Consider the following 57,671-nt stretch of genomic DNA (forward strand, 5'->3'; position numbering starts at 1 on the left):
GGCAACGACCTGGTGGTTAACCCCACCAAAGCCAAGCAGCTCACCAACGTGCGCGCTTCCGGTACCGACGACGCGCTGACCCTGTCACCGCCCATCCGTCACACCCTGGAGCAGGCACTGGAATTCATCGAAGACGATGAGCTGGTGGAAGTGACTCCGGAAAGCATCCGGGTTCGCAAAAAGATCCTGCAGGAAAACATGCGCAAGCGTGCGAAGAAGTAATTCTTCGGGAAAATAAAAAAGCGCCCCTCGGGGCGCTTTTTTTTGGCCTGTAAAACAGGGCAGTTTTTTAGAACTCGTAGCTCGCCTTCAGGTAGTAGAAGCCACCACCAATACCGTAGGGCGAAGTTTCGTAGTACTGGCCACCCAGTACATTGTTCGCCTCACCGACGATAGAGCCATCGATCTTTCCGCCCTTTTCATCCAACAGGTTGGACGCGCCGGCGGTCAGGAAGATGGATTCGGTTGCCCGGTAGGAAGCCTCCATATCCAGGGTGAACGCGGAACCCAGCTGCTCGCCAAACCAGTCGGCGTGTACACCGACATACTCACCATAGAAGTTTGCACGCACGAAGGCGCTGAGCTTGTCCCAGTTTTGCGCCATGGTGAAGGAAGCCCGATGCTCAGGCAGCCCGCGCTCCAGACGCACCGCTTTACAGATCTCGCCCTGGTTATTCAAAAAGGCGCCGCCACAGGTAGCGTCACCGCCATTGACCTCGGTCTTGGTCCAGTTGTAGGCCAGGCTGAAGTCCGTAGCACCTCCCATCAGCTCCGCACCGTAGGTTGCCACCACATCGACTCCAGTAGTTTCGGTATCGAAGTCATTGGCGAAATAGTTGATCTGGCCGATCAGTTCCGGATTGGGCACGCCGGCCAACGCCATTGCCGAACGCTGGGCATCGGTGGGCGCGGCGTTATCGGTCAGCGCAATGCGGTCTTCCACTTCAATGTAAAACGCATCGATGGTCACATCGACAGCACCTGCGGACATCACCAGACCCGTAGCGAAGTTGACGGACTCCTCCGGCATCAATTCGGCTTCACCCAGTTTGGTAGCCGGCAGGGTCTGCGCCTGGGTCAACTGGCCGCCCACGATGGAGGTCTGGGTATTCACCACAGAGGCCTGGCCCATGGTCGGTGCGCGGAAGCCGGTGCTGTGAGAACCACGCCAGGCGACGTTATCGGTCAACTGCCAGTTAAACGCCAGCTTGTAATTGGCGGTATCGCCGAAGGTATCGAAGTTCTCGTAGCGTACGGCCCCGCCCAGCAACAGGTCATCGGTAACCTGGTTTTCGACGTCCATGTACAGTGCGTAGTTACTGCGCTCGGCCGTGCCCGCGGAATCAATCGAGAAACCGGCAAAACCGTGCGAACCAATATTGAAGCCCTGCTCCGCCAGCGGTCCCACCTGCCAAGACATACCCTCACCGGCAATAATCTGGAAGGATTCTTCGCGCCACTCGGTACCCATGGCCAGGCTCAGGGTATCGAACTGCTTTTGCAGGTCGAGGTTCAGGGTCTTTTCCAGCTGGATGTAGGCGCCGGTATCGAAATCGCGCTTGCTGTCCGGACCAAACGACGGGTTGATGGTGTTGTTCAGACCAAAATTCGCCTCGTTGCGACCGACGGACGCGCTGACGTCATAGCCCCAACCCTGCATAAAACCCTCACCAAAGTCACCGCGGCGACCCGCGGTAATCGAGGTGTCGGTAATGTCGCCGACAAAGCGCGGGGTATATCCGCCGGGGATCATTTTGTTGAAGACAAAGCAGTTGTCATCGGCCGTCAGCCCCGAAGCCACCATGTCGGAACCATCAGCCACAGGGATGGTGCGGTAGGCATCGCAGCTCGCCGCATTGCCATCCAGAGCACCCACAAGTCGCACCCCGTCACCGTCGGTATATACGCCTTCACGACCGTTCGGGTTGCGGTAATAAAATCCACCGTCGACCATGCGGTTGGAATAGTTGGCAAACGCATAGATTTCGCTGCCGTCTTTCAGGTCAATACCGAAATTACCAAACAGGGTCAGGTCATCTTCGACCTTCGGCGAACCCCAGATTTGCGCCGGCTCCGGCACTGCGGTATTACCGGCGTCGATCATTGCCTGCGCATCCGGGCGCTGCACAGAACGCGAGGTATCGTCGGCGTTCTTCAACTGGAAGCTTAAATTCAGGAAACCGGAGTCGGTCATGGGCATGCCGTAGTTGCCCGACATGGTCGTGGTCTGGCCGTCCCCTTCAAAAAACTCGCCGCTTTTGATTTCCAGGGAGCCGCCCTCGGCGTCGTCTTTCAGCACAAAGTTCATCACCCCCGCAATGGCGTCGGAACCGTACTGGGCCGCCGCGCCGTCGCGCAGCACTTCAACCTGCTTGAGCGCGATGCTCGGGATCACGGAAATATCAGGACCCTGGGCACCATCGTTCAGGCCACCGCCCTGGAAAGCGATAACAGATGCGCGATGACGGCGCTTGCCGTTCACCAGAATCAGGGTGGAATCCGATGACAATCCGCGCATATTGACCGGGCGGATCATTGAGGCAGCATCGCTAATCGGTTGGTCGTGTACGTTGAAGGAAGGGACTGAGCCTTTCAGCAGGTCGAGCATGTCGCTGCTGCCTGATTTGGCCAGGTCATTCGCGTTGAGCACATCCACCGGTACCGGTGATTCGGTCACGGAACGGGGTTTGGTTCTGGAACCCACGGTAACTACTTCTTCAATCACTTCCTGGGCATCGCCACTGGTCTGCGCAAATGCAGGCATTCCCAGGCTGCCAGCCAGCGCCACCAGGGAAAGCGAAGTCACTATTTGTTGGACCTTCATGGTTTCTCTCCAATTAGTATTTATTATTTTTTGGCGCGAAATTTCATTTAACGCATGAAGGATGAATGAAATTTTCGCAATGATCACAAAGAGCTAAAAAATTCTGTTTCGAGCGGAATTATTGGAATGCATTCACGCGGTGAAGTCTACCGAAAGGCTCTATATAGACTTCGCGATAAAATCAGTAGATCCTGAAAAAACACCAGGGACAAGAAAGCAACAAAAGACAGCTTGGAAGGCCAATCACAACGGGAATGATGCTGCAGAAAAGTAGGTAGAAGCGCGCGAAGAAGTAATTCTTCACAAAAATAAAAAAACGGGCCTATAGGCCCGTTTTTTATTGCTGGTAAACATCGAGAATTCAGATCAAAAGCTCGCGACGGAGATTTAATCCGATCAACCCTTACCCGGCCATCAATTAAACGTGGGCTCTACTGCCTCAAACTCGCCAGAGCCATCCGCCTTGTTGATCCAGAAGCGCTCTTCCGACGCCGCATCCAGACCGTCACTCCATGCGTTATTAAAGAAAATATCCACGGCACCATCGCCATTCAGGTCTCCCACACTTGCGCCATGGGAAAAGCTATTCACAGCACTCAGCGCCGTGCTCGCTCTATTTTCCAACAGACCTTCTGAATTGTAGAACAGCAATAAATTCGGTGCGCCAGGGAAAGGTTGCTGATCGTAACCGTGATCCGCAATAACAACCTCTTCACTACCGTTGCCGTCAACATCGACTGCATGCCACTCCCGCGCATGAACTACGCCCACACCGGCAGCAGAGCGGTCGTGCTCCAGAATGAAAGTACCACTGCCGTCGTTTAAATAGGTATGCACGGGTACCGTCGTCACGTCGTAGGAAATTGCCTTCGACCCGATAAGGTCAGGAAAAGTATCCCCATTAATGTCCGCAAGGATTGCGTTGTGAATCTCAGGATAGCCAAGGCTCTCCTGAACATCGTAAGGAATTCCCTCGGTATACTTGATCGTAAAACTCAGATTGCCCGGCGTGCTGGTATTGATAAAACTCGGTATATACATGTAGTCCAGCGCCGGATACAGGAGATCGGGCATCCCATCCTGATCCAGATCACCGACCAGAATATCTCCACCGTGGGGCGTAGGTCGGCTTAACGGTTCGCGAACGACATTACCACGGTCATCCCAGGTGAGAACGTCTGCGGTAAAGGTATCGTTTACATCGGTGAAGGTGATCGCAGCCGGAGTCAGGTTACCCTCCGCATCGTTCAAATAAATCCTTCCGCAGATATCTTCACAGGGACCAGAAGTAGACAGGATGAAATCATCGTAGCCGTTGTTATCGAAGTCAGCCACTCTCGCCCGCTCCGGCCAGCCGGAAAACTGGTTTGGAGAAACACCGGCGCTTGCATCCGAAAAACTGCCGTTACCGTCACCGAAGAAAAGCTGGATCTTACTTTCTTCATAACCCGCTGAGACGGCTATTGCCAGAATATCGACATTGCCATCACCGTTGAAGTCACCACTTTCCATCGCTACTGTGGTGCCTTCCTCTGCAAGGTCACTCTGGCCGGTAAAACGCAGTGGCAGCGCATCCGGGCGCGGCTCAAAGTTCAGATTGCCCTGGTTGATCAGCAGCAGGTCCCGCGTATCCGACTCTGAATCATCGGTATCAACAATTAAATCGTTCAGCCCATCATTATTTACATCAACGATCAGTGAAGCTCGCGGCTGTAGCGGGAACTCCCATTGGCCGGCGCTGCCACCGCCATCATTCCCACCACTACTATTATTGCCGTTATTGACATTATTGCCGCCGTCGCTGTCACTCCCACCACCGCAGGCCAACAGTGCCCCCGACAAGCCACAGACCAGTGCCCGACGTAAAAATTTTGTTCGCATACCTACCCCTGAAAATACCATCTACGAGTGTAAATATGTCTTATACCGTTCAGGCTATCGGATCTCTATAGCCCTTTTTAGGCATTTTTGGGGAACACCTCGTAATCACCCGAAGACAAAAACGTTAATTCCTTGCGCATAAAAAAACGGGCTTTAAAAGCCCGTTTTTTGCCATTAGCGTTACATCAATACGCGATCAATAGGGAAGCCCAGCGTATGCGGCATAAAGGCCAAACAACAGCACCGCCCAGATCGCAAAACCGATGGCCAACCAGATAAAGTTAGCCGGGGTAAAACTGGCATTACTGCTTGCCTGCGGGTCATCGCAGGCGATATTCGCGGCGATCTGAATCCGGTACAAACACCAGATGAGCACCGGGAAAACACCGAACGCGACAAAGCTTACCCAGATAGACACGCCATCCATACCGGACAACCGGTCCGAGATACTGCTGATCAGGCTACACACCACGTAGAGTGTTGCCACCAGCGTCGGTGACCAGCTGTGTTTTTTGTGTGTAGACAACAGGCTTGCATCAATTTTGCTGCACAGGGAGTGCGCAAAGAACAGGAAAAAAATAGCGCGCATTACCGGCCACATGGCTGCCCGGTGGCTGTCGCTGTAGTTTTTCCAATGGCGATAGGCCCAGTACAGCTCGTAGAGACCAAAGGTACCGATCATCAATACCAGGAATTTTCGCCCCGACACCACATAAAATTCCCGGTCTTCTGCGGCAACCGCCTGCCCCTGGTCGGCGCCCTGTCGCAGGTCGGCTTCCGGCGCCTGATAAATATCACTGGTCATACTTGGCTTCCTTTTTATTTTTCTGGTGGCAATTCAATTGGCACTCACTCCTGCCATTACTTTCACTTACGCCGGCGGTGCCGTCGCCACGAAAGTGGCATCGTCTCCGGCAATCTGCAGCAGCTGTTGCAGATTGGGGTGCGCGTCGATGGAGAAGCGGTTGCGGAACTGCCCCCAGGCGACACCAACGGCCACGCGGTAATCCGCATCACCCAATTGTCCGGATTTGGGTAGCGGGGCGGAGTCGAGTTCTTTGAGCACCAGCTCGATACGCTGTTGCTGGCGGCGGGTGTACACATTGGTATTGATATCCAGGCCGCTGCGCTCCAGCAGGAACAGATTGATCGCCGCATCCAGCAGGGTATTCGCCAGGCAGTAGCGGTCGAGATCCGCCGCATCGGGAATAAATACGTCACCGGACTTCTCGCGCACATATTTCACAATCGGGGTTGAGTCGGTCAGCTTGAGTGCACCGTCCTCGAGGAAGGGCACGCGCAGGGTGGGCGTGCCGGGGTCCTTGCTGGTGTGGATATCCAGCTCCACCATTTCCCAGTCGAGCCCGGATTGCATCAGGGCGATACGGCAATGGCGCACGTAAGGGGAAGTAAAACTGCCAAATAGCTTCATGTTGCGGTTGATCCTTTTCGTTGATGCACAATCCCGGGGACGGGAGATAGATCATGGCGAAAAGGTACTGCTTCGGCAAATAAAACGCGTTTGCAATGCTCAGCGTTACTGAATCACTGTCATTACTGAGTCACTGCCATTATTTAGATGGTGCCAAACAGACGCTCCGCGGCCTGACCGACGAAATAGGCAACAGATGCGGCACAGCTGCCAAGCAAGAGTGTGGTCATGCCCGCACGCAGGGGGGAACTGTCGTAAACCCAGCCTTTCAGCAGGCCGATGGTAAAAAACACCAGTGCCGCCAGTAGACTGCTGGCAATAAACTGCCGGGAAAAGTCGAGCACGGGGACAAGAAAGGGCAGCAGGGGGATCACGCCCACCACAATAAACGCGATAAACGTCCACCAGGCAGAGGCCAGGGGGTTGGGGGCGCTACCGCTGAGGCCGTATTCCTCGATCAGCATGGTGTCGATCCACAGGCCGCGATTGGCGGTAACCGTTTCAACGATATGCTCCAGGTTTTCACCGCTGAAGCCCTTGTTGGCAAAAATCTGCCGGATCTCCTCGCGCTCGCCTTCGGGTACCAGGTGGATATGCTCTTCTTCCGTGCGGCGGGCGTTCTCGGCAAACCGCTGCTGCGCATTCACCGCCTCGTAGTTGCTGACCGCCATGCTGATGCCGTCCGCCAGCAGGTTCGCCATGCCCATGGCCAACACCACCAGCGGCGAAAAGCCCGCGCCAAAGGCGCCGGAAGCGATCGCAAAAGTAGTAACGCAGCCGTCGATGGCCCCCAGCACCATATCGGACAGCCGCTGGGGCCTGGGTGTTTTCGCGAGGCGGCGCGCGATATTTTCCGGTCGGTGTTCGCGCTGTAACTGTCGGCGCCTGGAGGCTTTCACGAAAACCTCACGGTTGCTGTTGCCGGCCGAAAAAGCGCGCGTCCACCTTGCGCCACTCCGCCAGTGCCGCCGGTGAGTGCAGGCACACGGTCAGCAGTGCAAAGTCGTCGAGCGCGCCGCGCAGTACTTCCAGCCCCTGGTGGGCGGCGATCTCGTGGGGAAAGCGGTTGGTGCCGGCCCCCAGGGCGGGGAACAGCAAGCGCTGCAATTGCCGTGTTTTTGCCAGCGCCAGTACGCTCTGGTAGCACTGGCGCAATTCGACCACCGCCCTGGCGCCCCACTGGTCGCCACTGCTCCATTGCGGGGTCACCGTGTGCAGCAGATAGTCCACCGGCAGGTTGGGTGCGCTGGTGATACGGGCCTCGCCCACGGCGCACTCGGGCAGCTGTGAGCACTCACTGACCAGCGCCTCCCCGGCGCGATCGTAGACCTGTGCCGACAGCCCGCGCCCCCGGATCAGGTGTTTGTGAGCCGGGCACACCAGTGCATCGGCCTCAATTGTGAGAACGTTGTCACAAATCAGTTGCAGTTGCCCCATGCAGGTCTCCGCGCCAAAGCTGTTCGCCATTACTATAGTTCGCTCGCCTCCAGCGCACTGGGAAACCGTGGATTGAGGCGCCCGTGGTCGCGGAAGAAGCTTCGCCGCCCGGGAGAAATACGGCCGAGGGACGCGGTCGCAACGACAATCTCTAACGACATAGAGAAGATGGACATCACAGCAGAACACAATCACACCGCCGGCTATCGCGGCACCGAAATCGCCGATCCGGTCGCCCAGGCGCGCAACCTGGAGCTGCGCCGCCGTATCCAGGCCTCGGGCTATATGCTGATCTTTGCCCTCGCCATTACCGGCGCCATGGGTGTGATCGCGCTGATGGCCGCGGACCTGTTCCTGGCCGGCACCCTGTTCAGTGTTGCCGGAGTGATCCTGCTGGCCTATGTGGGCGTCAATATTGCCGGCTCCAGCCGCAAGACACCGGTACTCGTCGGCGCGCTGCTGCTGGTGCTGTATTTCTATCTGCTGCTGTCCGGCGGCGTAAACAATACCGGCCTGATGTGGGCGGTGATGCTGGTGCCCGGATTCATCAACCTCTATGGCTATAAGTGGGGCACGGTCACCCTCGCTGGCGTCGGCGCCATCACCGCGCTGATCCTGTTTTATCCCGAATTCCCCGGCCTGCTGGCACAGTACGATACCGCCCACCGGGCGCGCTTTATCGCCGTGTTCGGCGCGCTGACGGCACTCACCGCGATCCTCGACAGCAGCCGCCACCAGACCCAGCAGATGCTGCACAAACTGACCGCCGAGCTGGAAAGCCACGCCTGCACCGATGCCCTCACCGGTCTCGCTAACCGCCGCGAGGCCTACAAGGCCATCAGCGAGCTGGAGCGGCGCAACCGCGATCTGGCCGGGCGCTATTCGGTGTTGATTGGTGACCTGGACAGTTTCAAGGCGATCAACGATACCTTCGGCCACAGCTTTGGCGACCGGGTGCTGCAGGATGTCGCCGAGGTACTGCGCAACAATACCCGTGCCGACGATGTGGTGGCGCGCTGGGGCGGGGAGGAATTTTTGATCCTGCTGCCGAACACCGATGTGGAAGGTGCCGGCGTGCTGGCGGAAAAGCTGCGTCGCAAGGTGGAAGCGCTCACCGCGCAGTATCAGGAAGACGTGAATATCTCCATCAGCTTCGGCGTCGCCGAGGGCGGCTCCGGCCAGGACGGCCAGAACCAGATGCTGACCCAGGCGGACTCCCGCATGTACCGGGCCAAGGATGCCGGGCGCAACCAGGTGGTCTGCGACTGAGACAGGCGCAGATTAGCGCCCGCCGGTCGCTAAACCTGGCCCAACCCCCTGGCTCAGGCCAGGTGCTGCAATAACTTCTCTTTGACCTCGGGCGGAATCGGCGCCTTGGCCTGCTGCTCGTAGTCAAAATGCACCATCACGCAGTCCCCCTGGGCCACCAGCTGGCCCTTCTGCCATACCTCCTGGTGAATGGTCATCGAGGTGTTACCCACCGCACTCAGGCTGGTGCGGATCTCCACCGGTGAATACAGGTAGATCTGGGCGACGAAATCCACATCCATTTTCTTCAGGATCAGATTCCATTTGTTCAGGCTCAGGTCCGGGTTGAACAGTTGGAAAATCGGCGTGCGTCCCTGCTCGAACCACACGGGTACCACGGTATTGTTAATGTGCCCCAGGGCATCGGTTTCGCTAAAGCGGGGCTCGACCTGGTAGGTGAACATACAACTCCTCAATTCATTGTTCTGGCTTGTGTGTGTCTGGAGCATTTAACCAGCGTTGCGGGTTTTCGGCCACTTGGGCCGACACTCGCGCCGAATATCCGGGCACTTTTGCCAATTCAAAAGACATCTGCGGTCAAGCCGGCGTAAAATGCCGCACCCTGATCCGCTACGCTTCCTGTAGCGCTGCTGACCGTATCGCCTGTCACTGCAAAGCCAGCCGATACACATCGCACTCGTACAATGTCGTACACAGCCTCCAATCAGTTTCCAGTTTTTGTTTTATGAGCCAGAAAGACAAACGTCCCCTGTACATTCCCCACGCCGGCCCCTCCCTGCTGGAGATCCCCCTGCTCAACAAGGGCAGCGCCTTCTCCTTGCAGGAGCGCATCGAATTCAACCTGATCGGCCTGCTGCCGAACAATGTGGAATCCATCAGTGAACAGGTGCGCCGTGCCTATCACCAGTACCAGCAGTGCCGCACGGACCTGGAGCGCCATATCTACCTGCGGGCGATTCAGGACGACAATGAAACCCTGTTCTTCCGCCTGATCGAGCAGCACATCGAAGAGATGCTGCCGATCATCTACACCCCCACCGTGGGCGCGGCCTGTGAAGAGTTCTCCAATATCTACCGCAACCACCGCGGGCTGTTTGTGTCCTACCCGGACCGCAAGCACATGGACGATATTCTGCGCAGCGCGACCAAAGAGAATGTAAAAGTGATCGTGGTCACCGACGGAGAACGCATCCTCGGGCTCGGCGACCAGGGTATTGGCGGCATGGGTATCCCCATCGGCAAGCTGTCCCTGTACACCGCCTGTGGCGGCATCAGCCCGGCCTACACACTGCCGGTGACCCTGGATGTGGGCACCAACAATCGCACCCTGCTGAACGATCCCATGTATATGGGCTGGCGCAACGAGCGCGTCTCCCAGGAGGAGTACGACGAATTTATCGAAGAGTTTATCGCCGCCGTGAAACGCCGCTGGCCCAAGGTGCTGATCCAGTTCGAGGATTTCGCCCAGACCAACGCCATGCCGATTCTCACTCGCTACCGCGACAAGGTGTGCTGCTTCAACGACGATATCCAGGGCACCGCGTCGGTGGCACTGGGCACCATGCTCGCCGCGTGCAAGGCGAAAGAAGAGAAGCTCAGCAAACAGAAGGTACTCGTGGTCGGCGCCGGCTCCGCCGGCTGTGGCATTGCCGAGCAGGTGGTGGCGGCGATGGTCAATGACGGCCTGAGCGACGCCAAGGCCCGCGAGCGCATCTTCATGTTCGACCGCTACGGCCTGGTCACCAGCGATATGAAAGGCCTGCACGATTTTCAGGAAAAGCTGGCGCAGAGCACCGACAAATACCCGCAATCCCCGGAGTGGGATCTGCAGACCCTGATCGAGCAGGTAAAACCGACCATCCTGATCGGCGTGTCCGGCCAGGGCGGCCTGTTTACCCAGCCGGTGATCGAGGCCCTGCACAAGGGCTGCAAGCGCCCGCTGGTGATGCCGCTGTCCAACCCCACTTCCCGCGCGGAAGCCACACCCCAGGAAGTACTGGAGTGGACTCAAGGCGAAGCCATGGTCGCCACCGGCAGCCCGTTTGAACCGGTGGAGCTGAACGACAAAAAATACCCCATCGCCCAGTGCAACAATGTGTATATCTTCCCGGGCATCGGCCTCGGTGTGATTGCCGCCAACGCCAACCGGGTGACCGAGAATATGCTGATGTCGGCCTCCAATGCGCTGGCGGAACACGCACCAGTGGTGCAGAAAGGCAGCGGCGCACTGTTGCCGTCGCTGTCCGATATCCGCGAAGTGGGTAAGGCGATCGCCATGGCGGTGGGCCTGCAGGCACAGGAAGACGGCGTGGCACCGGGCATCACCCGGGACAAACTGGAAAAAAATATCGAGAAAAATTTCTGGTCGCCCAATTACCGGCGCTACCGGCGGGTGGCGTTCTGATTCGCCGGCCAAACTCTTAGCCAGACATAAAAAAACCCATGCAAGCGCATGGGTTTTTTTATTTGGATCCGGGTCGCCAGTGTATATACCTAGGGCGCCATCAGCGGCGCCGGCCGCTCCGGAACTTTCTGGTAAAACACGTCGAGGCTCAGTGCAGAGCTAAGGATGTGCTCGTCGGGTATTTCACCTTCCGGATCATGGAAGGGGTCGGCGAAAAAGCGGTGGTTATTGCGCAGTGCCACCGATTCATTGGCGGCCTCTTGATGCAGCACCCACTCCCTTTCGTGGTACAAGACGCAGCTATCCGAAGGCGCAGGATCCCAACTATCAGCCTCGCAGAAACCGGAATTCTGTGAGAAATAGCGGCGAATCACCAGGTTGCCTGCGCTGTTGATTTGCCAGTATCCCGGCATCTGCGTCAGCTCGCTGGTGGCGAGCTCGCCATCGCCATTCGCATCCCAGGCGGAAACGGTCAGCGCCGTGCCATCCGCATTCACCTCAAACCAGAAGGGCTCCAGCGGCGAAAAGAAATCCTGTGGATAGCGGTAGATACCTACAGCGCGCTCTGCAGTCCATGCCGGCGCTTCTTTGCGGTATGCGGTTGCCACGGTCGACAGTCGCTCGGCGCCGTCGGTAAGCTCAAGGTACATTTTCGGCGCCTTGGGATTGCCGGACTCCAGAAAAACCAGCTCTGCGGGATAGCCCAGCAGGTCTGCGATAGTCACGTGCCCGGATGCATCAATGGCCCAGGATGTGCTCAGGTGACTGCTGGAGGCGATACCGCGACCACTGATAATGTCTTTGTTAACCGTAACGCTACCACCGGTTTCCACACTGCCAGCAAATACCAGCTGTACCGCCTGCAGCTCGATACTGGGCTCCTGGGCACCGTCTACAGGATCGGTCACCTCGCCCGGAATACCAGGCAGCGGAACACTGATGGCGATCCCCATTTCCAGCAGCTGTTGTGCACTCACGGTACCCGCCGCGCGAATCGCCATGGTGGCATCGGTGAAGCTGACAGGCTCGGTCGGGGGGTACTCGCCGTCGGGGTAGCGGGTGTACTGGTCCAGGGTAATCAGCAGCCAGTCTACCTGGGCGTCGCTCGACAACCACTGCACCAGCCGCGGGCGCACCATGACCTGCTCCAGCACCTGCTGCCCGAGCGCTTCATCGTAGCGGTAGTCTTCCCGCACCTGGAACTCGATACCGCTAATTACCAGTCCCTCGGGCTGCAGGCTCCAGGAGATGGCCCCGCTTCCCAACAGGCCGGACAGCTCCCCCTGTGCACCGGGCGCGAGCGTGAGGCGACGTCCAAAGTGCTCACTGGGCCGGCGGTCAAAAGGAATCGGCGTTACGTTGCCCGAGGTAAGGTAATAGGTGTCCTCAAGGGAAACACTGCTCGGTGGTCGGACCGCGGCCAATGACGAATCCGCCGCAATGGCATTGACTGCCGCCTGGTAAAGCGCCGCATCGCTGCTCTGGATCTGTGTTGCAAACCTGGCGGCCCTATCCATATCCGAAGCCAGTGCATAGGTATCACTCACTCCTTCCGGCACAGATACCACAGCGGAACTGTCCGCATCCAGCACCAGGCTGATCAACACCGCCAGCTGGAAGACTTCATTGCCGTTCAGCTGTTTCTGGCGCGCCCGCAGTTGCTCGGCAGAGGTCACACTGCCAGGCACACCGCCCTCGATTTGCGCGGCAAGGGCAGTGGTCACACTGGAGATATTCAACGGCAGGAATTCATCCCGGGTAACCACACCATCGTCACCGGCCGCACCCAAGAGAGCATCGGCAGCCAGTAGCGAAACCAGCTTGAACCCGGGGTCGCCGCTGCTTGCCTCTGCACGAATGACGCCCGCCAGCTCACTGTCGTCGACACTCACGGAAAGCGTGTAATTGCCTTCCGTGTCCGCCTGGGTAGTAAAGGTTTCACTGCCCACCGCAAACAGGATTTCCGCATTCGCCGCCGACTGATCTGCCACCAGGCCGGCAACCTCAATCGTTGTCACATTCGCAACAATGGTCACATTGAATGTTGCCGAGGACTGGGCCCCTTTATTATCCGTTACGGTAACGGTGACCACTGCCTCGGCGTCGCTTGTCACCGCCGGCGCATTGATGGTCAGTGACTCGCCGTCGGTATTACCGAGCTCCAGGGTAACCCCGGAGGTTTGCTCCCAATGGTATGTGGCGATGGTGCCGTCGCTGTCGGAAGCATTGGCAGCAACGTTCACGGTGCCGCCTTCGGCGATGGATACCGCTGCAACGTTTACACTGGGTGCCTTGTTTGTCGGCTCGGACGAATTGCCATCACCATTGCCACCGCCATTTCCACCACTACCGCCACCACAGGCAGCAAGTAACAGACTGGACAGCACCGCAGCGAGCCCAGCAGATTGGTTACCTTTTATTCTCATTGACTACTCTTTGTTTTCCGTTATGTCGCCTGTCGAGCGGTTAAGGTCTGTGCAGCTGCTCTGGAAGTCCCACCATTCGTGAGAAATGTTCGCGAGTTACACCAGCCCTAAATCGAAACGAAATAACCGGAAATCCCCTCATGCGCCGCTGTGATTTTGTTGGTATTTTTGTGAAAAATGCCCACGGTCGTACCAAACAGACCACTTCTGTAGTACTGGCAATTTAGTACCGGCGATAATGACCGACTATTTCTTCTTTTTGTTGTCTTCGTCGGCTTCGGTCGCCTTGCTCAGTGAATGGTATTTTTTCCGGATCTCGTCGATATCCACCGAAGGTGAGGGGAACTTCATTTTCAGGGACTCCAGTGCGCGCACCACTATGTGGGAGATGGCAAGGTTGCGGAACCATTTGTGGTTGGCGGGAATAACGAACCAGGGCGCTTGCTCGGTGCTGCAATTCTTCAACACATCCTCGAAGGCAGCGGTATAGTCGTCCCAGTAGTGCGCCTCGGAATAGTCACTGTCGCTGATTTTCCAATGCCGCGCCGGGTCGTCGATGCGCTTTTTGAAACGCGCCAATTGCTCCTCAGGATCTATGTGCAGATAAAACTTGAGTACCGTAGTGTCGTTATCGGCGAGCAGCTTTTCAAAATTGTTGATGTGCTGGTAGCGCCCGGACCAGATTTTTTTCGGCACCATTTTGTGTACCCGCTGGATCAACACATCTTCATAGTGCGAGCGGTTGAAGATGGCCACATGCCCGCGCCGCGGTGTCACCTTGTGACAGCGCCATAAAAAATCGTGCTCGCGCTCCGCGGTGGATGGCTGCTTGAACCCGGTTACGGTGCAACCCTGGGGGTTCATGGCTCCAAGCACATGATTGATGGCCCCATCCTTGCCGGCGGCGTCGCGTCCCTGCAGGCAGATCAACAACGAGCGACTATGCTCTGCGTACATCAGATACTGCAACTCACGCAGTTTTTCTTTGTACTCCTCAATGAGCGGAAGCGCGGATTTTTCGTTTTTGTGCTCACCACTGTAGGAAGCGTCGATTTTATCCAGCCGGATCTTGCTGCCCGGTTTTACCCGGAATTCGTCATAGTAATTCACCGGTAATCCTCGCGCGTTGCTGCAGCCTTCTGTAAATGCCGGTAAAGCATTTTTTTGACCAGATCGAGTACAAACATCCAACCCAGCATATACAGCCAAACCAGACCAATAATGGTCCAGGGAATAGCGGGCACCAGCCAGCCAAAAGCGCACATGAGTACCGCCAAAACCTGGGTGCCCACGACCGCAGCGACCAGAGGCACCGCCGGCCAGGGTTTTGCAAAAAATGCGTGTCGTGCGCGCACTACAAACAACAGCAGATGTCCGCCCGCCACAATCTGCAGGAAAATGACCGTCTGCAATTGTTCTTTTCCGAGCTTGATCCACGCCTGCCACTGGGCGTTATCCAGCCACTCCATACCAATCAACAGCAACCCGACGGTCTGGGCAATGGCGAACAGCCCCATAATACCGGCGCCATACAACAGCCGGTGCATTTGCCAGTGCACCGGTCGCGATGGCACCCGGGTATTGTCGTAAGCGATGGTCATGATGGGTACATCATCCAGCAGTGCGATCAGTACAATCATTACCGGCGTCAGTGGAGAAAAGCCGAAAAGCACCGTGGCAATTACCACCACCGCCATAATGTCCAGGGTCATGGCCACGCGAAACAGCACGTAGTGGATGATACGCTCAAAGATTTTGCGCGCTTCATCGATGGCATCCACCACCGTGGACAGCCCGGGGGCGGTGAGAATAATTGCGGCAGCGGCACGTGCAGCATCGGTGGCGCCACTGACCGCAATGCCGCAATCGGCCTGTTTCAGCGCTGGCGCATCATTGACGCCGTCACCGGTCATTGCCACCTGGTGATTGCGTCCCTGTAGCGCCTTGACGATGGCGTACTTGTGTTCGGGAAACACGCGACCAAAGCCATCCACCGTTTCGACACAGTCGGCGACCTTCTGTGACAGTCGATCCGCGTCCAGGGTTTTCGGGAATACATCGGCGGCATTGAGAATGTTTGGGCCTATTCCCACCTGAGCGGCGATTTCTTTGGCGATGGCCACATCATCACCGGTAATCATTTTTACCGCCAGGCGATGATCGCGGGCCCGGCTAATGGTCTCACGGGAGTCATCCCTGGGCGGGTCCTCCAGTGACAGTACACCGAGAAACTCCCAGTGATTACCGCGATCCACGGATTTGGAAACCGCTAGTGCCCGCAACCCCCGCGCAGCCAGGTCCGCTACGCACGTCTCCATTTTTTTTCCCGCGTCCCCGCGCAGAGCGCACAGTTGCGCAATGGCCTGGGGCGCACCTTTGGCAAATGTCACGGTGCGCCCGTCGGCGTCGGTCACTTCGGATAGTGTGTACTTGCGGACCGGGTCGAATGGGGTGAAGGTGTCCCGCCGGTATTTTTGCAGCGCCTGTTTGTAGGTGACGCCGGCAAATATCGCGCTGTCGATGGGGTCGGAGGAGCCCTCTTCCGAGGCCAGCGCTGCACCGGTAATCAGCGTGTCTGCGTCTTTCGCTTCGAACAGCTGTGGGTCATGCAGCGTAAGTTGGTTTTTGGTGAGGGTGCCGGTTTTATCGGTACACAGGATATCGACGCCCGCCAACTCCTCGATGGCTTCAAGGCGTGAAACGATGGCTTTTTTGCGCGACAGTGCCAGTGCGCCGAGCGCATTGGTGACGGTGACCACCGACGGCATGGCTACCGGTATCGAGGCGATCAACAGCACCAGCACCAGGCGCAATATGTCCAGTGCATCGGACCAGTGCCAGCTTTTCGCGACCACGATATCCCGATACAACTCGCTGCCCACCAGCACCATTGCCAGTAACAGGCACAACACAATCAGGAAGTCACCGATCTGGCTCATGGCGCGCTGTGAGTGAGAGAGCCCGCGGCCAGCGCCAGCCACCAGTTTCGCGGTACGACCGAAAAAGGTATTGGCGCCGGTGCCGATCACCACCGCGGTCATGGACCCGCGCTTGGCGATGCTACCGGAATAGCCGATATCGCCCACTTTTTTATCCACAGGCAGCGACTCGCCGGTAAGCGCCGCCTGGTCGATACTGATGGATTCCCCAGCGACAAAGCGCACGTCCGCCGGCACTATCTGCCCCAGGCGTATACGCACCATATCCCCGGGTACGACTTCCGCCGCGTCATTGGAGTGGAATGCACCGTCGCGCAGTACTTCCGCCTGTGGCGCCATCCCCGCCTTCAGTGCCGCCAGCGCCAGGGATGCCTTGCGCTCCTGCCAGAAGCCGGTAACGGCGTTGTACAACAGCAACAGCACAATGATAGAGAAGTCCGCCCAGTGGCCAATCACTGCGGATAACAGCGCCGCGCCCTCGATCATCCACGGGATGGGCCCCCAGAAATAGCGCAGAAAGCGGCGCAGGGCGCTTTGTTCCCTGGCGACAATGGCATTGGCACCATATTGCTGCAGACGTGCGCTGGCTTCGGCGCCAGTCAGCCCTCTGGCCGAGGTGTTCAGTGTGGAAAAGACCCTGTCCAGATCCGCTTGCTCAAGCTCGCTCTGGTCATTTGCTTCCGGCGTCGGCTTTTCACTGGACTCTTGTCGCTGCACTCGGTATTTCCCCGCCAATACAGGGTGCACCCGACCAGATGCCGTTTCCCTGCCATATTTTTAAATCTAGCAGGCACAAAAAAGCGGGCGCTGTGGCCCGCTTCTTTGCTGGTCTGGCTTGCGCCTGAGCAGAGGGGTTAGCCCTGCTTCACGCTATCGACCCAGGCATTTACCCGTTTTTCCAGCAGTGGCAACGGCAGTGCACCACCACCCAGTACGGTGTCGTGGAAGCTGCGGATGTCGAACTGGTCGCCCAGTGCCTCTTCGGCGTTGCCGCGCAATTCTTCGATCTTCAGCATGCCGATCTTGTACGCAGTGGCCTGGCCGGGAACCGTCAGGTAGCGGCGCACTTCGGAACGCACCGCGCCTTCCGGGATCGCGGAGTTGTCCAGGAAGTACTGTACCGCCTGCTCCTGGCTCCAGCCCTTGGAATGCATACCGGTATCCACCACCAGGCGGATGGCGCGCCACATTTCCGCGGTCAGACGTCCGAAGTCCCGGTAGGGGTCGCGGAACTGGCCCATTTCCTTGGAGAGTTTTTCCGAGTAGAGCGCCCAGCCTTCCACGTAAGGGGTGAAATGCGCCTGGGTGCGGAACTGCGGAATATTTTCCAGCTCTTGGGCAATGGAGATCTGCATGTGGTGACCGGGGTTACCTTCGTGGTAGGTCACCGTTTCCATATCGGTGGTCGACAGGGCGCTCATGTCCGACATGTGTACATAGTAAGTGCCGGGACGGGCGCCGTCCGGGGTACCGGGCACATAGTGCTGGGCGCCGCCGGGCACTTCGCGGAAGGCCTCAACGCGCTTCACTACCAGATCCGCTTTCGGCAGGATTCCGAAATACTCCGGCAGTTTTTTCTGTACATCGGCGAGGTAGCTGCGGGTTTCTTCCAGATACTTCTCGCGGCCCTCATCGGTGTTGGGGTAGTAGAACTGCTTGTCGGTGCGGATGAATTTGAAGAACGCCGGCAGATCGCCGTCGAAGCCTACCTGATCCTTGATACCTTCCATTTCCTTGCGGATACGCGCCACTTCGTCGAGACCGATCTGGTGCACGTCATCGGCGGTCAGCGGCAGGGTGGTGTAGTTGGCCAGGCGGTTGGTATAGAAGCTGTCGCCGTCCGGCAGGTTGGAAACACCCTTGGGTTCTTTATCGGCGTTGACACGGTCTTCCTGCAGCCAGGCGATATAGCCATCGTAGGAAGATTTCAGGTCACCGGTGAGGGCTTTTTCCACCTGCGCCTGCAGGTCTTTGGCGGTGGCTTCGTCGATCTTGCCGCCGTCTTTCAGGGCCGCAATTTTTTTCTTGGCATCGGCCATCAGCGGCGCGTCATCGCCCTCGCCAAACGGCTGGCCAGTGGTCACCTTCTGCGCGCGCTCGATCGCCAGATCGTAGGCGAACTGCGGCGGGCGAATGCCTTTCTTGGCGGAACCCTGGGCGCGCTCCAGCAGCTGGCCGAGAGCGACGCTGATACCGCCGATACGGGTGATGTAATCCCGCATATCCTGCTCGGTATCCACTTTGTGCTGGTTGATCAGGAAGGTGGGGAACTGGGCCTCCGGGCCACCCAGCTCGCTGGCGAAGTAGCCGTAGTCGGAGAAGGGCTGGTTGGCCTTTTCCTGTTCGTACTGCAGGATCCACAGGTCGTAGGATTCCTTGCCTTCGGTGGTCAGCTTGTCGTAGTCGAACTGGCTTTTCATTTCCTCGACGGTGGCTTTTTTCCAGGCCAGCTCGCGCTCGTCGGCGGCCTTGGTCATATCGTCGATTTTGTCGTACTGCTCCTTGCGACCCAGGTAGCTGAGCTGGATCGGGCTGAACTGCAGCTCTTCTTCGTATTTGCTGTCGAACCATTCGCCCAGGCGCTTGGTTTCCGCTTCCTGCTCCGCACTGGCCGATGCGGTTTCTGAAACCTGCTGCTCGACCTGCGCCGCACCGGCATCTACCTGTGTATTCTGCTGCTTGGGTTCTTCTGCTTTCTGGCAGCCGGCAACCACCGACGCGATAACCAGACTCAGGAGCGCTTTGCGCATAGCTTTCGCCTCTTTACTGTTTTAAAGAAAATACGTTTATGAACGCGTTATTAAACAACCAGCTTTGATACAAAGCCGAATTCATTCCTGTTCCAGGGCATCGGCCCCGACCATTTTTTTCTCGGTTCCGGTGATGATGTGCAGATCCCGCTGCGGGAAGGGGATTGTCAGGCCCTCGGCTTCCAGCGCCGGCTTGAGCTTTTTCATCAGCGCCCAGTACACATCCCAGTATTCATCGGTTTTCACCCAGGCCCGCAGGTGCAGGTTCACCGAACTGTCCGCCAGCGCCCGCACCGCATAGGCGGGTTCGGGGTCCGCCAGCACCCGCGGCTCGTCCGCCACCAGTTTACGCAGTACATTCATGCCGGTTTCGATATCGTCACCGTAGGCAATGCTGGCAATGATCTCGATTCGGCGGCTGGCGTTGCGGGTGAAGTTGGTCAGGGTCTCGCCCCAGACCTTGTCGTTGGGGGCCGAGATGCGCAGGCCGTCCGGGGTATCCAGCTCGGTGGTGAACAGGCCAATCTTGCGCACGGTGCCAATAATACTGCCGAACTGGATGGTCTCACCCACACGAAAGGGGCGCAGACCCAACAGCACAAAGCCCGCAGCAATACTCTGCAGGGTGTCTTTCAGCGCGAGGCCGATGGCGAGACCGGCAGCACCCAGCAGCGCCACCAGCGAAGTGGTATTCGCACCAAAGATATCCAGTACCACCAGGCCGCCCACCACGTAGGTGCCCCACACAGCGAGGGTTTCCAGCACCGGAACCAGGGTTTCGTCAATACCGCGCTCGGTCAGGCGGTTGACCGCCCGCGACACCAGTTTGGCGGCAACCCAGGTGATGACGAGTGCCAGTATCGCCCAGAGCACATTCAGCCCGACGTCCATCACTACCGGCCAGAGTTCCTCGAGCTGTGCTTTGAGTCCTTCCACGAATACATCTCCTGTGCGTGAATTTGTTTGACGGATTTTATGACAGTAGGGCGCAAGAATATGACAAGGGCAGCGGCCAGGGCCAGCGCACTAGCGCGCTAAACCACCGCTGCCGGCAACCCTGTTTCGCAGGGTGCCAAAAAGGGTGCCAAAAATGCCGGTTGGTTCCGGGTTCCGACGGAATCAGTCAGCGGAACTAGTCAGCGCAATTGGTCAGCGAAACCAGTCAGGCCGGGCCGGAAAAGAAATAGTGCTGGATCAACTGCAACACCAGCAGCGTCATGACCAGAATAAAGACCAGATTGCGTCGATTCACCTCATCCCCCGCTTGCGCCCAGCTCGTCCGACCGGGAGTCGGACAGCTTGAGCAGCCCCTCAGCCACCAGCCAGTCCCGGGATTCCCGCAGCATTTCGTCGAGACTCACCGTGTCGCGGTAACCCAGTTCGCGCTTGGCCTTGTCACTGCTGGCCACCACCCGCCGGGTGATCATCGCGGCCTTTTGCGGGGTTAGCGCCGGTTCACGGCCGCTCAGGCGCGCCGCAAGATCCTGCAGCTGTGCCATGGCACGAATCAAAAATGCCGGCGTGGTAGTGGTGGGTGCCGGCTTGCCCACCAGCTCGGCAATTTTTCCAAAGAATTCCAGGAAGCTGGCATCGGTACCGGCGAGAATATAGTTTTCTTCACACCGCCCTTTATGGAAAGCATCGATATGGGCGCGCGCCACCGCACCGGCGTGGCAGAAAGAACCGGAGCCCGGCGGCACACCCGGTAGCCGATCCTGCTGAATCATAAAGAAGGTCTGCGCCCAGCTGGACACATCGTACTTGCCGACGATGCCACAGGGGTTCAGGAACACCGCATCCAGTCCCTGCGCAATCTCCTCACGCACAGCGAGCTCCGCACGCTTTTTGCTGTAGTGGTAGTGGTGCTTCGGGTCGTCCGCCAGCTTCGCACTCGCTTCGTCGATGGGGCTGGTGTGGTAGCCATAGGCGGAAATAGAGCTGGTGACGATCAGGCGCCCGGGTGCGCCCTGGCCGACAAACTGCTGACGCGCAACCCGGGCAATATTGCCCGCACCCACCACATTGTCCTGCCACTGCTGCTTGTCGCCACCGCGCCACATACTGGTATTGGCGGCCAGGTGAAAAATGGCATCGACCTTTTTATCCACATTCGCGGACATGGCGCGCTGCAGGGAAGCCACATCATCCAGCGAAGCCTCGACCGGGGTCGCTCCCAGGGCCTGCAGCCGCTGGATATTGGAGCCAGGGCGGTGCATGGCGGTTACCTGCCAGCCATCGGCAATCAGTTGCTCAATCAGATTGGCACCGAGAAAGCCGGTACCGCCGGTTACAAATGCGTGCATGTCACCCCCATTAACCGGGCGGCACAAGCCGCCCTAAAACACCCAGACTACCGAATTTCCAGCCCCAGTTCATTGGCCAGGAACGCATACTGATTGGTGAAATCTTCCACCTGCATCCACACCGGCTTGCCGGCGCCGTGACCCGCGCGGGTTTCCACTGCGAGATAGATGGGATTGTCACACCCCTGGTCCCGCTGAAGTACTGCGGCGAACTTGTAGCTGTGCCAGGGCACCACGCGGTCATCGCGATCGGCCGTGGTGATCAGGGTAGCGGGGTAGCAGCTGCCTTTCTTGGTGTTGTGCACCGGCGAGTAGGCGTAGAGCGCTGCGAACTCTTCCTTGTTTTCCGACAGGCCGTAGTCACTGGACCACTGACGCGCGTTGGCGGAAGCGGTGTGGTAGCGCAGCATATCCAGTACGCTGACGATGGGCAGGGCAACCTTGAACAGCTCCGGGCGCTGTACCTCGGTGGCACCCACCAGCAGCCCGCCGTTGGAGCGCCCCATAATGCCGAGCTTTTCCGGTGAAGTGACTTTTTTTCCAATCAGCCACTCGGCCGCGCCGATAAAATCGTCGAACACATTCTGCTTCTGGAGCTTGGTGCCGGCCTTGTGCCAGTCACCACCGTACTCGCTACCGCCGCGCAGGTTCACCATGGCGAAGGTGCCACCCATATCCAGCCAACCGGCAAAACGGGTGTAGAACTGGGGCAACTGGGCGGCGTTGAAGCCGCCGTAACCATAAAGCAGGGTCGGGTTGCTGCCGTCATTTTTCATTCCTTTTTTATGCACCAGGAACATGGGCACCTTGGTGCCATCCTTGCTTGGAATAAAATGCTGGCTGACGGTGTAATCCGAAAAATCCGCCGGGTAATCCGGTTGTTTTACTTTTTCACTTTTACCGCTGGCAACATCCAGTTTGTAGATGCTGGGCGGCGTCAGGAAATTGCTGAAAGCGTAATAGGTTTCGCTGTCGTCCGGCTCGCCGTAAAAGCCTTCCACCGTACCCATGCCCGGCAGTTTCAGCTCGTACTGCTGTTTGCCATCCAGGTCCGTCACCACCACTTTGGAGGTGGCGTCTTTCAGGTAGTGCAACACAAAACGCCCGCCGATCAGGCTGGCACCTTGCAGTGCCTCTTTCTGTTCCGGCACCAGGGTTTTCCAGTTGGATTTCTGCGGCTTGTCCAGATCAATGGCAACAAGCTTGCCGTTGGCGGCACCGGCGTTGGTCTCGAAATAAAAGGTTTTTCCGCTGTTGCCGAGATAGGTGTAGAGCCCATCCCAGTCATCGAGCAGTTTCACTAGCGGCGCCTTGTCATCGCGCAGGTCCCGGTAATAAACCCCGTTGCTGTCGTAGCCGTCAAAAATACCGAAGACCAGGTAGTTGCCGTCGTCGCTGACCTGCGCCTCCGGGTTGCGGGTTGCGTGATCGGTGATTTCGTACACCAGCTGATCACGGCTCTGGGGCTCGCCGATTTTGTGGAAATACACCGCCACCTGTTTGCTGTCGTCCGCGCTGCCGTCGGCGTTGAACGGATATCGGCTGTAGTAGAAACCGGATTCATCCTTGGCCCAGCTGGCGCCACTGAACTTGATGCCGGTCAGGCGATCGGGAATCAGGCGGCGGGTTTTCAGGTCGCGCACCTGGTAGTCGGTCCAGTCGGTGCCGCCGTCGGAAGTGCCATAGGCCAGGTAGCGGCCGTTGGGGCTGACCGAATAACGCTTGGCGGCGATGGTCCCGTCCTTACTCAAGCTGCGGGGGTCGAGCACCACGCCGCCTTCCTTGTGGATATCCCGGGTGCTGTAAAACACACTCTGGTCCCAACTGCCGTCGTTGTACTCGTAAAAAACCTGTCCGGCTTTTTTGTAGGGCACCCCGTACTGTTGGTACTGCCACAGTTCGGTGAGGCGGTCGTTGATTTTCTGCCAGCCCGGCAGTGCTTTCAGTTTCGGCAGGGCGAAGTCATTTTGTGCCTTGACCCAGTCGTTCACCGGCTTGGAGCCCTGATCTTCCAGCCAGCGGTAGGGGTCGCTCACACTGGTGCCGAAATAGTCATCTGTCTGCGGGACGCTGGCGGTCTCCGGGTACTTGGATGGTGACTGCTCGCTGTTGGCGGCAATCGCGGCAGCGGCAGCAATACCCACGGCAATCAGGGCCAAGGCGGTTTTCTTCATGGGGGTTTCCGGTTTTTTATTGGCGATCAGTGGGCTAATCTAGGGAATTCGCCGCCAGGCATCCAGCGACTAGTAGCATTTTAGAAGAGGTTATCGATGAAAGGCCTGATTCAGCGGGTAAAGCACGCGAAAGTGGAAGTAGGCAGTGAATCTGTCGGTGCCATCGATCACGGGATTCTGCTGTTGCTGGGTGTGGAAGCAACGGATACCCCGGAGACTGCGGACAAGCTACTGCACAAGGTATTGCACTACCGCATTTTCAGCGATGACCAGGGCAAGATGAACCTGAATGTGCAGCAGGCGGGTGGCGGCCTGCTGGTGGTGAGCCAGTTCACCCTGGTGGCGGATACCGCCAAGGGACTGCGCCCCAGCTTCAGCCGCGGCGCCACGCCGCAGCAGGCTGAGGCGCTGTATGAATATTTCCTGTCCCAGGCGCGCGTCAGGCTACCCGAGGAACTGCCCGTGGCCGGCGGTCAGTTTGCCGCCGACATGCAGGTATCGCTCTGCAACGACGGGCCCGTGACCTTTTTACTGGAAGTCTGATTGTTTGCCATTTGGCGGGCAGCAGCCTGGGCGCGCTGGCTCAACGCCTCGAGCCGTGCCTTGCGCTCGTCTTGCGGGCGCGCGCCCAGCTGCTCCACCGCCATATAAAACGCATCCCAGTCTTTACCGGTGTCTTTGAACAGCTGTACAAACGCCGGCACCTTGGATTGATACTCGCTCACCAGTGCCAATGTAGCGTTATTGGTCTGCTCCACTAGGCTGGAAAATTTCTTGTCCTCCACCCAACCCTCGGACATTTTCCGGTAGCAACTTCGCAGCTGCTGCAGTGTCTGCGCTTTTTGCGCGCGCTTTTCCGCATCGCTCTTGTCCGAGCTGTACAGCGCCTGTAGTTGTTTGCGCGCGGCCACCATCAGGCCATTGACGCGCCTCGCCTGTTCGACACTTTTTACCTTGGGTGCAGGAATGCCCTGGCGCCGGCGCCAGTCCGGTAGCGCCAGTTGCGATACCGCGGTGGCGAAACTTTCATTGAAGGCAGTATCCCCGCCGATGTACACCCGCCGGTGTGCCAGCTCGTGAAACAGCAGGCTCGCCAGCCGCTCCGGCTTCCAATTCACGAAACTGGACAGCACCGGATCATCGAACCAACCGAGGGTGCTATACGCCGGTACCGGCCCCAGGTAGACGTCATAGCCTTCAGCGCGCATGCGCCCGGCCTGGTTTCTGGCGTCCTGCTTGTCAAAATAGCCGCGGTAACTGGCACAGCCGGCAATCGGGTAGCACCAGCGTTTGGGCGACAGGGAAAACTCCGGTGCCGCCACCAGGTTCCACAACGCGTATTCGTCTTTGAGCTGGGTAAATTCGCTGTAGGCGGTTCCCACCGGCAGGTGCAGCTCGGCCGCGGCGTAGGCGCGGATGGATTGCACCAGCTGCAGCTGTTTTCTCAGCTTGGGATCTGTCTGCTCATCCGCCACCAGTCCATCGATGGACTTGCGTCCGGCGAGAATTTTCAGCTGGCCGGTAGCCGCCTGCGAGTAGAAGTGTACGGTTTCACAACCGGAAACCAGCAGCGCCAGTAACAGCAGCAACAGTAGCCCGCCCTGTTTCAGGGCAGATTTACGCCATCTGGATACACGCCCGCCAGAAACAGCTAACTTTATTTTTGCCAGGCACTTATTCGGCAAAGTGTTCTGGAGAGTGTTCGGGAAGGCGTTCGAGAAAGTATTTGGGAAAGTTTCCATGCAACCTGTCGCGGCGGTTTCACTGATCTTCACGCTGGTATTGGGGGTCGTGCTGTGGATTTATCTGATGCGGCTCGCGTTCCGGGATTCCACACTGCTCGGCGTGCTCGCCATTGCGCTGCCCCCACTGGCACTTCTCATCATAGTGGCACAAGGTGCACACAATCGGGAGCTGATCGCAGTGACTGTCGCGTTTTTCTGCGCTGCGAGCCTGTTCCTCACTGCGCACTGAGCCACCTGTCACCTCACCCCACCTACACTTCGCACTTTATATCGCGACTTTTTATCGTGACGTTTTGTCGTAACTTTTTATCGCGACGTATCGTTGCCGCAACGGAAATGCTCCACCTGCTCACCGGCGAATGTTCCGGATTGCAGGTAGTGCACCACCTGATCAATAACACGCGGGTCATCGGTCAGGTTGTCGTGGGTAACCGGGTACTGCACCCGCGCACAAACACCCTCCACATAAGTGCTCGGCAATCCCACAATGCCGTCGTCGTCGCCGTGGATGATCGCCGAGAACAGCGGGTTGAATGAGCGGGTTCCGGCGACGACTCCCAGGGGGAACTTCACCGGCCCCAGGCGGCTGGGCACACTGCGCTCATCCACCCCCATCTGCTTGCCCGCGGGGCCGTTGACGTCTTTGATCCAGGGAATACACGACAGGAAGTTGCCCAGGCGGCTGCCCTGGTTGGGCGGGCCAAGCATGACGACGCCAGCCAGCTGACTGGCATCGCGGCTTTCGTAATACTGCCGCACCAGCAAACCACCCATGGAGTGCGCAACCATATACACCGGTGCTGCATTGGCTTTTTCACAGGCCGCAAGGCCGCGGGGAATGGTCTCTACCGCCAGCGTTTCGATCGGGCATTTTCGTGAGGGGTAGTCGAGGTTTATCGCAAAAAAGCCTGCATCGAGCAGGGCTTTTTCAATGGCGACCATGGAGGAGGAATCCTTGGTGATGCCGTGGATCAATATCGCGCAGGGGGTTTTCGTGTTGGCCCCATGGCTAATCGTTGCCGGCAGCAAGCCGAGCAGGCTCAGCAGCAGCGCGACTCTTAGCGCAACTCTTAAGGTTGGAAAGGTCGAAAAGTTCAGGCACTTCCCGAACGGTATCCTCGACTCCTGCATCTGCTCTCCGTGCCAGGCCCCAGAAGTGGCCCGGCAGCCTTGTCAGCTTAGGCCTCGCTTTCGGACGTCTCTTCGTCGCGCTTGCCGCGCTTGATCCAGCGCCCAAAAAAGACACCAATCTCAAACAGCAGCCACATGGGAATCGCCAGCAGCGTCTGGGAAATGACATCCGGCGGCGTCAGCAGCATACCCACGGCAAAACAGGCGACGATGACATAGGGGCGTTTTTTGGCCAGATCCTTGGCGGAGATGGCGCCGCTCCAGATCAAAAGAATAGTCGCGATGGGAATTTCAAAGGCAAAACCGAAGGCGAAAAATAACTTAAGCGCCAGGTCCAGGTAACTGCGGATATCCGGCATTACTTTGATATCGGCATCGGCAGAACTGATGAAAAAATCAAAAATCAGCGGGAACACCACAAAGTAGGCAAACGCCATGCCCGCGTAAAACAGAAAGATGCTGGAAAACATCAGCGGGGCGATCAGGCGCTTTTCGTGCCTGTACAGGCCGGGAGCAATAAACGCCCAGAACTGATAGAGCACAAAGGGAATGGCGACGAAGAACGCCAGCACAAAGGTGGTTTTAAACGGCGTCAGGAAGGGCGAGGTGACCTCGGTGGCAATCATGCCGGCGCCTTCGGTCAGGCGCGCCTGCAGCGGATCGGCAACAAAGTTATAGATTTCGTTGGCAAAAGGCACCATGCAGGCAAAGATGGCAATCACCACCAGCAGGGTTTTCAGCAGGCGGTCCCGCATCTCGATCAGGTGTTCGATAAACGGCTGGTCTTTTTCACTCATTGACGCTTGTCTTCCGCCTCGGTGGACTTGTCGCTGGGGGAGGGGTTTGCGGTGTTGGCGGCACCCTCTTTGCTATCCCCATCACTACTGCCACCTTCACTGCGGTCGGATTCTGCCGGATCCAGGCGATCCACTTCCGCCCAGGCCTCATCCTCTTCGTGCTTGAAATGATCCGGGTGGTGCGGATTGAATTCCGGTTCGCCGTGATCGTGCAGGTGTTCGGGGTATTCGGGATCTTCCAGATCCTCGTCTTCTTCCTCTTCCTCCGGCAGGTACTCGTCCGCCGGTTTCACCACATCGTCATCCGGCAGGTAGTCGGCGGCGCGACGACGCTGATCCGCTTCCGGGTCTGGCGCAGAAAGGGATTCGGGTGAAGCGGAAACGCCGGAACCGGTCTCGTCGCTGGCGGCCGATTTCTTGAGGGCTTCGGCCTGCTCGGTAACCGCCTTCAGGTCCTGCTCGAATTTTTTCTCCGCTTCACTGAAGGTGCGTTGCATCGCCTCCTGGCTCTCGCGCAATTCCTTGAGCACCCGCTCGTTGTGCAGTTCACGGCGAATGTCATCCGCACCGACCTCGCGCTCCAGTTCTTCCTTGGCGCTGCCGAGGGTCTGCTTGATTTGCGTCCACCAGCGCACCGTAGTGCGCACGGCATCCGGCAGGCGCTCGGGGCCGATTACCACCAGGCCGACGATACCGATCAACAGCAGTTCAAAAAATCCGATATCAAACACGCGGGTTTCGCTCTATCTGTTACAGAGGATTACTTGTCCTGGGACTGCTTTTCTTCGCTGGAGGTTTTCTGCTGCGGCTTTGTGTTGTCGTCTTTGCCCAGCAGCTCCGGATCCTTCTCGTCCTCTTCTTCGCCGTCCTTTTTACCTTCTTCTTTCATCGCTTTCTTGAAGCCCTTGATGGCTCCGCCCAGGTCGCCGCCCAGATTGCGCAGGCGTTTGGTGCCGAAAATCAGCAGTACGATGACCAGCAGAATCAGTAATTGTTGCCAGCTAATACCCATGTGAAATGCTCCTGATTAAATATTCTGAATTCGTCGTTTGTACTTTTTACGCGTTGTTGTTTTTACACGTTCATGCGCGGCCGGCAAGCCGGCCTGTGCATTTCAGCTATTGCCGCGAGAAGCCTTCTCTTCCAGCCCGGACAGGCCAAAGCGTCGACCCAGTTCATCCAACACCTCGCGGGAGTCGGTGCCAAGGTGCGCCAGCATCACCAAGGAGTGAAACCAGAGGTCGGCGGTCTCGCCGATCAGTGCCTTGTACTCGTCGGAGTCCTGCGCCTTGCCTTCGGCATCTTTGGCAGCCAGCACCAACTCGGTGGCCTCTTCGCCGACCTTTTCCAGAATCTTGTTCAAACCTTTGTGGTGCAGGCTGGCAACATAGGAAGACTCAGCGTCCCCCTGCTGCATCCGCAGCCGCAGTACCCGATCCAGTTGTATCAACATATTACTCATGGCGCGGTCTATTTCTCTCCTGAATAGATCTCTTTCGGGTCGGTGATCACCGGCTGGCGAATCTGCCACTGACCGTTTTCCAGTACCTGATAAAAACAACTGGTGCGCCCGGTATGACAGGCAATGCCGCCCAACTGTTCCACCAGCAGCACGATGGTGTCGCCATCGCAGTCGAGACGGATTTCCCGCACCTGCTGCACATGGCCGGAGGACTCGCCCTTGCGCCACAATTTGCCGCGGGAGCGCGACCAGTAAACCGCGCGGCCCTCTTCGGCGGTGAGACGCAGGGACTCTTGGTTCATCCAGGCCATCATCAGCACCCGACCGGTTTTGAAATCCTGCGCGATGGCGGGCACCAGCCCGTCGCTATTCCAACTGACCGCTTGGGTGAAATCGATATCGCTCACGGTATGCGTCCTTACTGCATTCGTTATTGTAGGCTGGCCTCAGGACATCCCCTGTGGCCTTTGCCGTCTTGTCTGTTGCGGTTATGCCCTTGCCCGCGACGCGCACACTAGGGCCACAGCAGCAGTGCCAGCGCCGCGGCACCCAGCGCCCAGCTTACCGCCGGCACCTGTGCCAGCAGGCCAGGAGAGGCCAACAGGGCTGCGCCCGCCGCCAGCAGGCCGCCCACAATCATCCGCGCATAGCGCTTGCGGCCGCGCCGCTTGCTGCTGGCCAACTGCTCACTGAGATGTTGCAGTTGCGGCCCCAGCTCCCGCCCCTGCTCCAGGGCGGAAAATGCCAGTTGTGGCAATTGCGGGAACTTTTCCAGCCATTCCGGCCCATATCGCCGGATTTCACCGACGATGGTTTTGGGGTGAATGCGCTCGCGCATCCACCGCTCGAGAAATGGATGGGCAGTCTTCCATAGATCCAGTTGCGGATAAAGCTGTCGCCCCAATCCCTCGATATTGAGCAAGGTCTTCTGCAACAGCACCAGTTGCGGTTGCACCTCCATATCAAAACGGCGCGCGGTCTGGAACAGGCTGATCAACACCCGCGCGAAGGAAATCTCCCCCAGGGGTTTCTCAAAAATCGGCTCACACACCGAACGGATCGCCGCCTCGAATGCATTCACCGGCGTATCCCGCCGCACCCAGCCACTCTGCACATGCAGCTCCGCCACCATGCGGTAGTCACGCCGGAACATAGCCAGCAAATTACGCGCCAGATAGTACTGATCCTCGCGGGTCAGACTGCCGACGATAGCGGTGTCGATGGCGATGTACTTGGGTCTGTCGGGGTGCTCCCGGGACACAAAGATATTGCCCGGGTGCATGTCGGCGTGGAAAAAATTGTGCTCGAACACCTGCTTGAAGAAGATCTCCACCCCGCGCTCCGCCAAAAGCTCCATATTGGTGCTCTGGGCGCGCAACTGCGCCAGGTCGGTCACCGGGATACCGTGGATGCGTTCCAGCACCAGCACATTCTCGCGGGTGTAGTCCCAGTGAACCTCGGGAATGTACAGCAGCGGGGAATTGGCAAAATTGCGCTTCAGCTCCGAGCCGTTGGAAGCCTCGCGCACCAGGTCCAGCTCGCCCTCGATGGTGTGACGGTAATCTTCCACCACCTCCACCGGGCGCATGCGGCGACCATCCGGCAAGTAGTGCTCGATCCAGCGGGCGATATAGTGCAGCAGTTCCAGATCCTGCTGAATCACCTTGTCGATGCCCGGGCGCAACACCTTTACCACCACCGACTCACCCGGCTCGCCGTTTTCCCCCTTCAGCCGCGCCCCATGTACCTGGGCCACCGACGCCGATGCCAGCGGCTCGCGCTCAAACTCCGCAAACAACTCATCCACCGGCGCACCCAGCGCCGCCTCAATACGCGCAATGCACTGATCCGCGGGGTAGGGCGGCACATTGTCCTGCAGCTGATTCAGCTCCAACACCATATCCGGCGGCAACAAGTCCGGGCGAGTGGACAACAATTGGCCGAACTTCACATAAATCGGCCCCAGGTCCTCCAGCGCACGACGCAGCCGCTCCCCGCGGCCCATATTCCTCGTCTTGCTTCCCTGCGGCAGTAACTTCGTCGGAGCCCACAGCGCGCGCAGCCACAGCGGCTGATGCTCGGCGGGAATCAGTTCGTTCAGGCGATAGCGCAGGAACACCCGCGCAATGGTCAGACTTCTCGCTACTGGCACTTCAGCGTTTCCCCTGGCCTTCCGTCTTCTGACGCAAAATCTCAATCCGCGCCTCCAGCCGATCCACCCCCTGGGCAAACTCGGCTACATCCTCAGCAAACGCCTCAAACTGCGCCTGCGGTGGCGTCATCCGCCACTCCTCAGTCACCGCCTCAGCGCCCGCCTTCGGCGCCGCACCCAGCGCACCTTTCAGCCAGCTCGCCGCCATGCGCATGCCGGTACCCAGCTGGTGCGCCGGAGAATCCCCGAGCAACTTTGCCAGCGGCTCCTCCCAATCGATATCCAGATCCCGCAGGATCGACTGCAACTCCGCCAACAGTGCACTGGAACCGCGCACCGTCACCCCCAGCTTTGCCGGCGTGGCATCGCGGTTTTTCAATAGCTGCAGAAACGCCAGGGCAGAGCCGGACAGCTCCGTGGTCACTTCACCGCTCCAGCGGCTGTGCACTTCGATACAATTTCCACCAAAATCAGCGCCCTCATCACCGTCCGCGTCATCAATCACCAGAAACAGGGTCATGGCCGGCGCAGTAAGATGCACGCCCAGTGTCTTGCCCGCCAGTTTACTCAGGCGCGCACGGCTACCCGGGTCGTAACGCAGGGCGGTGTTGATGGCGGTTTCCAGGGTGGCGTCGAAGCCGGCGCGGAAGGTGGGATCGGTCATGATTTTTTATTCAGTGCCCGGAAGCTAGACGCGAAGGCGCCGCTGCCGGTGTCTGTTTGCGGGACCGTCTGCGGCCGGGATGGCCGCAGCCGAGCCCCCATGGATGGGTTCACGGCGTGTCCCGCAAACAGACACCGGTAGCGGCGCCGCCACAGAACAAGAACCGAAGCCCCAACATTCAAAAAAGACTAGGGTTTAATGCCTTTGTGCAAAGCCACAATGCCACCGGTCATATTGTGGAATTCGCAGTCCACAAAACCGGCTTCGCCCATCATGTCTTTCAGGGTCTGCTGATCCGGGTGCATACGGATACTTTCGGCCAGATAGCGATAGCTGTCCGCATCGTCCGCCACCAGCTTGCCCATAAACGGCAGCAGACGGAACGAATACTGGTCGTAGACCTTCTCCAGCAGCTTCGACTGCGGCTTGGAAAATTCCAATACCAGCAGGCGACCACCGGGCTTCAACACCCGCAACATCGAGCGCAACGCCAGATCTTTATCCGTCACATTGCGCAGGCCGAACGCAATGGTGATGCAATCAAAGGTGTTATCCGGAAAAGGCAGGTACTGGGCATCCGCCTGCACCGTCTCCACATTCCCGGCAATGCCCCGATCCAGCAGGCGATCGCGCCCCACCTTCAACATCGACGCATTGATATCCGCCAACACCACCTTGCCGGTGGGGCCCACAATGCGGGAAAAGCGCGCCGTCAGATCACCGGTGCCCCCGGCAATATCCAGAATCGTCTGCCCCGGGCGGGCCGCAGAAAGCTCGATGGTGAAACGCTTCCACAGGCGGTGAACACCCCCGGACATCAGATCGTTCATCACGTCGTAGCGGGCCGCCACCGAGTGAAAAACATCCGCCACCCGTCCGGCTTTTTCTTCCACCGGCACCTGCTGGTAACCGAAATGGGTCGTCTTGCGTTCCGTCATCTTGCGCCTGCTGTAGCAAATTCAGGGCGGTATTGTACATGGGGCATGTTGGAATGGGATATGCGGGCTAATAACTCAAAACAATAGCAACAAAGCTTCGAGTCGCCGCACGCCAGTGAACGCTCAGTCACAGCCGGTCACGTTTAGCACAAAAATCATTATTCCCCGATTTTGAAACAATCGTGCCAACAAATCCCCCCCTTCTTTAGCAATATATAATTTTGCTTATTTTCAATAATGAGGGCACTTTCCTCCAGTTCGTTACAGATATACGGCATAAAAACCTTAATAGCCGAATTTCTGAACGAGAAACCCTGTAGGGGGGGAAATAACAATTATGAAAAGCAACACACTCTCTATGGCCATCCGCGGCGCCATCCTGGCAGCCGTTGGCGTGACTCCCGCATTTGCACAGGAAGACAGCAAAGCAGTCAATGCGTCCTCCATCGACGACAGCACCATCGAACAGGTCACCGTCACCGGCTCGCGTATCGCGCGTCCGAATTCCATCAGCCCGACCCCGGTAACCTCGCTGACCGCAGAAGACATCAGTCTTAGCGGCGAAACCAACCTGGGTGATTTCCTCAACGACCTGCCGGCACTGCGCGCTACCTACTCCGGCCAGAACTCCGGACGCTTTATCGGTACCGTGGGCCTGAACCTACTGGACCTGCGCGGCCTGGGTACCTCCCGTACCCTGGTACTGCAGGACGGCCGCCGCCACATCGCCTCTGCCGTTGGTACGTCGGCGGTTGACGTCAACACCATCCCGGAAGACCTGATCGAGCGCGTCGACGTGATTACCGGCGGTGCCTCCGCGATTTACGGTGCCGACGCGGTCACCGGCGTGGTCAACTTCATCCTCAAGGATGACTTTGAGGGCGTGAAGCTCAGCGCCTTCGGCAGCGACACCGAAAATGGCGGTGCAGAAACCACCGAAGTTTCCGTCACCTTCGGCCAGAATATGTTCGACGGCCGCGCCAACATCGCCGGTAGTTTCTCGCACACCAGCCGCGGCGATGTTTACGGCACCGACCGCGACTGGATCACCCGGGGCTACGGCACCCTGCGCAATCCAAACGATACCGGCCCTGAAGATGGCATCCCCGATCGCTTTATTGTCCAGGACTACACCCTGCCGATCATCAGCGATGCAGGTATCGCCTACTTGCCGATGGGCAATCACACCTTTGATGACGACGGCACTGCACGCCCGGTCATCCCCGGTGACTTCTGTGACACTGCCGGCCGCTGTACCGGTGGCGACGGCTACCGCTGGATCGGCCAGTATCAGATGTATCCGCGCATGGAGACCAACAACCTGTTCGTGAAAGGTCACTATGACCTCAACGACTCCACCCGCGTCTTTGCCGAAGCCAAATACGTATCGCACGAAGCCGAGAGCTGGGGACAGGCAAGCTTCAGTTACAACGGCTACTCCGCTACCAACCCCTTCCTCGACAAATCCCTGTCCGATGAACTGGTTGCCGCCGGTGTAGGCTCGTTTGGCATGTACCGCATGCACTCCGACCTGGGCTACCGCGGCGACCTGGCCGAGCGTGAAACCCAGCGCTACGTGCTGGGCGTAAAAGGCGATCTGGGCGGCCGCTGGAACTATGAGGCGAGCGTGGTCTACGGCCAGTACGACGCCGATATTTTCTACCTGAATAACCGTCACAACGAACGCTTTGCGCAGGCGATCGATGCGATCGATGCGATCGAAGTCGACGGCGCCATCGTGTGTGCCGACGAATCCGCACGTGCAGCCGGCTGTCAGCCGCTGAACCTGTTCGGCCAGAACCTGAACTCCCAGGAGGCCGTCGACTGGGTAATGCTGGATAACACTGGCTCCGTAGAAGAGATGACCCAGCTCGTTGCATCCGGCTTTATCGGCGGCGACATTATCGACCTGCCCGCCGGTCCGCTGTCTGTCGTGGGTGGCTTCGAATACCGCGAAGAAACCAGCTTCGTGGACTTCGACGAAATCATCAAAAGTGGCACCACCTTCATGAACGCGCTGGCGACCACCGATGGTGAATACGACGTTTCCGAAGCCTACGTGGAACTGTCTGCACCGCTGCTGTCCGACCTGCCGGGCATCCAGAGCCTGGTGTTTGACACCGCCTATCGCGCGGCGGACTACTCCACTATCGGCAGCACCGGCGCCTGGAAAGCCGGCCTCGACTGGGCGGTAATTGATGACGTGCGCATCCGCGCAACCACTTCTCAGGCAGTGCGCGCACCGAACATCGATGAGCTGTTCGCGCCACTGGGGCAAAACTTCTTCAATGTCGACGACCCCTGTGACGCCGACGAAGTGGCTTACGCACCAGACCCCGCCCAGCGCGCGGCCAACTGTGCCGCTCTCGGCCTGGCAGCGGATTACCAGTCGCCGTGGAACGAAGGCCCGACCCTGCCCGGCTTCAGCGGTGGTAACGTGAACCTGCAGGAAGAAACCGCGACTACCATGACTTACGGCCTGGTAATCACCCCCCGTTTCGCCGAGGGCCTCACCATCACTGCAGACTACTGGGACATTGAAATCGAAGATGCCATCTCTTCGTACAGCGGCCAGACCATCCTGGACAAGTGCGTCGACGCAAGCTCCATCGACAACCAGTTCTGCGGCAACATCCAGCGCGGCGCCAATGGTGATCTGGTTTCCCTGACCAGCTCCGCCCTGAACGCTTCCAAGCTCACCGCCAAAGGTGTCGACTACGAAGTGCGTTACGAAATGGCGCTGGCGGACCTGTTCAAATCCGAACTGGGCAGTCTGACCCTGAGCCTGCAGGGTACCCACCTGCTGGAACGCGATGACTACTCCTTCCAGAACGAACCGGACAGTGCCGACCGCGAAGATGGCGAGCTGGGTGACCCCACCAACGCCTACAACATGAACGTCACCTACCGCTATGGCGACCTGTCGGTAAACTGGTCACACCGCTACCTGGATGACATGGCGCTGTACGCACTGGAGTCCGCCGAGCCCGAAAGCGCCGCACCCAGCTCTACCGGTGAGGTCCGCTACAACGACATGCGCGCCGCCTACCTGTTCAAAGAAGGCTTCGAAGTGTTCGGCGGTATCAACAATATCGAAGACCAGGACCCGCCGGCCTACCTGTCCGGAACCAGCGGTGACTCAGGTATCTACGATACCCTGGGACGCAGCTTCTACGTGGGTGCCAACTACACCTTCTAACGCTGTCACCAAAGATCTCTCTCAAGATCAACAACAAGAACCGGGGAGCCGCAGGGCTCCCGCTTGCAAAGCCGCATCACTGATGCGGCTTTTTTCGTTTAAGGGGGGCGCGACCTACACTGGTGGAATACCCCGGCCCAAATCGGCAAAGCCATGGCTTATTCCTTCCAGCGCAAATCATTACCCGCCGACGAATTGCACAGAATCCTGTGGGAGCAACTGACATCTGCCCTGGTAGCGGGAGAAGAATTGCCCGTCGCAGAGGCCAGTCACCAGATCCGTAAACACTGCAAAAAAATACGTGCACTGATGCGACTGGTGCGAAATATGAATGTGCACAGCGAGCGACTCTACCAATTCGAAAACGCACACTTTCGCAGTATCGCGGAAGCCCTGTCCGGCAGCCGCGATGCGGTATCCCTGTACGATGCGCTCACCAAGCAACTGGGAAAAGAACACTTTCCGGCGACAGCAGCGCTGCTGTCGTCTCGGATCGATACAGCAGATGCAGAGACTGCACTGCAACAGGCCACAGATTTACTGCGGCAAGCACAGCAGCATTCCGATAACTGGAGTCTGCCATCGTTAAATCGAAAAGCACTCAAGAAAGGGTATGCGCGCAGTTACCAGCGCGCTTTCCGAGCCATGGAAAGCGCATTCGAACAAGAGGATGAGGAGAGTTTCCACACTCTGCGCAAGCGGGTAAAAGATCAGTGGTACCACACCCGCCTGTTACACCGGCTAAAGCCGCAAAAAATCGGACACCGCCGCGAGCCGCTGAAGATTCTGGCCAGCGCACTGGGCGACTGGCGCGATTTACGAATGTTGTGCGCCTTTCTGGCAAATCAAAAACAGGCGGTGGATCTGGAAACACAAAAAGAAATGATACCGCTGCTGGATGCTGCCCAGCAGCGGCTGGCGGAATTGCGCAGCGTGATCAACCGTCAGTGCGATCTGCTGTTCCACCACCGGCATTGGCCGCGGCAGTGCAAAAACCGCCATGCCATTGCCAAATAACTGGGCATTACTTTTCTTCCAATAACCCGCCCGCGTGGGCCATCACGTGGAAAATAAAACTCTGTTCATGGGTCCCTGAAAGCAGATGCGCACCGGGGCCGCGCGCCCAGATACCCACATCCTCACCACCGTGGGTTTCTCCAGACGTCGGCACCATAGCCTCCTGGAAAAAACCGGGCTGTTCGGTATTCACCTTGGTCAGGTCGGCGCGACCGGCGTGGGTATGCGCATCTTCTCGCACGTCGGAATTGGTCTCGTCACCCAGGTCGGCAAATCCCTGTCCATTGGCGTAGCCCACCGTGGTGTAGGGTTTGCCATCAGCGGCCAGGTAGGGGGTTTTCATCGGCTCGCCACGCTCATCGTTACCGATCACCTTGCCCAGGATCGGGTTGCCGCGGGTGGGGTAGCCGGCAATGGTAAAGGTGTGGCTGTGATCGGCGGTGACAATGATCAGGGTATCTTTGGGGTCGGTGTTATCCATCGCCACCTGCACCGCCCTGGCGAACTCCACCGCATCATTCAGCGCATTGAAGGCATTGCCGGCGTGGTGGCCGTGGTCGATACGGCCGCCCTCGATCAGCATGAAATACCCGGCGTTGCTGTCCTGCATCAACTCCAGGCCCTTGGCCGTCATGGCACTCAGGGAGGGTTCGCCGGCCTTGTCATTGTTGCGGTCGGATTCGTAGCGCATGTGCGAGGGCTGGAACAGGCCCAGCAGCTTGTCGGTGGTTTTGCTGTCCACCTTGTCGAAGCCGGCCTGGTCTTCGATATACACCGCGTTTTTGCCGTAACGGTCTCGCCACTCCTGCACCAGGTTGCGGCCGTCTTCGCGCCGGCCGGCACTGCCTTCCAGGTCGGTCACGTCCGTCGGCAGAAAGCCGCGGCGGCCACCACCCATAATCACATCAATACCGTCACCAATACCGTCACCGGTATTCATTTCCACCAGTTGCGCGGCGATATCGCGGCAACCTTCCGGCGCGATGTATTCCCAACCGCGCTCGGGAACTTTTGCGTAGGTGGTCGCAGGGGTAGCGTGGGTGATGCGTGCGGTACTGATGATGCCGGTGCGCTTGCCCTGGCCCTCGGCCAGTTCCAGTGCGGTAGTCAGGCCATGTGCGAGACTCGCCGGGCAGTCGCCGCGGGCCACACTTTCGTCCACACTGATAAAACCGGCCTTGGTTTTGACACCGGTCACCATAGCGGTCGCGGTACCGGCGGAGTCCGGGGTCTGCTGGTTGGTGTTGTAGGTTTTGATCAAACCGGCGAAGGGCATTTTTTCAAAGCTGAGCTGGTATTCCTCACCGTCGAGACCCTGTTGCTGACCGGCGAGAATGCGCGCGGCAGTAACGGTAGAAATACCCATGCCGTCGCCCACAAAAAGAATCACATTCTTTGCCGCACCGCGCTGGTTATTGATCGGCCGCTGTATCGCCTGCTGCAGCGCTTTTTCGCCATCACTGAACCACGGGCTTTTGCTCTGGCTGGAAGGAAGGCTGTCGGCATGACTGCTGCTGGCAATCAATAACGAAGAGGTGAGTACCGATGTGAGTACTGTGGCAATGGACTTGCGGATCATTCTGTTACCCCGAACGCTGTCTGGCGAAGAAATGCGCCATTAGATCCGGGGCATATTACAGAAGCGTGACAGCTTGTTCAGCTATCCGGCAGAAATCGAACTGATGTTTTGCGCGGAAAAGCGACGCAGCGATCGCTCGCTGCGTCGAACAGGTAATGGTGTTATTCCTCGCCCAACAAACCGCCGGCATGAGCCATCACGTGGAAAAGATAACTCTGCTCATTGGTACCGGACAGCAGGTGTGCACCGGGGCCGCGGGCCCAGACACCAACATCTTCACCCGCGTGGGTTTCACCACCGCCCATGGGCACCAGCGCCTCCTGGTGGTAACCCGCCGCCTGGGTATCGTCCGCCGCAATATCCTGGCGACCGGCGCTGACCGGATCCTCGTAGCGATCGTCCGCATCGGTACCGCTGCCGTAGTGGGCGTGGCCCAGGCCATTGGTGTAGGTGATGGTCGTGTAGGGCATGCCATCATCTGCCAGCGCCAGACCCGGCTGCGGCAGGCCGCTGCCGTCATTGGTAACCACTTTGCCGAGAATCGGATTGCCGCGGGTGGGATAGCCGGCAATGGTCATCACGTGACTGTGGTCCGCGGTGACCACAATCAGGGTGTCTTCGGCATCGGTGTTGTCCATGGCCACCTGAATGGCATTGGCAAACTCGATGGCATCGGTGAGCGCGCTGTAGGCGCTGCCGGCGTGGTGACCATGGTCGATACGGCCGGACTCCACCAGCATGAAGTAACCGTTATCGTTTTTGCCCAGCAGCTCGATGGCCTTGCCGGTCATTTGCGACAGGGAAGGTTCACCGCCCACATCGTTGCTACGGTCCGCTTCGTAGCGCATGTGCGAACTGGCAAACAGGCCCAGTAGTTTGTCGGTACTGGCCACGTCGATGCCGTCAAACGCCTGCTGTTCTTGTATGTACAAAGCGTTGGTCACGCCATCGCTGTAACGCTGCTGCCAGGCCTCCACCAGGTTGACGCCATCGCTGCGGCGACCGGCGCTGCCTTCGGCATCGATCACCTCAGGGGGCAGGAAACCGCGACGGCCACCGCCCATGATCACATCGATACCGTCGCCCGCTTCCAGCGCCACCAGCTGGGTCGCAATATCTTTACAGCCATCCGGAGCGCTGTATTCCCAGTTGCGCTCTGGAACCTTGGCATAAGCCGCAGCCGGAGTCGCGTGGGTGATGCGCGCGGTGCTGATGACGCCGGTGCTTTTGCCCAGCGCTTCCGCCAGTTCCACCGCGGTGGTGAGCGGGCGCTCGAGGCTGGCAGCACAGTCGCTGCGATCTACGCTTTCATCGACATTGATCACACCGGCCTTGGTTTTTACCCCGGCGAGCATCGCCGTGGCGGTACCGGCGGAGTCCGGGGTCTGCTGGTTGGTGTTATAGGTTTTGATCAGGCCGGCAAAGGGCATCTTCTCAAAACTGAGCTGGTACTCCTCGCCGTTCTGGCCCTGCATCTGGCCGGCGAGAATACGCGCAGCGGTAACGGTGGAAATGCCCATGCCGTCGCCCACAAACAGGATCACATTTTTCGCGGCCCCGGCCTCACTGTTGACGCTGACCTCACGGGTATTGCTGACGGCCTGCTCGCCATTGACATACCAGCTGCTGCCGCGCTGGGATTCCGGCAGGCTCAGGCTCTGTTCTTCCGGCTCCGGTTGCGGCTCCGGGGTCTGGTTGTTCGAGTTTGAATTGTTGTCACTGCAGGCGGCCAGGGTGATACCAAAAGCCGCGGTGAAAGCGATAAAGAATCTGTTCCGTTGCATGATTTGCCCCCAATTATTCCGCACTGACCGGCAGCCCGGTGGCGCCGATCATCAGGTGAAATACCGCGTTCTGTTCCAGCGTGCCCTGTACCATTTCGGCACCGGCGCCAATGGCGTGCAGGCTGATGTCTTCCCCTGCGTGGGACTCACCGCCGGAGAAAGGCACCATGGCTTCCTGGTGGAAACCCGGCGCCTGGGTGTTGACGTCAGTGAGGTTCACGCGACCGGTGTCTACCGGCATGCCGTAGCGCACATCCGCATCGGTTTCGTCGCCGAGATCGGCAAAGCCCAGGCCATTGGCATAGGACAGAACCGTGTAGGGCTGATCATCATCCGCCAGCGCAGGCTCGCCCACCGGAGCACCGGCGCCATCGTTGGTCTCCACTTTGCCGAGGATCGGGTTGCCGCGAGTGGCATAGCCGGCAATGGTCATCACATGGCTGTGGTCAGCAGTGACCAGAATCAGGGTTTCTTCCAGATTCACTTTTTCCGCCGCTGCGCGAATGGCATCGGAGAAAGCAATGGTGTCGTGCAGCGCGTTGTAGGCGTTGCCCGCGTGGTGGCCGTGGTCGATGCGGCCGGATTCCACCATCAGAAAATAGCCATTGTCATTTTTTGCCAGCAGATCGATGGCACTTGTGGTCATTTGCGCAATGGACGGTTCGTCTTTGGCGTTGGCAATGCGGTCGGCGTCGTAGCTCATGTGCGAGCTGGTGAAGAGACCGAGCAGTTTGTCGGTAGTGGCGAGATCGGTGCTCGCCAGTTCAGTGCCATTCTGCACATACACCGCATTCTGGTCGCTGTAACGCTCCTGCCATTCGGCGGTCAGGTCGCGCTCGTCGGTGCGCTTGCCGCCGTTGTCGGCGGTGATGAAGTGACGGCGACCGCCACCCAGGATGGCATCAATGCCATCGCCCACATCCAGGCTTACCAGCTGGGCGGCGATATCACGGCAACCGTTCTCTACCGCTTCGGTACTCAGGCCGTCGTTGGATTCCCAGTTGCGCTCGGGCGAGCGGGCATAGGTCGCCGCCGGCGTCGCGTGGGTAATGCGCGCGGTGGAGACGATGCCGGTGCTGCGGCCCTGGTCTTCCATCAATTCGAGAAAGGTGCGCAGCTCGTTACCGGCAACACCGGCGCAGTCCGAACGCAGGCCATCGCTGTCCACATTGATCATGCCCGCGCGGGTTTTCACCCCGGTCATCATCGCCGTCATGGTGCCGGCGGAATCCGGTGTCTGCTGGTTAGTGTTGTAAGTTTTTATCAGCGCCGTGTAGGGAAATTCCTCGAAGGAGAGCAGATTTTCCTCACCGTTTTCGCCGCGCAGCTGGCCCTCGAGAATGCGGGCTGCGGTGAGGGTGGTAACCCCCATGCCGTCCCCCACGAACAGGATGACATTTTTTGCGGTGCGCTCGCTGCGTTGATCGGCAAGCTTGGTGGCGAGTTGCGCTTCACCGGAGCTGAACCATGCACTGTTTTTTTGATAGTCCGGCAGTTCGGCGGCTGCGACTATGGAAAATGTAGCTGAGAAGGTGGCGGAAAACGCCACTGCTGCACTCGCTGTAAACGAGCGCAGCCTGCAATTAACCTGCTTGACCATTCTGTTTGCCCCCCTGGCAGTTTCAACAAAGAGGGCGCATTAAATGCGTCAGTAGGTGACGATGGTGTTACAGCTTTTTCACATCTTTATGAACAAAAGAAGAAATGGGAAATGATTGGCATTGCGGAGACGGCGGCTGTCGTTATGGTCATGGCTGTACTGCGAACATCAGCCGCGCGTCAGCCATTCAATTTTTTCAGCCGATAAATTTCACGGCACTCTCATCCGGATCGCGGCCTTTGCCCTGCTGTTGCAGGCGCGTCAGATAAGTCTGCCACTTCTGCGCCTGTTGCTCGCACAGTTCCCGCAGATAGGCCCAGGTATAGATACCACTGTCGTGGCCATCGTCAAAAAATATCTGCAGTGCGTAGCGGCCGGCGGCAGCTACCTTGTCGATACCGACATGGATTTTCCCACTCACCAGGGTGCCCTCGCCGATACCGTGGCCACGCACTTCGGCGCTGGGGGAATAGACGCGGAGATATTCGGCGGGCAGGGAAAATTCGCCGTCGGAATACTGAAGAATGAGTTTCCTCTCCGATTTATCCAGGCGGATTTTTTTAGGTGGGGACATGATCGATTCCGGATACAGGTGTGCTGCAGGGGCGGATTCGGCCCCTGCAGCACTGGGGCATTAAAGAATAAAGCGGGACAGATCTTCGTCCTTGCTCAACTCTCCCAGTTGTTTGTCCACATAGGCGGCATCGATATTGAGTGCCGTTTCGCCGTCACCACCGGTGAAAGAAATTTCTTCCAGCAGTCGCTCCAGTACGGTGTGCAGGCGGCGGGCACCGATATTCTCGGTGGTTTCATTCACCTCAAATGCCACTTCAGCGATACGGCGGATACCATCTTCGGAGAAGCTCAGCTTCACACCTTCGGTGCTCATCAGCGCTTTCTGCTGTTCGGTCAATGACGCGCTCGGCTCGGTGAGAATGCGCTGGAAGTCGTTGGAGGTGAGTGAACTCAGTTCCACGCGAATCGGCAGGCGGCCCTGCAGTTCCGGGATCAGGTCGGACGGCTTCGACAGGTGGAAGGCACCGGAGGCAATGAACAGGATATGGTCGGTCTTGATCATGCCGTATTTGGTGGTGACGGTGCAGCCTTCGATCAGCGGCAGCAGGTCGCGCTGCACACCTTCGCGGGAAACGTCGGCGCCACCACTTTCCTGGCGCTTGGCCACTTTGTCGATTTCATCGATAAACACAATGCCGTTCTGCTCGGCAGACTGGATGGCTTTGGTTTTGATTTCTTCGTCGTTGACCAATTTGGCAGCTTCGTCGCTGGTGAGCTGCTTGAGCGCCTGCTTGACGGTGAGCTTGCGCTTCTGGGTTTTGCCTTTGGACATGTTGGAGAACATGCCCTGCAGCTGGTTGGTCATTTCTTCCATGCCCGGGGGGGCCATGATTTCAACACCCATGGGGCTGGCGGAGACGTCGATTTCGATTTCTTTGTCGTTGAGTTCACCTTCGCGCAGTTTCTTGCGGAAGACCTGGCGGGTGCTGGAGTCGCGGTCGCCGGGTTCGGTGCTGCGTGCGGGGGGCAGCAGGGCGTCGAGTACGCGCTCTTCGGCGGCGTCCATGGCTCGCTGTTCTACGCCGGCCATGGCGAGTTCGCGTTCGAGCTTGATGGCCATTTCAACGAGGTCGCGGACGATGGATTCAACATCGCGGCCGACGTAGCCGACTTCGGTGAATTTGGTGGCTTCGACTTTGATAAAGGGTGCGCCGGCGAGTTTGGCGAGGCGGCGGGCGATCTCGGTTTTACCGACGCCAGTTGGGCCGATCATGAGGATGTTTTTCGGGGTAATTTCCGCGCGCAGTTCTTCGTTGACCTGCATGCGGCGCCAGCGGTTACGCAGGGCGATGGCGACGGCGCGCTTGGCATCGTTCTGGCCGACGATATGGCGGTCGAGTTCGTGGACGATTTCTCTGGGGGTCATATTGGACATGGTCTTTCTCGGATTCTTTTCGCTTTGATCCCGCTTCGTTCGCTTTGAAGCTGGAGCGGTGGCGACGGGGCGCCGGGTACTGGTTTTTGAAACCGCTGTGAATACATCCCTGTACGCTGCGTCGGCGACATCCCTGTCGCCGACGCTTTCAAAAACCAGTACCCGGCACCCCGCCTTCAATTCAGAGTTTTGTGCTTCGTTAGAAGATCTTCTGTCAGTAACTCAGTTCTTCAATGGTGTGATTCTGGTTGGTGTAAACGCAGATATCGCCGGCGATTTTCAGGCCCTGTTCTACGATAGAGCGGGCATCCATATCGGTGTTATCCAGCAGTGCACGCGCGGCGGACTGGGCGAAGGGGCCGCCGGAGCCGATGGCGATGAGGTCGTCTTCCGGTTGGATGACGTCGCCGTTGCCGGTGACGATCAGGCTGGCGGTTTCGTCGGCGACGGCGAGCAGGGCTTCGAGGCGGCGCAGGGCGCGGTCGGTGCGCCAGTCTTTGGCGAGTTCGACGGCGGCGCGGGTGAGCTGGCCGTTGTAGGCTTGGAGTTTGGCTTCGAAGCGCTCGAACAGGGTGAAGGCGTCGGCGGTGCCGCCGGCGAATCCGGCGATGACTTTGTCGTCATAGAGGCGGCGTACTTTGCGGGCGTTGCCTTTCATGATGGTGTTGCCCATGGAGACTTGTCCGTCTCCGCCGATGACGACTTTGCCGTTGCGTCGGCAGGAGAGAATGGTTGTGCCGCGATATTGTTCCACGTGTGCCTCTGTGTTTTGAGTTCAGTTGCACTAAGTGTGGTCGAGGGGAGCAAATTTCAACTTCTGCTTTGACGGCCTATAATGCGCGCCTTCTTCTGAGGTTGTGTGGAGATTACCTGTGGCCCGCATCAAGCGTCGTTATTACACCCTGGTTTTTGCCCTGTTTATGTCGTTTTTCATGTCGACCATGATGTCAGGGGTGGTGACGGTGATGAATACGGGGATTACCGAGGGCTTTCTGACCCGCTGGTTACACGCGGGGCTGGTGGCCTGGGTAATTGCGTTTCCGCTGGTGTCGGTGATTGCGCCGGTGGCGCACTGGATTACCCGCAAACTGGTGGAGACTGAATAGTCGCCCACTGAACCTGAATTGCCGCCGCTGCGCGACAGCAATCCAACCTCTCTTCTCTTTCTTATCCCTTTGCTGGTCGCTTCAGTACCAGAGGCATCAGGCTGTGTTCCGCCAGGATACTGCGGGCTTTGGCCACTTTGGAGCGATTGTCGTAGGGGCCGACGAGGACCCGGTGCCAGGTGCCGCGACTGTCGGTGGCGGATTCCACTTTTGCTTCGAGGTTGGCCAGCATCAGCTGGGCGCGCAGGCGCTCGGCTTCGGCGGCGTCGCGGAAGCTGGCGGCCTGGAGGATATATACCAGCTCGTCTTTGGGCGCTGCGGCTTGGGCAGTGGTTGCGCTGCTGTCACTACCACTTTCTCCACGAAAGTCCCTTGCCCGGGTCGACGGGGTCTTGGGTTTGGGGACTTTGACTTCGTTTTCTTCCAGCAGGGTGTAGAAGTCGAAGCGCGGCTTGGACTCTTCCGGTGCCCCCTGTTCCGCAGCGGGCTTGCCCGCTTTGCTGGCGACCCGCACCTGCTCGGTTTTGAGGTCGTTGAGCAGGAATACGAAGACTGCGAAGCCGCCGACGAAGTTGCCGAGTACAAACCAGACCCAGGCGGGTTTTCCGGTGGACTGTTGGCGGCGGGTATTGCGGCGGGCCATGACTCTTCTCTCGAACTTTGCGGATGTTTTTCTGGCGGCAAATTGTAACCCCTGCGCCGGGCCTGTGCGCGGGGTTTAGGATAATTCCTGGGCGTCCATATCCACCGCCCAGCGCAGGCGGCGGTTTTTATTGCTCTCGGCCCAGTGGCAGAAGTTGGCCAGCAGCTTCTGCAGCAGGCCGCGTTTTTCCGCGGTGATCTGGATATAGAAGCGGAAACGGCCGGACTTGCGCTCCAGCAGCGCGGGCACCGGGCCCAGGTACTGCAATTCCGGCGAGGGCGGCGCCAGGGCTTCCAGGTACAGGCGGGCGTTGGTGAGAAACTCTTCCGCCCAGCGGGGCTCTTCGCACTCGGCACGCACCAGGGCCATGGCGCGCACCGGCGGCAGCTGGGTGATCTGGCGCTCTTCCAGCAGCTGGCGCGCAAAGGCGCCGTAGCCTTTGTTCAGCAGCAGCTGCAGCATGGGGTGTTCGGGGTAACGGCTCTGTACCAGCACGTGGCCGGGCAGGTCGCCGCGACCGGCGCGACCGGCCACCTGTTCCAGCAGCTGCCCCATGCGTTCGGGCGCACGGAAGTCGGCACTGAACAGGCCGCCGTCGGCGTCCTGTATCACTACCAGGGTCACTTTCGGCAGATGGTGGCCCTTGGCCAGCATCTGGGTGCCCAGCAGCAGGCAAGGCTCGCCATTGCGCGCCGGCTCCAGCAGCCGATCGAGGGCCTGTTTGCTGCCTGTGGTATCGCGGTCGACGCGGATCACCGGGAACTGGTTGAAGGTGTGGGTAAGGAAGTCCTCACTGCGCTCGGTACCGGCGCCCAGGGCATTGAGGTTGCGGCTGTGGCACTGGGGGCAGGCGTGCACCTCCCGCTGGCGATAGTCGCAGTGGTGACAGCGCAGGTGGCGCTGGCGCCGGTGCAGGGTGAGCTTGCTGGAGCAGTGGGGGCAATCGGCGAGCCAGCCGCAGTCTTCACAGGTAATCGCCGGGGCGTAACCGCGGCGATTGATAAACACCAGCGCCTGTTCTCCGCGCTGCAGGGTGTCGCCGATATGGCGCAGCACCTGCGGCGCAAAGCCTTCCTGCAGCTGCTGGTGCAGGGTGGGCACCAGGCTGATTTGCGGCGGGCGGGCGTTGCCGGCGCGGTGGCGCAGTCGCAGGTGCTGGTAGCGGCCGGAGAGGGCGTTGTGCAGGCTTTCCAGGGATGGCGTGGCGCTGCCGAGCAATACCGGCACATTGGCGCTGCGCGCCAGCACCAGGGAGAGATCCCGCGCGGAGTAGCGCACACCGTCCTGCTGCTTGAAGGAGCCATCGTGCTCTTCGTCCACCAGTATCACCCCCAGGCGCGGTAGCGGGGTAAAGATGGCGGAGCGGGTGCCAATCACGATATCCGCAACGCCGCTGGCGGCCGACAACCAGGCGCGGGCGCGCTCGCCATCGGCGAGGCCCGAGTGCAGCGCAGCGATACGGAAGTCGGGGAAGCGCGCGGCGATACGGCGCAGCGTCTGTGGCGTCAGGCCGATTTCCGGCACCAGCAACAGCGCCTGGTTACCCTGCTGCAGCGCGCGCTCCATCAATTGCAGGTAAATCTCGGTTTTGCCACTGCCGGTGGTGCCCTCCACCAGCGATGCATTGAATTTGCCGAATTCGACGGCGGCGATGACCTGGCGCTGTTCGTCATTCAGTTCCGGTGCCGGCCGCGGCGCCACCTGTTCCAGTGGCGGCGGCGCGGTGGGTCCGGCAACCCAGCGGGCGAGGTTGCGCTCGATCAGCGCCTTGCACACCGGCGCGTTGAGCCCCTGGGCATTCAGGGCGGTGCGACTCTGGCGGCCTTTATTCAGCAGCAATTGCAGCAGCGTCTGCTGCTTGGGGGCGCGGGCGAGGGCGGTTTCCGGCAGGCCCTTGCCCTCGGTGGTCAGTTCCAGCCACTGCTCCGCCCAGTGGTCCGCGGGCTTACCCTTGCGCAGCGCCACCGGCAGGGCGGCGGCGTAGAGCTCGCCCAGAGGGGCCTGGTAGTAGTCCGCAGCCCACTGCAGGAACTGACGGCTGCGGTCATCAAAAATGGGAAGGCGGTCGATGCGTTCCAGTGCCGGCTTCAGTTCCGCCAGCGGCGACTCCTGCACCAGTTCCACCAGCACCGCCACCAGGCTACGGTTGCCGAAGGGCACCCAGAAGCGCTGCCCGGGACGCAGGTCATCGGCGCTCAGGCCTTCCGGTGGCAGGTAGTCAAACAGGCGGCGCAGGGGCACCGGCACAGCCAACCGCATGATGACTGATGGTTCCCGAACTGGATACTTCTGCCCCCCGATCACATCCAAAGCGCATCTCCCTACTACCGGCGCAAAAGGGCGATGATAACGCAGAAGGTTCCGCTTGAATCAGCGGGCTAATCTGATAGTATGCGCCGACTTTTTAAACAGCCCGGGGAATCCTCCCCTGCTCCAATGACGATTCCGTGCTCAGCGAAAGATTGGGTGGCGGTGTCGAGAAGAGGCCATCATGAAGACCGATATCCATCCGAACTACGCCGAAATCAATGCGACTTGCTCCTGTGGCAACGTATTCAAAATGGGTTCTACCCTGGGCAAAGACCTCCAGCTGGACGTCTGCTCCAACTGCCACCCGTTCTACACTGGCAAGCAGAAGCAGGCCAGCACCGGTGGCCGCGTAGACCGCTTCAAGAAGCGTTTCGGCAGCCGTATCTCCAAGTAACGGCCGCGTTTCGCGCAGGCATCACACAGGCTCTGGCCATGTGTGCTGCAGCAAAGGCACCCTGGGTTTCCCTCGGTGCCTTTTTTTATGTTCCTTTTTACGCCATTACTCTTCTGCTGGCACCGTTTAGTGCCGCAGCGGACTGCGTTATGGGAGAGGCCGACGAAGTGGTCGCTCTCAAAAAGGTGGTCGACGGCGACACTCTGCGTCTCAAAGATGGCCGGCGGGTTCGCCTTATCGGGGTCAACACCCCGGAACTCGCCCACGGCCAACACCAGGCGCAACCGCTGGCGCGGGAAGCGAAAGAGTTTACCCAGCGCTTCCTGGCCGGAGGTGATCTGGAGCTGGTATACGATCGCGACCGGCGCGACAACCACGGCCGGGTGCTGGCGCACGTCTACAACCACCGTGGCGACAGCCTGGAATCTGCACTGCTGCGGGCCGGGCTCGCCTTCCATATCGCCGTGGCCCCCAATCTCACCCTCGCCGAATGCCTGGCCAGCCGCGAACAGGAGGCCCGCGAGTACCAGCGCGGCGTCTGGGCACCCGGCGTCTGGCCACTGGTCCAAGCGGCGGATATCGTCGCCGGCGACGGCGGTTTCGTGCGCCTGGCCGGCACCGTCAAGAAGGTCGACCGCAACCGCTTCCTGTGGCTGGAACTGGACGGCCCGGTGGCCGTGCGACTGGATCCGAAACGGGATTATGGCCACTTTATCGGGCGCGATTGGCAAGGTCGCAAAATAGTAGTGAAAGGCTGGCTAGTTGACCGCGGCGCGAAATATGTGTCCGCAAACCCTAAGAATAAACGATGGTTTATTGCATCGGATTCCGAATTTACTATCGAAATTAGTAGAAAATAACTTACCCGCTCAGTTTTTGAGCTTGTGAATATTCAGTCGTCTCGGTTATTCTTCACGCCCCGGATAGGGGGTGAATTGGCCCCCACAATAAAATCAAAAACATCCGCTGTAACCCTGCCGCCAGTCGCAGATTTCTGGCCGCATTCCAAACCCAAGAGATGACATCCCAATGACCGATTCCCTGCGCCAGGCCGCGCTCGATTACCACGCCTTGCCGACACCGGGCAAACTTTCGGTGGAGCTCACAACCCCCGCACAGACCCAGGAAGACCTGTCTCTGGCCTACAGCCCCGGCGTCGCCGAGCCAGTGCGCGAGATCGCCAAGGATCCGGAAGCCGCCTATCTCTACACAGGCAAAGGCAACCTGGTAGCGGTCATCTCCAACGGCAGTGCCATTCTCGGCCTCGGCAACCTGGGTCCGCTGGCTTCCAAGCCGGTAATGGAGGGCAAATCCCTGCTGTTCAAGCGCTTCGCAGATATCAACTCGGTGGATATCGAAGTCGAATGCCCGAGCCCCGAGCGCTTTATCGAAACCGTCGCCGCCATCGCCAACACCTTCGGCGGCATCAACCTGGAAGACATCAAGGCGCCAGAGTGTTTCCACATTGAAGAAGCACTGATCGAGCGCTGCTCGGTACCGGTGTTCCACGACGACCAGCACGGCACCGCCATTGTGACCGTCGCCGGCATGCTCAACGCGCTGGAAATCCAGGGCAAACAGCTGGCCGATGTCCGCATCGTCTGCCTCGGCGCCGGCGCTGCCGCGACCGCCTGCTGCAAACTGCTGCTGGCGGCGGGCGCCAAGAAAGACCAGATCACCATGCTCGACAGCCGCGGTGTCATCCACTCCGGCCGCAGCGACATCAATGCCTATAAAGGCGAGTGGGCGCGCGACACCGAAATGCGCACCCTGGACGACGCCATCGAGGGCGCCGACGTATTCCTCGGCGTATCCGGCCCGGACCTGCTCTCCGCGGAGCAGCTGGCACATATGGCCGACAAGCCGGTAGTTTTCGCCTGTTCGAATCCAAACCCGGAGATTTCCCCGGAACTGGCCCACGCCACCCGCGACGACCTGATCATGGCCACCGGCCGCTCGGACTACCCGAACCAGGTAAACAACGTGCTCTGCTTCCCGTTCATCTTCCGCGGCGCCCTGGACGTGCGTGCCACCCGCATCAACGAAGATATGAAACTGGCCGCGATCGAAGCCATCCGCAAACTGGCCCGGGAGGAAGTACCCGAGGAAGTGCGCGCCGGTTACGGCGGTGTGGAACTGAGCTTTGGCGCCGACTACATACTGCCAAAGCCCACCGACCCGCGCCTGTTGCCGGAAGTCGCGGCGGCGGTAGCCCGGGCCGCGGTGGACAGCGGTTCCGCGCGTTTACCCTACCCGGCGCACTACCCGCTGCAATCGATTTAGCATCTATCGGTTAATAATTGCTCAGCAGCTTTGGGCGAAGGTGGTGATGCCGGGTACGGCCTTGTGAGACCTTCCGCGAGAGGGACCTCGCGGAAGAGCCCCCATGGATGGGTTCACGGCGTGTCGCACAAGGCCGTACCCGGCAGCGCCACCGCCACTGAATGTATTCGAAGGGATTCCCTCAATCCTTGAGCCTCCCCCAAGCCACCGCTAAACTGCCCCCATGTCTGAGCAACGTTGTGCCCCCGAATGAGCCAAGTTTATGTGCTGACCAACCAGCACCAGCAGTTTTTAAGCAAAAGTAACGAGTGGATCGACGGCCGCGAGAACACCAAGCTGTTCCGCACCGAGTACAAGGACGTCGCCATCAACCAGATGTTCGAGGCCAACACCCGCAACGTCGCCCTGCGTATCGAATTGCTCGAATGCGAACTCGACGCCAAAAAGCACCCCCAGATCCCCGCCGACGCACTGAGCCCCGAGCCCCTGTTCAGCGAAGCGCAAAGCGCCGGCGCCCCGGACGAACTGCCGCAACCGGATCCCAACGAGGCCCCGCCGCAGCAGAACCCGGAAGCCGATCCCCAGCCGGCCCCTGAAGTAGTGCCACAATCGGAGCCGGAAATCGCACCGGACCAGTATCCGGGTACCACCCCGGAAATCGAGCCTGGCCAGCCGCCGGAATCTGCCACCAGCCAGGCCTAGTCCGCCGCGTTAACAGGGCGCCGTATACCACAAGCAAAATTGCACGCTTGAGTTCACTTATTGCGCCCCCATTTAGGCCGGATATCCGCGCGAGACTGACATCGCAAAACCCCCTGGCGGAAACCCATACAAGGTGCGCTGCACAGATCCACCCCAGGATTCACAGCGCCAGCTGCCGGCAGCTCACAGGAGATTCGAGTGCCCACTTTCAATCTGGCCGAACTGGCCAAACCGGAGGCGTTAAGCCTGCTCAAAGGCATTCGCCGCGGCATTGAAAAAGAGAGCCTGCGGGTCTCTCCCGAGGGTGAGCTGGCGCAGACAGAGCACCCGGCCGGCCTCGGCTCGGCGCTGACCCACGACTGCATCACCACCGATTTTGCCGAAGCCCTGCTGGAGTTCATCACCCCGCCGGTGGCCACCCCCGAGCAGGCACTGGAAAAACTCGACCAGATTCACCGCTTCACCTACAGCCAAATCGGCGACGAGCGCCTGTGGGTCAACAGCATGCCCGGGCGTATCGGCCGCGATGAGAATATCCCGGTCGCCCGCTACGGCAGCTCCCACAGCGGCACCATGAAAAGCATCTACCGGCTCGGCCTCGGCCTGCGCTACGGCCGTGCCATGCAGACCATTGCCGGCATTCACTACAACTTCTCGCTGCCCGATACCTTCTGGCAATGGCTGCAGCAAAAAGAGAGCGGTAACGATGGGGGAACACAAGAGTCCCTGCAGGAATTCAAAACCCGCCGCTACTTCGACCTGATCCGCAACTTCCGCCGGCACTACTGGCTGCTGATCTACCTGTTCGGCGCCGCCCCCGCGGTGTGCGGCACCTTCGTGCAGGATCGGGAACATAAGCTGGAGCCCTTCGACGGCGACGGCCGCAGCCTCTACGCGCCCCAGGCGACCTCCCTGCGTATGGGCGACCTCGGCTACACCAGCGACGCCCAGAAATCCCTGATCGTCTGCTACAACGACCTGCCCAGCTACCTGTCCACCTTGTGCGCGGCCATCAGCAAGCCCTATCCGCCCTACCACGAACAGGGTGTGAAGGACGCCAACGGCGACTACCAGCAGCTGTCTACCGGCCTGCTGCAGATCGAAAACGAGTTCTACTCCCCGATCCGACCGAAAAACCCCGCCGGCATGGGCGAAACCGCGCTGTCGGCCCTCGACGCCCGCGGTGTCGAATACATCGAAGTGCGCTGCCTCGACCTCAACCCCTTCGTGCCACTGGGCATCGAAGCCCCGCAGATGCGCTTCCTCGACGCCTTCCTGCTGCACTGCCTGCTCAGCGACAGCCCCCTCACCGACGACGCCGACTACCGCGCGGTGCAGGAAAACCAGAGCCGCATCGTCTACCGCGGCCGCGACCCGGAGCTGCGACTGGTCCACAACGGCAGCGAGCGCAAACTCACCGACTGGGCCGGCGAACTGCTGGACCAGATGGCACCCATGGCAGAACTGCTGGACCAGGCCTGGGACAGCCACGACTACCAGCGTGCCGTCAGCGCCCAGCGCGACAAAGTTGATGGCAAGGTCCCCACCCCCGCGGCGCAGATGCTGGCGGAAATGCACGAGCACAAACAAACCTTCTTCCAGTGGGCCCAGGCCAAAGCGGAACAGCACCGCCAGTATTTCCTCGAGCGCCCGCTGGACGATTCCGAGCAGGCCGAATTCGTGCGACTCGCAGCAGAGTCCCTGCAGCAGCAGAAAGCGGTTGAGGAAGGGGACACCGGCAGCTTTGAAGATTTTCTCGGCAAGTATTACGCCCAGTATGTGTTCTGCCAGAGAGATCTCTGAAACCTGACGCTAAGGTGCCACAGGACTAGCGCACAGAGCACGATTATGAATTACCTAGCCCACTTGGTTCTGTCCGGCCCCGATCCAGACTGGCAACTGGGCGGCCTGTTGGGCGACTTCGTCAAAGGGCCATTGAAAGGCGAAAGACCCCAAGCCATCGAAGACGGCATGCGCCTGCACCGGCGTATCGACTTGCTGAGCGACCAGCACCCCGCGTACAAATCCGCACTTGCCCGTCTCGGCCCCCAGTGGCGCCGCCTCGGCGGCATCGCCCTGGATATCTGGTTCGATCACGCCCTCGCCAGCCAGTGGTCCCGCTGGCACCCGCAGCCCCTGGAAACCTTTGCCACAGACTGCTGGTCCAACTTCCGACAGCGCCAGCAATGGATACCCGAAAACGCCCAGGCATTTATTCAGCGGGCCGAGCAATTTAAACTGCTGCCCGGCTACCGCGAGGTAGAAATAATCCAGCGCACCCTCGAGCGCGTAGGCATGCGCCTGCGGCGCCCGCAGCCACTGGCAGACATACTGCCGCTGCTGCAGGAAGACAGCGATGCGCTGGCACAGGACTTTCAATCACTGTTTACCGAATTGTCGCAACAGGCCGCCCTGTTTCGGCAGCAATACGGACAATAACCACATGACCCTGCCAAGCCCCCGCACCACCTTCCTGCTCATGTTCCTCGCCGTCATCTTCGTACTGGGCGTGGCCTTTTATATGGAATATGCGATGGGGCTCGAGCCCTGCCCGCTGTGCATCACTCAGCGCGTGATGTTCCTCGGCGTTGGCCTCACCTCACTGATCGCCTTCCTGCACAACCCCCGGGGCGTCAATAATATCGGTCGCCGCATCTACGGCCTGCTCGTTTCCCTGTGGGCCATCGGCGGCCTCTATTTCTCCGGCCGCCAGCTGTGGCTGCAAAGCCTGCCGGAAGACCAGGTGCCCGCCTGCGGCCCAGGTATCAGCTACATGGTGGACGTCTTCCCCATGGCCGAAGTCATCAAAACCCTGCTCACCGGTGATGGCAACTGTGCCGAAGTGCAGTGGACCATGCTCGGACTCTCCATTGCCGGCTGGGCCGCCGTGGGTTTTGTGGGGCTGATTCTGTTTGGCCTGTGGCAGGCGTTCCGCAAGCACTGATTGCCGCCATACTGTGATCGCGCTCAAGACTGTGATCGCGCTTAAGAAAGCCGCCCTGTGGATAGGCGGCGCAGTACTACTGCTCGCCTTCGACCTGCTGGGGCGCACCCTTGTCGGCAGCCTGTCGCTGCCAGTGCCTGGCCCGGTGCTGGGCATGTTGCTGCTGCTGCTGGCGCTGATGCTCTACGGCCGCGTACCCCGCGGGCTGGCGCTGGTCGGCGAGCAGATACTGCGCTTGCTGGTACTGATTTTTCTGCCCGCGACCGTGGGTATCTACTTTTTACGCGACCTCGCCGGCGGTGACTGGCTCGCCCTGATTGCCGCCATGATCATCGGCACCCTGATCAGCCTTACCCTTACCGCGCTGCTGCTGGCCCGGCTGATCCGGCGCAGCAGTGGCGCGCAAGCGCCTTCGGGAGAACGCCATGAAAGCTGAGTTGCTGTCCTGGCTGACCCAGGCGCTGCAGGTATTTGAAGGGTTTCTGCAACCACTGTCCGCATCCCACCCCCTGGTCATTCTGCCGCTGAACATCCTCGGCTTCTGGCTCGGCCTGAAACTCTATCGCCGCCTGGGCAGCCCGCTGCTGCACCCGGTGGTGGGCGGCAGCCTGCTGGTGTTTGCCGGGCTATTGCTGCTCGGGGTGGACTTCCCCGGCTATCAGCAGGGCAGCGGCCTGCTGTACCTGCTGCTGGGCCCCGCGGTGGTGGCGCTGGCCATTCCCCTCAAACAGAATCTGGGCGTGGTGCGCAGGGCCGGCTGGCCTTTGATGCTGGGCCTGTTGATCGGGGCCATACTCGCCCCACTGGTCGCCGTGGTGATCGCCACACTTCTGGGAGGCAGCCGCACGGTGCTGATCGCACTGACCACCAAGTCCGTAACCACCCCGGTGGCCCTGGCACTGGCCCAGGAAATGCACGGCGTCCAGAGCCTGGCGGCCGGTGTAGTCGCCTTTACCGGTATTGTCGGCGCCGTGTGCGGGCCCTCGCTGATGCGCTTAATGGGCATCCACGATGAGCGGGTTATCGGCTTTACCCTCGGGATTAATGCCCACGCCATAGGTACCGTGCGCGCACTGGAAATCAGTGCGCTCACTGGCGCTTTTTCCGCCCTGGCCATGGGTCTCTGTGGCGCCCTGACCGCGCTGCTCCTACCGCTTTTTGCCGGTGCCTTTTAAGGCCTGATTGAAGGTCTGATTAAGGGGCTGATTAAGGGCTTGGTTTAGGCCTGGCAGATTTCGCTTTCTGGCGCATTTTTGTGGCGTCTTCCTTGCCCGCGGCGGCATAAGCTTCTACATTCCTAAGAGCAGTTGTAAGAGTTCACAAAAGGAAACTTGGAGATGTTGGAAAACTGTAAGAACGCGCAGGAGCGCTGGGGTGGCGTCAGCCAGATAATCGACCGCTGGCTGCAATCCCGTCAGGCGCTGCTGGTCAGCTTCTGCACCCTGTCGGACAAAAAAGACATTGGCGACAGCAACTCGGATAACAGCCGAGAAGCGGAAGCCAGCGTGCGCACCCTGTGCCAGCAACTGGTGGATTATATTTCCGCCGGGCACTTTGAAGTCTACGACCAGCTGATCCAGGAAGGGCAGGCGTTCGGCGACACCGAAGGACTGCAACAGGCGAAAGCCCTCTACCGGGAAATCGACGCCACCACCGATACCGCAGTGGACTTCAACGACAAATACCAGGAAACCGACGATCTCAGCGCACTGTCCAAAGACCTCTCGGAGCTGGGTGTGGCACTGGAAACCCGCTTCGCCGCCGAGGATCGTATGATCGACACACTGCACACTGCACACAAAAACCAGTTGGCCTGAAACCCGGCTGCATGCCGATAGCGTTTCAGACAGACCATAAAAAAGGGGCCTATGGCCCCTTTTTTATTGGTGAAGAACTGGCGCTTATTGGCTTTGCGCGTCAGTCGCCTGATCTTCTTCTACCGCTTCTTTTTCTGCCGCACCAGCATCATCATTGACGTCGGCTTTGTGCAGTTCCACTTCAAAAATCAGCGTGGAGTTGGGGCCGATCAGACCGCCGGCACCGCCCGGGCCGTAGGCCAGGTCAGAAGGAATATAGAGTTCCCATTTTGCGCCTTCTTTCATCAGCTGCAGGGCTTCGGTCCAACCCTTGATCACGCCGTTGACGGGAAACTGCACCGGCTTGCCGTTTTTGTAGGAGCTGTCGAATTCAGTTCCGTCAATCAGGGTACCTTTGTAGTCCACTTCAACCACGCTGGTCTCGGAAGGGCTAGCGCCGCTGCCTTCAGTAACAATCTTGTACTGCAGGCCGGAGTCAGTGGTTTGCACGCCGTCTTTCTTGGCGTTTTCTTCCAGGAACTTCTTACCGTCCTGCAGGTTTTTGTCTGCGGAGGCTTTGAACTCCTGCTCCTGCTTGGCCATCAGCTCTTTCTGCTTGGCCTGCATGTTTTCCTGGAAGACAGAAATTACCTGCTGCTTCTCGTCGTCGCTCAGGCGGGATTCGCGATCGCTGGCGACATCATTCAGTGCCATGGCGACAATTTTTGGATCCAGCGCAACGTCCTGGCTCTTCAGGCGCTTGGCCATATCTTCGGCGATGATATAGCTGACCTTCTGCTCCTGGGATTCGAGCTTGATGTCTGCGGAGCCGGCGGACTCCTGTTTGTTACAGCCGACCAGTGCAATACCCAGTGCAATCGCAGCAGCCAAAGAAGTTTTATTCATGAGAATCGTCTCTTTATTTCCGTGAAGCATTGTATTCGTTAAGCAGGTTGCATAAACCCCGGTTGTATAAGCGCAGGGTTTCCCCTGTCCTGCTGTCTATGTACCCGAGCGGCGCACTCAGTCCGTGAACCTCGGCTGCACAGCCCGTTGTACACCCAGACCACTGCCTGCTATGTGCTGCAGATCACAGTTACAACTCGTCCGGTCAGCGACAGGCAAGTCTACCCCATGCGAGTTCGGGCTGCACACTGCCGAGTAAGACGTCGGTGAGGCCCAGTTGTTTCATTTCCCGGTAATTTTTTTTGCACCGGTATATCGCGTCAGAAGCGTGCCCGGGAGCACAAGCACAAAATCTGCTGGGAAATGCGTGAAATGGATAGATGCACAGGGATGCACTTACCAAATAGTAGCGCTATTATCAGCTTTCACCCTGAAACATTTTCTCCCGCAGAGAGGTGGATCTGCTGTCCGAAGGAGGGCGTTCAGGGCTAGAACCAACCTGATTTCGACAACCCCGATTCAACCGCAGGATTTCTCTCATGGCCGCCAAACGCAAAGCCGCTCTTTCCGTTTCCGATCTGGAAAAGCAGATCGCCAAGATCACAACCCAACTCGAAAAAGCTCGGACCAAGGAAGCAGCCGATGCTGGCAAAGCTCTGAAAAAGGCCAGCCAGGAAGCCGACAAAGCCCAGACGCAGGTAAAGAAAGCCAAAGACAAGCTCGCGGCTG

52 protein-coding genes (2 of these 52 cut by a window edge) are annotated in these 57,671 nt (G+C 59.0%); 19 read left to right on the plus strand and 33 right to left on the minus strand.

The window, feature by feature from the left end:
- On the plus strand, positions 1-222 hold the end of the coding sequence (gene typA / locus M0G74_RS11395; RefSeq protein ID WP_248217032.1) for a translational GTPase TypA. The gene continues 1,587 nt to the left of window position 1, outside the view; only the last 222 of its 1,809 coding nucleotides appear in the window; the start codon falls outside the window, past its left edge; its stop codon occupies positions 220-222.
- 67 nt (positions 223-289) lie between these two features.
- Here the strand turns inward: typA and M0G74_RS11400 are convergent, their stop codons facing one another.
- From M0G74_RS11400 to M0G74_RS11425, 6 genes are all read right to left on the minus strand, one after another.
- Positions 290-2,824, minus strand: coding sequence for a TonB-dependent receptor (locus M0G74_RS11400; protein ID WP_248217037.1), 2,535 nt, complete (start codon positions 2,822-2,824; stop codon positions 290-292).
- Between the two features lie 414 nt (positions 2,825-3,238).
- On the minus strand, positions 3,239-4,705 hold the full coding sequence (locus tag M0G74_RS11405) for a VCBS repeat-containing protein (RefSeq protein WP_248217038.1): 1,467 nt from the start codon (positions 4,703-4,705) through the stop codon (positions 3,239-3,241).
- Positions 4,706-4,901: 196 nt separating this feature from the next.
- Positions 4,902-5,510: a hypothetical protein gene (locus M0G74_RS11410; protein WP_248217042.1), complete on the minus strand. Its 609-nt coding sequence runs from the start codon at positions 5,508-5,510 to the stop codon at positions 4,902-4,904.
- A gap of 66 nt (positions 5,511-5,576) precedes the next feature.
- The gene (locus M0G74_RS11415; protein ID WP_248217046.1) at positions 5,577-6,137 is read right to left on the minus strand and encodes a glutathione S-transferase; all 561 of its coding nucleotides are present in this window, start codon (positions 6,135-6,137) and stop codon (positions 5,577-5,579) included.
- A gap of 143 nt (positions 6,138-6,280) precedes the next feature.
- On the minus strand, positions 6,281-7,036 hold the full coding sequence (locus M0G74_RS11420) for a VIT1/CCC1 transporter family protein (protein ID WP_248217050.1): 756 nt from the start codon (positions 7,034-7,036) through the stop codon (positions 6,281-6,283).
- A 7-nt stretch (positions 7,037-7,043) separates the two neighbouring features.
- Positions 7,044-7,574, minus strand: coding sequence for a macro domain-containing protein (locus tag M0G74_RS11425; protein ID WP_248217062.1), 531 nt, complete (start codon positions 7,572-7,574; stop codon positions 7,044-7,046).
- Between the two features lie 168 nt (positions 7,575-7,742).
- Between M0G74_RS11425 and M0G74_RS11430 the strand changes: the two genes are divergently transcribed.
- Positions 7,743-8,843, plus strand: a complete 1,101-nt coding sequence (locus M0G74_RS11430; protein WP_248217065.1) for a GGDEF domain-containing protein — start codon at positions 7,743-7,745, stop codon at positions 8,841-8,843.
- A gap of 53 nt (positions 8,844-8,896) precedes the next feature.
- On the opposite strand, the gene M0G74_RS11435 is transcribed toward M0G74_RS11430, so the two are convergent.
- Positions 8,897-9,286, minus strand: a complete 390-nt coding sequence (locus tag M0G74_RS11435; protein ID WP_160152028.1) for a thioesterase family protein — start codon at positions 9,284-9,286, stop codon at positions 8,897-8,899.
- A gap of 281 nt (positions 9,287-9,567) precedes the next feature.
- Here M0G74_RS11435 and M0G74_RS11440 point away from each other — a divergent pair, with 281 nt between their 5' ends.
- Positions 9,568-11,247, plus strand: a complete 1,680-nt coding sequence (locus M0G74_RS11440) for an NAD-dependent malic enzyme (RefSeq protein WP_248217066.1) — start codon at positions 9,568-9,570, stop codon at positions 11,245-11,247.
- Between the two features lie 89 nt (positions 11,248-11,336).
- Here M0G74_RS11440 and M0G74_RS11445 read toward each other — a convergent pair whose 3' ends face one another.
- The 7 genes from M0G74_RS11445 to M0G74_RS11475 all read right to left on the minus strand — a co-directional run bounded on the left by M0G74_RS11445 (position 11,337) and on the right by M0G74_RS11475 (position 23,839).
- Positions 11,337-13,673 (minus strand): hypothetical protein, encoded by a 2,337-nt coding sequence (locus M0G74_RS11445; protein WP_248217077.1) that lies wholly within the window; start codon positions 13,671-13,673, stop codon positions 11,337-11,339.
- Between the two features lie 246 nt (positions 13,674-13,919).
- On the minus strand, positions 13,920-14,783 hold the full coding sequence (locus M0G74_RS11450) for a polyphosphate kinase 2 family protein (protein ID WP_248217079.1): 864 nt from the start codon (positions 14,781-14,783) through the stop codon (positions 13,920-13,922).
- Complete coding sequence (locus tag M0G74_RS11455; protein ID WP_248217080.1) at positions 14,780-17,329, minus strand: plasma-membrane proton-efflux P-type ATPase; 2,550 nt, start codon at positions 17,327-17,329, stop codon at positions 14,780-14,782. Before M0G74_RS11455 ends, M0G74_RS11450 begins: the two co-directional genes overlap by 4 nt.
- Before the next feature lie 137 nt (positions 17,330-17,466).
- The gene (locus M0G74_RS11460; protein WP_248217081.1) at positions 17,467-19,362 is read right to left on the minus strand and encodes a DUF885 domain-containing protein; all 1,896 of its coding nucleotides are present in this window, start codon (positions 19,360-19,362) and stop codon (positions 17,467-17,469) included.
- An 81-nt stretch (positions 19,363-19,443) separates the two neighbouring features.
- On the minus strand, positions 19,444-20,298 hold the full coding sequence (locus M0G74_RS11465) for a mechanosensitive ion channel domain-containing protein (RefSeq protein ID WP_201276897.1): 855 nt from the start codon (positions 20,296-20,298) through the stop codon (positions 19,444-19,446).
- 317 nt (positions 20,299-20,615) lie between these two features.
- Positions 20,616-21,665 carry an NAD-dependent epimerase/dehydratase family protein gene (locus M0G74_RS11470; RefSeq protein WP_248217082.1) on the minus strand — a complete coding sequence of 350 codons (1,050 nt, stop codon included), beginning with the start codon at positions 21,663-21,665 and terminating at the stop codon, positions 20,616-20,618.
- 47 nt (positions 21,666-21,712) lie between these two features.
- Positions 21,713-23,839, minus strand: coding sequence for a prolyl oligopeptidase family serine peptidase (locus M0G74_RS11475; protein WP_248217087.1), 2,127 nt, complete (start codon positions 23,837-23,839; stop codon positions 21,713-21,715).
- 96 nt (positions 23,840-23,935) lie between these two features.
- Between M0G74_RS11475 and dtd the strand changes: the two genes are divergently transcribed.
- On the plus strand, positions 23,936-24,382 hold the full coding sequence (gene dtd, locus M0G74_RS11480) for a D-aminoacyl-tRNA deacylase (protein ID WP_248217088.1): 447 nt from the start codon (positions 23,936-23,938) through the stop codon (positions 24,380-24,382).
- Here the strand turns inward: dtd and M0G74_RS11485 are convergent.
- Entirely contained in the window at positions 24,313-25,428 is a 1,116-nt protein-coding gene (locus tag M0G74_RS11485; protein ID WP_248217094.1) for an aminopeptidase, read from the minus strand. The two genes, dtd and M0G74_RS11485, sit on opposite strands and share 70 nt — an antisense overlap.
- 151 nt (positions 25,429-25,579) lie before the next feature.
- On the opposite strand from M0G74_RS11485, the gene M0G74_RS11490 reads away from it, so the two are divergent.
- Complete coding sequence (locus M0G74_RS11490) at positions 25,580-25,813, plus strand: hypothetical protein (protein ID WP_248217097.1); 234 nt, start codon at positions 25,580-25,582, stop codon at positions 25,811-25,813.
- A gap of 77 nt (positions 25,814-25,890) precedes the next feature.
- Here the strand turns inward: M0G74_RS11490 and M0G74_RS11495 are convergent, their stop codons facing one another.
- The 9 genes from M0G74_RS11495 to ubiE all read right to left on the minus strand — a co-directional run bounded on the left by M0G74_RS11495 (position 25,891) and on the right by ubiE (position 32,728).
- Positions 25,891-26,715, minus strand: a complete 825-nt coding sequence (locus M0G74_RS11495; protein WP_248217098.1) for an alpha/beta fold hydrolase — start codon at positions 26,713-26,715, stop codon at positions 25,891-25,893.
- Positions 26,716-26,762: 47 nt separating this feature from the next.
- Entirely contained in the window at positions 26,763-27,512 is a 750-nt protein-coding gene (tatC, locus tag M0G74_RS11500) for a twin-arginine translocase subunit TatC (RefSeq protein ID WP_248217100.1), read from the minus strand.
- Positions 27,509-28,243 (minus strand): Sec-independent protein translocase protein TatB, encoded by a 735-nt coding sequence (gene tatB, locus M0G74_RS11505; RefSeq protein WP_248217102.1) that lies wholly within the window; start codon positions 28,241-28,243, stop codon positions 27,509-27,511. Before tatB ends, tatC begins: the two co-directional genes overlap by 4 nt.
- 29 nt (positions 28,244-28,272) lie before the next feature.
- Positions 28,273-28,524: a twin-arginine translocase TatA/TatE family subunit gene (gene tatA, locus M0G74_RS11510; RefSeq protein WP_248217105.1), complete on the minus strand. Its 252-nt coding sequence runs from the start codon at positions 28,522-28,524 to the stop codon at positions 28,273-28,275.
- 102 nt (positions 28,525-28,626) lie between these two features.
- Positions 28,627-28,974, minus strand: a complete 348-nt coding sequence (locus M0G74_RS11515) for a phosphoribosyl-ATP diphosphatase (RefSeq protein ID WP_160152016.1) — start codon at positions 28,972-28,974, stop codon at positions 28,627-28,629.
- Positions 28,975-28,982: 8 nt separating this feature from the next.
- Positions 28,983-29,381, minus strand: a complete 399-nt coding sequence (gene hisI, locus M0G74_RS11520; RefSeq protein WP_248217107.1) for a phosphoribosyl-AMP cyclohydrolase — start codon at positions 29,379-29,381, stop codon at positions 28,983-28,985.
- A gap of 107 nt (positions 29,382-29,488) precedes the next feature.
- Positions 29,489-31,126 (minus strand): ubiquinone biosynthesis regulatory protein kinase UbiB, encoded by a 1,638-nt coding sequence (gene ubiB / locus M0G74_RS11525; protein ID WP_248217109.1) that lies wholly within the window; start codon positions 31,124-31,126, stop codon positions 29,489-29,491.
- A gap of 1 nt (position 31,127) precedes the next feature.
- The gene (locus M0G74_RS11530) at positions 31,128-31,790 is read right to left on the minus strand and encodes an SCP2 sterol-binding domain-containing protein (RefSeq protein ID WP_248217111.1); all 663 of its coding nucleotides are present in this window, start codon (positions 31,788-31,790) and stop codon (positions 31,128-31,130) included.
- Between the two features lie 188 nt (positions 31,791-31,978).
- Positions 31,979-32,728 (minus strand): bifunctional demethylmenaquinone methyltransferase/2-methoxy-6-polyprenyl-1,4-benzoquinol methylase UbiE, encoded by a 750-nt coding sequence (gene ubiE / locus M0G74_RS11535; protein WP_160152012.1) that lies wholly within the window; start codon positions 32,726-32,728, stop codon positions 31,979-31,981.
- 337 nt (positions 32,729-33,065) lie between these two features.
- Between ubiE and M0G74_RS11540 the strand changes: the two genes are divergently transcribed.
- Entirely contained in the window at positions 33,066-35,927 is a 2,862-nt protein-coding gene (locus M0G74_RS11540; RefSeq protein WP_248217113.1) for a TonB-dependent receptor, read from the plus strand.
- A gap of 153 nt (positions 35,928-36,080) precedes the next feature.
- On the plus strand, positions 36,081-36,944 hold the full coding sequence (locus tag M0G74_RS11545) for a CHAD domain-containing protein (protein WP_248217117.1): 864 nt from the start codon (positions 36,081-36,083) through the stop codon (positions 36,942-36,944).
- Positions 36,945-36,951: 7 nt separating this feature from the next.
- On the opposite strand, the gene M0G74_RS11550 is transcribed toward M0G74_RS11545, so the two are convergent.
- The 6 genes from M0G74_RS11550 to hslV all read right to left on the minus strand — a co-directional run bounded on the left by M0G74_RS11550 (position 36,952) and on the right by hslV (position 44,612).
- Positions 36,952-38,523 (minus strand): alkaline phosphatase, encoded by a 1,572-nt coding sequence (locus M0G74_RS11550; RefSeq protein ID WP_248217119.1) that lies wholly within the window; start codon positions 38,521-38,523, stop codon positions 36,952-36,954.
- Positions 38,524-38,684: 161 nt separating this feature from the next.
- Entirely contained in the window at positions 38,685-40,307 is a 1,623-nt protein-coding gene (locus M0G74_RS11555; protein ID WP_248217120.1) for an alkaline phosphatase, read from the minus strand.
- A 13-nt stretch (positions 40,308-40,320) separates the two neighbouring features.
- Positions 40,321-41,856, minus strand: coding sequence for an alkaline phosphatase (locus M0G74_RS11560; RefSeq protein ID WP_248217123.1), 1,536 nt, complete (start codon positions 41,854-41,856; stop codon positions 40,321-40,323).
- 247 nt (positions 41,857-42,103) lie between these two features.
- Entirely contained in the window at positions 42,104-42,481 is a 378-nt protein-coding gene (locus tag M0G74_RS11565; RefSeq protein ID WP_248217126.1) for a DUF971 domain-containing protein, read from the minus strand.
- 60 nt (positions 42,482-42,541) lie between these two features.
- The gene (gene hslU, locus M0G74_RS11570) at positions 42,542-43,858 is read right to left on the minus strand and encodes an ATP-dependent protease ATPase subunit HslU (RefSeq protein WP_248217127.1); all 1,317 of its coding nucleotides are present in this window, start codon (positions 43,856-43,858) and stop codon (positions 42,542-42,544) included.
- Between the two features lie 214 nt (positions 43,859-44,072).
- The gene (hslV, locus tag M0G74_RS11575; protein ID WP_160152004.1) at positions 44,073-44,612 is read right to left on the minus strand and encodes an ATP-dependent protease subunit HslV; all 540 of its coding nucleotides are present in this window, start codon (positions 44,610-44,612) and stop codon (positions 44,073-44,075) included.
- Between the two features lie 118 nt (positions 44,613-44,730).
- On the opposite strand from hslV, the gene M0G74_RS11580 reads away from it, so the two are divergent.
- Positions 44,731-44,964 carry a DUF2798 domain-containing protein gene (locus M0G74_RS11580; protein ID WP_201276896.1) on the plus strand — a complete coding sequence of 78 codons (234 nt, stop codon included), beginning with the start codon at positions 44,731-44,733 and terminating at the stop codon, positions 44,962-44,964.
- Positions 44,965-45,025: 61 nt separating this feature from the next.
- On the opposite strand, the gene M0G74_RS11585 is transcribed toward M0G74_RS11580, so the two are convergent.
- Together M0G74_RS11585 and M0G74_RS11590 are read right to left on the minus strand one after the other, a co-directional pair.
- Complete coding sequence (locus M0G74_RS11585) at positions 45,026-45,607, minus strand: SPOR domain-containing protein (RefSeq protein WP_248217138.1); 582 nt, start codon at positions 45,605-45,607, stop codon at positions 45,026-45,028.
- A gap of 75 nt (positions 45,608-45,682) precedes the next feature.
- The gene (locus tag M0G74_RS11590) at positions 45,683-47,866 is read right to left on the minus strand and encodes a primosomal protein N' (protein ID WP_248217140.1); all 2,184 of its coding nucleotides are present in this window, start codon (positions 47,864-47,866) and stop codon (positions 45,683-45,685) included.
- A gap of 232 nt (positions 47,867-48,098) precedes the next feature.
- Here M0G74_RS11590 and rpmE point away from each other — a divergent pair, with 232 nt between their 5' ends.
- The 10 genes from rpmE (at position 48,099) to rsd (ending at position 56,057) form a co-directional block, all read left to right on the plus strand.
- The gene (gene rpmE / locus M0G74_RS11595; protein WP_160152002.1) at positions 48,099-48,311 is read left to right on the plus strand and encodes a 50S ribosomal protein L31; all 213 of its coding nucleotides are present in this window, start codon (positions 48,099-48,101) and stop codon (positions 48,309-48,311) included.
- Positions 48,312-48,349: 38 nt separating this feature from the next.
- Positions 48,350-49,171, plus strand: a complete 822-nt coding sequence (locus M0G74_RS11600) for a thermonuclease family protein (RefSeq protein WP_248217141.1) — start codon at positions 48,350-48,352, stop codon at positions 49,169-49,171.
- Between the two features lie 169 nt (positions 49,172-49,340).
- Positions 49,341-50,594 carry a malic enzyme-like NAD(P)-binding protein gene (locus tag M0G74_RS11605; RefSeq protein ID WP_248217143.1) on the plus strand — a complete coding sequence of 418 codons (1,254 nt, stop codon included), beginning with the start codon at positions 49,341-49,343 and terminating at the stop codon, positions 50,592-50,594.
- A 249-nt stretch (positions 50,595-50,843) separates the two neighbouring features.
- A complete protein-coding gene (locus M0G74_RS11610) occupies positions 50,844-51,296 on the plus strand; it encodes a hypothetical protein (RefSeq protein ID WP_248217145.1) in 453 nt (150 codons plus the stop codon).
- 198 nt (positions 51,297-51,494) lie between these two features.
- Positions 51,495-53,099 (plus strand): glutamate--cysteine ligase, encoded by a 1,605-nt coding sequence (gshA, locus tag M0G74_RS11615; protein ID WP_248217146.1) that lies wholly within the window; start codon positions 51,495-51,497, stop codon positions 53,097-53,099.
- Positions 53,100-53,144: 45 nt separating this feature from the next.
- Entirely contained in the window at positions 53,145-53,735 is a 591-nt protein-coding gene (locus M0G74_RS11620) for an ACP phosphodiesterase (RefSeq protein ID WP_248217149.1), read from the plus strand.
- Between the two features lie 4 nt (positions 53,736-53,739).
- The gene (locus tag M0G74_RS11625) at positions 53,740-54,240 is read left to right on the plus strand and encodes a disulfide bond formation protein B (protein ID WP_160151996.1); all 501 of its coding nucleotides are present in this window, start codon (positions 53,740-53,742) and stop codon (positions 54,238-54,240) included.
- Between the two features lie 13 nt (positions 54,241-54,253).
- Positions 54,254-54,676, plus strand: coding sequence for a CidA/LrgA family protein (locus M0G74_RS11630; RefSeq protein ID WP_248217151.1), 423 nt, complete (start codon positions 54,254-54,256; stop codon positions 54,674-54,676).
- Positions 54,666-55,415, plus strand: a complete 750-nt coding sequence (locus tag M0G74_RS11635; RefSeq protein WP_248217153.1) for an LrgB family protein — start codon at positions 54,666-54,668, stop codon at positions 55,413-55,415. Before M0G74_RS11630 ends, M0G74_RS11635 begins: the two co-directional genes overlap by 11 nt.
- A 162-nt stretch (positions 55,416-55,577) precedes the next feature.
- Positions 55,578-56,057 (plus strand): sigma D regulator, encoded by a 480-nt coding sequence (rsd, locus tag M0G74_RS11640; protein WP_248217156.1) that lies wholly within the window; start codon positions 55,578-55,580, stop codon positions 56,055-56,057.
- Positions 56,058-56,141: 84 nt separating this feature from the next.
- Here the strand turns inward: rsd and M0G74_RS11645 are convergent, their stop codons facing one another.
- Positions 56,142-56,942 (minus strand): FKBP-type peptidyl-prolyl cis-trans isomerase, encoded by an 801-nt coding sequence (locus tag M0G74_RS11645; protein WP_248217157.1) that lies wholly within the window; start codon positions 56,940-56,942, stop codon positions 56,142-56,144.
- 539 nt (positions 56,943-57,481) lie between these two features.
- On the opposite strand from M0G74_RS11645, the gene M0G74_RS11650 reads away from it, so the two are divergent.
- Positions 57,482-57,671, plus strand: the start of a protein-coding gene (locus M0G74_RS11650; RefSeq protein ID WP_248217159.1) for a histidine kinase. Its footprint extends 824 nt past the window's final position; the window shows 190 of its 1,014 coding nt (coding positions 1-190); the start codon lies at positions 57,482-57,484; its stop codon lies beyond the right edge, outside the window.

It is taken from the genome of Microbulbifer sp. CAU 1566 (genome assembly GCF_023156515.1).
Lineage (GTDB): Bacteria > Pseudomonadota > Gammaproteobacteria > Pseudomonadales > Cellvibrionaceae > Microbulbifer.

What these genes read in the sequence shown, in the direction of transcription:
- M0G74_RS11405 (WP_248217038.1), bottom strand. Translation starts at nt 4,705, where the DNA reads ATGCGAACAAAATTTTTACGTCGGGCACTGGTCTGTGGCTTGTCGGGG.
- hslU (WP_248217127.1), bottom strand. Translation starts at nt 43,858, where the DNA reads ATGTCCAATATGACCCCCAGAGAAATCGTCCACGAACTCGACCGCCAT.
- M0G74_RS11605 (WP_248217143.1), top strand. Translation starts at nt 49,341, where the DNA reads ATGACCGATTCCCTGCGCCAGGCCGCGCTCGATTACCACGCCTTGCCG.
- M0G74_RS11440 (WP_248217066.1), top strand. Translation starts at nt 9,568, where the DNA reads ATGAGCCAGAAAGACAAACGTCCCCTGTACATTCCCCACGCCGGCCCC.
- M0G74_RS11460 (WP_248217081.1), bottom strand. Translation starts at nt 19,362, where the DNA reads ATGCGCAAAGCGCTCCTGAGTCTGGTTATCGCGTCGGTGGTTGCCGGC.
- M0G74_RS11515 (WP_160152016.1), bottom strand. Translation starts at nt 28,974, where the DNA reads ATGAGTAATATGTTGATACAACTGGATCGGGTACTGCGGCTGCGGATG.
- tatC (WP_248217100.1), bottom strand. Translation starts at nt 27,512, where the DNA reads ATGAGTGAAAAAGACCAGCCGTTTATCGAACACCTGATCGAGATGCGG.
- M0G74_RS11530 (WP_248217111.1), bottom strand. Translation starts at nt 31,790, where the DNA reads ATGACCGATCCCACCTTCCGCGCCGGCTTCGACGCCACCCTGGAAACC.
- M0G74_RS11410 (WP_248217042.1), bottom strand. Translation starts at nt 5,510, where the DNA reads ATGACCAGTGATATTTATCAGGCGCCGGAAGCCGACCTGCGACAGGGC.
- M0G74_RS11600 (WP_248217141.1), top strand. Translation starts at nt 48,350, where the DNA reads ATGTGTGCTGCAGCAAAGGCACCCTGGGTTTCCCTCGGTGCCTTTTTT.
- M0G74_RS11610 (WP_248217145.1), top strand. Translation starts at nt 50,844, where the DNA reads ATGAGCCAAGTTTATGTGCTGACCAACCAGCACCAGCAGTTTTTAAGC.
- M0G74_RS11425 (WP_248217062.1), bottom strand. Translation starts at nt 7,574, where the DNA reads ATGGGGCAACTGCAACTGATTTGTGACAACGTTCTCACAATTGAGGCC.
- M0G74_RS11430 (WP_248217065.1), top strand. Translation starts at nt 7,743, where the DNA reads ATGGACATCACAGCAGAACACAATCACACCGCCGGCTATCGCGGCACC.
- M0G74_RS11400 (WP_248217037.1), bottom strand. Translation starts at nt 2,824, where the DNA reads ATGAAGGTCCAACAAATAGTGACTTCGCTTTCCCTGGTGGCGCTGGCT.
- dtd (WP_248217088.1), top strand. Translation starts at nt 23,936, where the DNA reads ATGAAAGGCCTGATTCAGCGGGTAAAGCACGCGAAAGTGGAAGTAGGC.
- M0G74_RS11620 (WP_248217149.1), top strand. Translation starts at nt 53,145, where the DNA reads ATGAATTACCTAGCCCACTTGGTTCTGTCCGGCCCCGATCCAGACTGG.
- M0G74_RS11490 (WP_248217097.1), top strand. Translation starts at nt 25,580, where the DNA reads ATGCAACCTGTCGCGGCGGTTTCACTGATCTTCACGCTGGTATTGGGG.
- M0G74_RS11445 (WP_248217077.1), bottom strand. Translation starts at nt 13,673, where the DNA reads ATGAGAATAAAAGGTAACCAATCTGCTGGGCTCGCTGCGGTGCTGTCC.
- tatA (WP_248217105.1), bottom strand. Translation starts at nt 28,524, where the DNA reads ATGGGTATTAGCTGGCAACAATTACTGATTCTGCTGGTCATCGTACTG.
- M0G74_RS11435 (WP_160152028.1), bottom strand. Translation starts at nt 9,286, where the DNA reads ATGTTCACCTACCAGGTCGAGCCCCGCTTTAGCGAAACCGATGCCCTG.
- M0G74_RS11415 (WP_248217046.1), bottom strand. Translation starts at nt 6,137, where the DNA reads ATGAAGCTATTTGGCAGTTTTACTTCCCCTTACGTGCGCCATTGCCGT.
- M0G74_RS11475 (WP_248217087.1), bottom strand. Translation starts at nt 23,839, where the DNA reads ATGAAGAAAACCGCCTTGGCCCTGATTGCCGTGGGTATTGCTGCCGCT.
- M0G74_RS11555 (WP_248217120.1), bottom strand. Translation starts at nt 40,307, where the DNA reads ATGCAACGGAACAGATTCTTTATCGCTTTCACCGCGGCTTTTGGTATC.
- M0G74_RS11495 (WP_248217098.1), bottom strand. Translation starts at nt 26,715, where the DNA reads ATGCAGGAGTCGAGGATACCGTTCGGGAAGTGCCTGAACTTTTCGACC.
- ubiE (WP_160152012.1), bottom strand. Translation starts at nt 32,728, where the DNA reads ATGACGGAACGCAAGACGACCCATTTCGGTTACCAGCAGGTGCCGGTG.
- M0G74_RS11590 (WP_248217140.1), bottom strand. Translation starts at nt 47,866, where the DNA reads ATGCGGTTGGCTGTGCCGGTGCCCCTGCGCCGCCTGTTTGACTACCTG.
- M0G74_RS11625 (WP_160151996.1), top strand. Translation starts at nt 53,740, where the DNA reads ATGACCCTGCCAAGCCCCCGCACCACCTTCCTGCTCATGTTCCTCGCC.
- M0G74_RS11550 (WP_248217119.1), bottom strand. Translation starts at nt 38,523, where the DNA reads ATGATCCGCAAGTCCATTGCCACAGTACTCACATCGGTACTCACCTCT.
- M0G74_RS11470 (WP_248217082.1), bottom strand. Translation starts at nt 21,665, where the DNA reads ATGCACGCATTTGTAACCGGCGGTACCGGCTTTCTCGGTGCCAATCTG.
- M0G74_RS11635 (WP_248217153.1), top strand. Translation starts at nt 54,666, where the DNA reads ATGAAAGCTGAGTTGCTGTCCTGGCTGACCCAGGCGCTGCAGGTATTT.
- rpmE (WP_160152002.1), top strand. Translation starts at nt 48,099, where the DNA reads ATGAAGACCGATATCCATCCGAACTACGCCGAAATCAATGCGACTTGC.
- M0G74_RS11645 (WP_248217157.1), bottom strand. Translation starts at nt 56,942, where the DNA reads ATGAATAAAACTTCTTTGGCTGCTGCGATTGCACTGGGTATTGCACTG.
- rsd (WP_248217156.1), top strand. Translation starts at nt 55,578, where the DNA reads ATGTTGGAAAACTGTAAGAACGCGCAGGAGCGCTGGGGTGGCGTCAGC.
- M0G74_RS11545 (WP_248217117.1), top strand. Translation starts at nt 36,081, where the DNA reads ATGGCTTATTCCTTCCAGCGCAAATCATTACCCGCCGACGAATTGCAC.
- M0G74_RS11565 (WP_248217126.1), bottom strand. Translation starts at nt 42,481, where the DNA reads ATGTCCCCACCTAAAAAAATCCGCCTGGATAAATCGGAGAGGAAACTC.
- M0G74_RS11540 (WP_248217113.1), top strand. Translation starts at nt 33,066, where the DNA reads ATGAAAAGCAACACACTCTCTATGGCCATCCGCGGCGCCATCCTGGCA.
- M0G74_RS11585 (WP_248217138.1), bottom strand. Translation starts at nt 45,607, where the DNA reads ATGGCCCGCCGCAATACCCGCCGCCAACAGTCCACCGGAAAACCCGCC.